Annotated in this window: 51 protein-coding genes and 3 pseudogenes; 27 read left to right on the top strand and 27 right to left on the bottom strand. The window is 70.4% G+C overall.

Going from position 1 to position 43,115, the window contains the following annotated elements; translation table 11 throughout:
• The first annotated feature begins 383 nt into the window (after positions 1-383).
• Positions 384-1,241: an SDR family oxidoreductase gene (locus ACZ7SW_RS45685; protein ID WP_470236635.1), complete on the top strand. Its 858-nt coding sequence runs from the start codon at positions 384-386 to the stop codon at positions 1,239-1,241.
• Positions 1,242-1,303: 62 nt separating this feature from the next.
• Here ACZ7SW_RS45685 and ACZ7SW_RS45680 read toward each other — a convergent pair.
• From ACZ7SW_RS45680 to ACZ7SW_RS45670, 3 genes and pseudogenes are all read right to left on the bottom strand, one after another.
• Positions 1,304-1,580: pseudogene (locus ACZ7SW_RS45680) on the bottom strand (hypothetical protein); the annotation flags it as partial.
• A gap of 178 nt (positions 1,581-1,758) precedes the next feature.
• Positions 1,759-1,956: a hypothetical protein gene (locus tag ACZ7SW_RS45675; RefSeq protein ID WP_470236634.1), complete on the bottom strand. Its 198-nt coding sequence runs from the start codon at positions 1,954-1,956 to the stop codon at positions 1,759-1,761.
• Between the two features lie 165 nt (positions 1,957-2,121).
• Positions 2,122-2,457 (bottom strand): plasmid stabilization protein, encoded by a 336-nt coding sequence (locus tag ACZ7SW_RS45670; protein WP_470236633.1) that lies wholly within the window; start codon positions 2,455-2,457, stop codon positions 2,122-2,124.
• A gap of 98 nt (positions 2,458-2,555) precedes the next feature.
• Here ACZ7SW_RS45670 and ACZ7SW_RS45665 point away from each other — a divergent pair, with 98 nt between their 5' ends.
• Positions 2,556-4,508, top strand: a complete 1,953-nt coding sequence (locus tag ACZ7SW_RS45665) for an aconitate hydratase (RefSeq protein ID WP_470236632.1) — start codon at positions 2,556-2,558, stop codon at positions 4,506-4,508.
• Between the two features lie 40 nt (positions 4,509-4,548).
• Here ACZ7SW_RS45665 and ku read toward each other — a convergent pair whose 3' ends face one another.
• A complete protein-coding gene (gene ku / locus ACZ7SW_RS45660; RefSeq protein ID WP_470236631.1) occupies positions 4,549-5,448 on the bottom strand; it encodes a non-homologous end joining protein Ku in 900 nt (299 codons plus the stop codon).
• Positions 5,449-5,548: 100 nt separating this feature from the next.
• Between ku and ACZ7SW_RS45655 the strand changes: the two genes are divergently transcribed.
• Both ACZ7SW_RS45655 and ACZ7SW_RS45650 read left to right on the top strand, forming a co-directional pair.
• The gene (locus tag ACZ7SW_RS45655; RefSeq protein WP_470236630.1) at positions 5,549-6,163 is read left to right on the top strand and encodes a DUF47 domain-containing protein; all 615 of its coding nucleotides are present in this window, start codon (positions 5,549-5,551) and stop codon (positions 6,161-6,163) included.
• Positions 6,164-7,159, top strand: coding sequence for an inorganic phosphate transporter (locus ACZ7SW_RS45650; protein ID WP_470236629.1), 996 nt, complete (start codon positions 6,164-6,166; stop codon positions 7,157-7,159).
• Here ACZ7SW_RS45650 and ACZ7SW_RS45645 read toward each other — a convergent pair whose 3' ends face one another.
• The 3 genes from ACZ7SW_RS45645 to ACZ7SW_RS45635 are packed head-to-tail and all read right to left on the bottom strand — an operon-like array spanning position 7,160 to position 9,158.
• Complete coding sequence (locus ACZ7SW_RS45645; protein ID WP_470236628.1) at positions 7,160-7,789, bottom strand: phosphoribosyltransferase; 630 nt, start codon at positions 7,787-7,789, stop codon at positions 7,160-7,162.
• A complete protein-coding gene (locus ACZ7SW_RS45640) occupies positions 7,786-8,838 on the bottom strand; it encodes an SDR family oxidoreductase (RefSeq protein ID WP_470236627.1) in 1,053 nt (350 codons plus the stop codon). Before ACZ7SW_RS45640 ends, ACZ7SW_RS45645 begins: the two co-directional genes overlap by 4 nt.
• Positions 8,823-9,158 (bottom strand): DUF3040 domain-containing protein, encoded by a 336-nt coding sequence (locus ACZ7SW_RS45635; RefSeq protein WP_470236626.1) that lies wholly within the window; start codon positions 9,156-9,158, stop codon positions 8,823-8,825. The genes ACZ7SW_RS45640 and ACZ7SW_RS45635 overlap by 16 nt, the downstream gene beginning before the upstream one ends.
• Positions 9,159-9,306: 148 nt before the next feature.
• Between ACZ7SW_RS45635 and ACZ7SW_RS45630 the strand changes: the two genes are divergently transcribed.
• Complete coding sequence (locus ACZ7SW_RS45630) at positions 9,307-9,510, top strand: hypothetical protein (RefSeq protein WP_470236625.1); 204 nt, start codon at positions 9,307-9,309, stop codon at positions 9,508-9,510.
• A gap of 450 nt (positions 9,511-9,960) precedes the next feature.
• On the opposite strand, the gene ACZ7SW_RS45625 is transcribed toward ACZ7SW_RS45630, so the two are convergent.
• A complete protein-coding gene (locus ACZ7SW_RS45625) occupies positions 9,961-10,509 on the bottom strand; it encodes a hypothetical protein (RefSeq protein ID WP_470236624.1) in 549 nt (182 codons plus the stop codon).
• 463 nt (positions 10,510-10,972) lie between these two features.
• Between ACZ7SW_RS45625 and ACZ7SW_RS45620 the strand changes: the two genes are divergently transcribed.
• The 4 genes from ACZ7SW_RS45620 (at position 10,973) to ACZ7SW_RS45605 (ending at position 13,918) form a co-directional block, all read left to right on the top strand.
• Positions 10,973-11,212 (top strand): hypothetical protein, encoded by a 240-nt coding sequence (locus ACZ7SW_RS45620; protein WP_470236623.1) that lies wholly within the window; start codon positions 10,973-10,975, stop codon positions 11,210-11,212.
• Positions 11,205-12,818, top strand: coding sequence for a hypothetical protein (locus tag ACZ7SW_RS45615; RefSeq protein ID WP_470236622.1), 1,614 nt, complete (start codon positions 11,205-11,207; stop codon positions 12,816-12,818). The genes ACZ7SW_RS45620 and ACZ7SW_RS45615 overlap by 8 nt, the downstream gene beginning before the upstream one ends.
• An 85-nt stretch (positions 12,819-12,903) precedes the next feature.
• Entirely contained in the window at positions 12,904-13,068 is a 165-nt protein-coding gene (locus ACZ7SW_RS45610; protein ID WP_470236621.1) for a hypothetical protein, read from the top strand.
• Between the two features lie 76 nt (positions 13,069-13,144).
• Positions 13,145-13,918 carry a hypothetical protein gene (locus ACZ7SW_RS45605; RefSeq protein WP_470236620.1) on the top strand — a complete coding sequence of 258 codons (774 nt, stop codon included), beginning with the start codon at positions 13,145-13,147 and terminating at the stop codon, positions 13,916-13,918.
• Between the two features lie 7 nt (positions 13,919-13,925).
• Here ACZ7SW_RS45605 and ACZ7SW_RS45600 read toward each other — a convergent pair whose 3' ends face one another.
• Positions 13,926-14,384 (bottom strand): cupin domain-containing protein, encoded by a 459-nt coding sequence (locus ACZ7SW_RS45600; RefSeq protein ID WP_470236619.1) that lies wholly within the window; start codon positions 14,382-14,384, stop codon positions 13,926-13,928.
• Positions 14,385-14,449: 65 nt separating this feature from the next.
• On the opposite strand from ACZ7SW_RS45600, the gene ACZ7SW_RS45595 reads away from it, so the two are divergent.
• A complete protein-coding gene (locus tag ACZ7SW_RS45595) occupies positions 14,450-15,004 on the top strand; it encodes a TetR/AcrR family transcriptional regulator (RefSeq protein WP_470236618.1) in 555 nt (184 codons plus the stop codon).
• Here the strand turns inward: ACZ7SW_RS45595 and ACZ7SW_RS45590 are convergent.
• The 3 genes from ACZ7SW_RS45590 to ACZ7SW_RS45580 all read right to left on the bottom strand — a co-directional run bounded on the left by ACZ7SW_RS45590 (position 15,001) and on the right by ACZ7SW_RS45580 (position 17,301).
• Positions 15,001-15,360, bottom strand: a complete 360-nt coding sequence (locus ACZ7SW_RS45590; RefSeq protein ID WP_470236617.1) for a hypothetical protein — start codon at positions 15,358-15,360, stop codon at positions 15,001-15,003. The two genes, ACZ7SW_RS45595 and ACZ7SW_RS45590, sit on opposite strands and share 4 nt — an antisense overlap.
• A 61-nt stretch (positions 15,361-15,421) precedes the next feature.
• Positions 15,422-16,624, bottom strand: a complete 1,203-nt coding sequence (locus ACZ7SW_RS45585; RefSeq protein WP_470236616.1) for an NAD(P)/FAD-dependent oxidoreductase — start codon at positions 16,622-16,624, stop codon at positions 15,422-15,424.
• A gap of 143 nt (positions 16,625-16,767) precedes the next feature.
• Positions 16,768-17,301: a COG4315 family predicted lipoprotein gene (locus ACZ7SW_RS45580; RefSeq protein ID WP_470236615.1), complete on the bottom strand. Its 534-nt coding sequence runs from the start codon at positions 17,299-17,301 to the stop codon at positions 16,768-16,770.
• A 161-nt stretch (positions 17,302-17,462) separates the two neighbouring features.
• On the opposite strand from ACZ7SW_RS45580, the gene ACZ7SW_RS45575 reads away from it, so the two are divergent.
• The gene (locus ACZ7SW_RS45575) at positions 17,463-17,954 is read left to right on the top strand and encodes a DoxX family protein (protein WP_470236614.1); all 492 of its coding nucleotides are present in this window, start codon (positions 17,463-17,465) and stop codon (positions 17,952-17,954) included.
• Here the strand turns inward: ACZ7SW_RS45575 and ACZ7SW_RS45570 are convergent.
• Both ACZ7SW_RS45570 and bioB read right to left on the bottom strand, forming a co-directional pair.
• Positions 17,865-19,001, bottom strand: a complete 1,137-nt coding sequence (locus tag ACZ7SW_RS45570) for an 8-amino-7-oxononanoate synthase (protein ID WP_470236638.1) — start codon at positions 18,999-19,001, stop codon at positions 17,865-17,867. The two genes, ACZ7SW_RS45575 and ACZ7SW_RS45570, sit on opposite strands and share 90 nt — an antisense overlap.
• Positions 19,002-19,006: 5 nt before the next feature.
• Complete coding sequence (gene bioB / locus ACZ7SW_RS45565) at positions 19,007-20,065, bottom strand: biotin synthase BioB (protein WP_470236613.1); 1,059 nt, start codon at positions 20,063-20,065, stop codon at positions 19,007-19,009.
• Between the two features lie 48 nt (positions 20,066-20,113).
• Here bioB and ACZ7SW_RS45560 point away from each other — a divergent pair, with 48 nt between their 5' ends.
• Complete coding sequence (locus ACZ7SW_RS45560) at positions 20,114-20,656, top strand: TetR family transcriptional regulator (protein ID WP_470236612.1); 543 nt, start codon at positions 20,114-20,116, stop codon at positions 20,654-20,656.
• Here ACZ7SW_RS45560 and ACZ7SW_RS45555 read toward each other — a convergent pair whose 3' ends face one another.
• A complete protein-coding gene (locus ACZ7SW_RS45555) occupies positions 20,657-22,975 on the bottom strand; it encodes an APC family permease (protein WP_470236611.1) in 2,319 nt (772 codons plus the stop codon).
• Between the two features lie 249 nt (positions 22,976-23,224).
• Here ACZ7SW_RS45555 and ACZ7SW_RS45550 point away from each other — a divergent pair, with 249 nt between their 5' ends.
• On the top strand, positions 23,225-24,175 hold the full coding sequence (locus tag ACZ7SW_RS45550) for an arsenic resistance protein (protein WP_470236637.1): 951 nt from the start codon (positions 23,225-23,227) through the stop codon (positions 24,173-24,175).
• Positions 24,176-24,459: 284 nt separating this feature from the next.
• On the opposite strand, the gene ACZ7SW_RS45545 is transcribed toward ACZ7SW_RS45550, so the two are convergent.
• Entirely contained in the window at positions 24,460-24,924 is a 465-nt protein-coding gene (locus tag ACZ7SW_RS45545; protein WP_470236610.1) for a DinB family protein, read from the bottom strand.
• 18 nt (positions 24,925-24,942) lie between these two features.
• Entirely contained in the window at positions 24,943-25,539 is a 597-nt protein-coding gene (locus ACZ7SW_RS45540; RefSeq protein ID WP_470236609.1) for a class I SAM-dependent methyltransferase, read from the bottom strand.
• A 161-nt stretch (positions 25,540-25,700) separates the two neighbouring features.
• Here ACZ7SW_RS45540 and ACZ7SW_RS45535 point away from each other — a divergent pair, with 161 nt between their 5' ends.
• Positions 25,701-26,495 carry an MBL fold metallo-hydrolase gene (locus ACZ7SW_RS45535; protein ID WP_470236608.1) on the top strand — a complete coding sequence of 265 codons (795 nt, stop codon included), beginning with the start codon at positions 25,701-25,703 and terminating at the stop codon, positions 26,493-26,495.
• A 30-nt stretch (positions 26,496-26,525) separates the two neighbouring features.
• On the opposite strand, the gene ACZ7SW_RS45530 is transcribed toward ACZ7SW_RS45535, so the two are convergent.
• The 3 genes from ACZ7SW_RS45530 to ACZ7SW_RS45520 form a co-directional block, all read right to left on the bottom strand.
• A complete protein-coding gene (locus tag ACZ7SW_RS45530; RefSeq protein WP_470236607.1) occupies positions 26,526-26,909 on the bottom strand; it encodes a DUF2267 domain-containing protein in 384 nt (127 codons plus the stop codon).
• 113 nt (positions 26,910-27,022) lie between these two features.
• Complete coding sequence (locus tag ACZ7SW_RS45525) at positions 27,023-27,328, bottom strand: SRPBCC family protein (RefSeq protein ID WP_470236606.1); 306 nt, start codon at positions 27,326-27,328, stop codon at positions 27,023-27,025.
• Positions 27,329-27,404: 76 nt separating this feature from the next.
• Positions 27,405-27,830 carry a DUF6292 family protein gene (locus ACZ7SW_RS45520; RefSeq protein ID WP_470236636.1) on the bottom strand — a complete coding sequence of 142 codons (426 nt, stop codon included), beginning with the start codon at positions 27,828-27,830 and terminating at the stop codon, positions 27,405-27,407.
• Between the two features lie 292 nt (positions 27,831-28,122).
• Between ACZ7SW_RS45520 and ACZ7SW_RS45515 the strand changes: the two genes are divergently transcribed.
• The gene (locus ACZ7SW_RS45515) at positions 28,123-28,734 is read left to right on the top strand and encodes an HSP18 transcriptional regulator (RefSeq protein WP_470236605.1); all 612 of its coding nucleotides are present in this window, start codon (positions 28,123-28,125) and stop codon (positions 28,732-28,734) included.
• A gap of 332 nt (positions 28,735-29,066) precedes the next feature.
• The gene (locus ACZ7SW_RS45510; RefSeq protein ID WP_470236604.1) at positions 29,067-29,435 is read left to right on the top strand and encodes an STAS domain-containing protein; all 369 of its coding nucleotides are present in this window, start codon (positions 29,067-29,069) and stop codon (positions 29,433-29,435) included.
• Here ACZ7SW_RS45510 and ACZ7SW_RS45505 read toward each other — a convergent pair whose 3' ends face one another.
• Positions 29,436-30,662 carry a PP2C family protein-serine/threonine phosphatase gene (locus ACZ7SW_RS45505; RefSeq protein ID WP_470236603.1) on the bottom strand — a complete coding sequence of 409 codons (1,227 nt, stop codon included), beginning with the start codon at positions 30,660-30,662 and terminating at the stop codon, positions 29,436-29,438.
• Between the two features lie 260 nt (positions 30,663-30,922).
• On the opposite strand from ACZ7SW_RS45505, the gene ACZ7SW_RS45500 reads away from it, so the two are divergent.
• From ACZ7SW_RS45500 to ACZ7SW_RS45490, 3 genes are all read left to right on the top strand, one after another.
• Positions 30,923-31,348 (top strand): ATP-binding protein, encoded by a 426-nt coding sequence (locus ACZ7SW_RS45500; RefSeq protein ID WP_470236602.1) that lies wholly within the window; start codon positions 30,923-30,925, stop codon positions 31,346-31,348.
• A gap of 311 nt (positions 31,349-31,659) precedes the next feature.
• Entirely contained in the window at positions 31,660-32,343 is a 684-nt protein-coding gene (locus tag ACZ7SW_RS45495; protein WP_470236601.1) for a methyltransferase, read from the top strand.
• On the top strand, positions 32,330-32,530 hold the full coding sequence (locus ACZ7SW_RS45490; RefSeq protein WP_470236600.1) for a CDGSH iron-sulfur domain-containing protein: 201 nt from the start codon (positions 32,330-32,332) through the stop codon (positions 32,528-32,530). Before ACZ7SW_RS45495 ends, ACZ7SW_RS45490 begins: the two co-directional genes overlap by 14 nt.
• A 61-nt stretch (positions 32,531-32,591) precedes the next feature.
• Here the strand turns inward: ACZ7SW_RS45490 and ACZ7SW_RS45485 are convergent, their stop codons facing one another.
• On the bottom strand, positions 32,592-33,572 hold the full coding sequence (locus ACZ7SW_RS45485; RefSeq protein ID WP_470236599.1) for an iron-containing redox enzyme family protein: 981 nt from the start codon (positions 33,570-33,572) through the stop codon (positions 32,592-32,594).
• Between the two features lie 105 nt (positions 33,573-33,677).
• Positions 33,678-34,358 carry a nitroreductase family protein gene (locus ACZ7SW_RS45480; RefSeq protein WP_470236598.1) on the bottom strand — a complete coding sequence of 227 codons (681 nt, stop codon included), beginning with the start codon at positions 34,356-34,358 and terminating at the stop codon, positions 33,678-33,680.
• 91 nt (positions 34,359-34,449) lie between these two features.
• On the opposite strand from ACZ7SW_RS45480, the gene ACZ7SW_RS45475 reads away from it, so the two are divergent.
• Together ACZ7SW_RS45475 and ACZ7SW_RS45470 are read left to right on the top strand one after the other, a co-directional pair.
• Entirely contained in the window at positions 34,450-35,022 is a 573-nt protein-coding gene (locus ACZ7SW_RS45475; protein ID WP_470236597.1) for a TetR family transcriptional regulator, read from the top strand.
• 122 nt (positions 35,023-35,144) lie between these two features.
• Positions 35,145-35,801, top strand: a pseudogene (locus tag ACZ7SW_RS45470) (transposase).
• A 70-nt stretch (positions 35,802-35,871) separates the two neighbouring features.
• Here ACZ7SW_RS45470 and ACZ7SW_RS45465 read toward each other — a convergent pair.
• Positions 35,872-36,591, bottom strand: coding sequence for an alpha/beta fold hydrolase (locus ACZ7SW_RS45465; RefSeq protein WP_470236596.1), 720 nt, complete (start codon positions 36,589-36,591; stop codon positions 35,872-35,874).
• A gap of 127 nt (positions 36,592-36,718) precedes the next feature.
• On the opposite strand from ACZ7SW_RS45465, the gene ACZ7SW_RS45460 reads away from it, so the two are divergent.
• Entirely contained in the window at positions 36,719-37,060 is a 342-nt protein-coding gene (locus ACZ7SW_RS45460) for a winged helix-turn-helix transcriptional regulator (protein WP_470236595.1), read from the top strand.
• Here ACZ7SW_RS45460 and ACZ7SW_RS45455 read toward each other — a convergent pair.
• Entirely contained in the window at positions 37,045-37,899 is an 855-nt protein-coding gene (locus ACZ7SW_RS45455) for a LysR family transcriptional regulator (protein WP_470236594.1), read from the bottom strand. The genes ACZ7SW_RS45460 and ACZ7SW_RS45455 overlap by 16 nt on opposite strands.
• Positions 37,900-37,990: 91 nt before the next feature.
• Here ACZ7SW_RS45455 and ACZ7SW_RS45450 point away from each other — a divergent pair, with 91 nt between their 5' ends.
• From ACZ7SW_RS45450 to ACZ7SW_RS45440, 3 genes are all read left to right on the top strand, one after another.
• Positions 37,991-39,004: an acrylyl-CoA reductase family protein gene (locus ACZ7SW_RS45450; protein ID WP_470236593.1), complete on the top strand. Its 1,014-nt coding sequence runs from the start codon at positions 37,991-37,993 to the stop codon at positions 39,002-39,004.
• On the top strand, positions 39,001-40,404 hold the full coding sequence (locus ACZ7SW_RS45445; protein WP_470236592.1) for a CoA transferase: 1,404 nt from the start codon (positions 39,001-39,003) through the stop codon (positions 40,402-40,404). Before ACZ7SW_RS45450 ends, ACZ7SW_RS45445 begins: the two co-directional genes overlap by 4 nt.
• Positions 40,405-40,475: 71 nt before the next feature.
• A complete protein-coding gene (locus ACZ7SW_RS45440; RefSeq protein WP_470236591.1) occupies positions 40,476-40,709 on the top strand; it encodes a hypothetical protein in 234 nt (77 codons plus the stop codon).
• A 60-nt stretch (positions 40,710-40,769) separates the two neighbouring features.
• On the opposite strand, the gene ACZ7SW_RS45435 is transcribed toward ACZ7SW_RS45440, so the two are convergent.
• Both ACZ7SW_RS45435 and ACZ7SW_RS45430 read right to left on the bottom strand, forming a co-directional pair.
• Positions 40,770-41,306, bottom strand: coding sequence for a hypothetical protein (locus tag ACZ7SW_RS45435; protein ID WP_470236590.1), 537 nt, complete (start codon positions 41,304-41,306; stop codon positions 40,770-40,772).
• A complete protein-coding gene (locus ACZ7SW_RS45430) occupies positions 41,303-41,752 on the bottom strand; it encodes a hypothetical protein (RefSeq protein ID WP_470236589.1) in 450 nt (149 codons plus the stop codon). The genes ACZ7SW_RS45435 and ACZ7SW_RS45430 overlap by 4 nt, the downstream gene beginning before the upstream one ends.
• 396 nt (positions 41,753-42,148) lie before the next feature.
• Here ACZ7SW_RS45430 and ACZ7SW_RS45425 point away from each other — a divergent pair.
• Positions 42,149-42,319: pseudogene (locus ACZ7SW_RS45425) on the top strand (DUF3703 domain-containing protein); the annotation flags it as partial.
• A gap of 135 nt (positions 42,320-42,454) precedes the next feature.
• A complete protein-coding gene (locus ACZ7SW_RS45420; RefSeq protein ID WP_470236588.1) occupies positions 42,455-42,967 on the top strand; it encodes a MarR family winged helix-turn-helix transcriptional regulator in 513 nt (170 codons plus the stop codon).
• The last annotated feature ends 148 nt before the right edge of the window (positions 42,968-43,115 follow it).

The raw sequence follows: 43,115 nt of genomic DNA, 5'->3' as shown, positions 1-43,115 counted from the left end.
CCTCCAAACAGGACAACCTTTCGACGAACATCAGGCCTTTCCACCTCCGCTCACTGCTGCGGCTTGACTTTTAAGAACCTGAGATGTCTTTCCTTGTGCGAGGCGTACCCGTCCTGCGGACGGCGAAACCGGTCAGTGCCGTGGTGATTTCTGCTTGGGGAGTGCTTCGCGTCGACGATCCGGGGCGGCCCAGTGGCAGGGGCAGGCCGTCGGGTTTGCCGGCCGCGGACCGGGGTAACCGTCGCGCATCCGCAGTGCGGGCCAGGGGGCGAACGGCCGCGCGACCGTCCCAAAGGGATGGTCGCGCGGCCGTTCGTGTGATTGAACCGCTCCGGAGCGGGTAGCCCGAACGCGACGGAACCGACTTTTCGGGGAGGACTCCCGTGGCAGACCGCATCCGACCGCCGCAGCAGCAGGACCCGCCGGGCACCACCGCGGAAATGGATCCGCAGCCGCGCGATTCGATGACCGACTACGAGGGCCGCGGCCTTCTTGCCGGACAGCGCGCGCTGATCACCGGCGGCGACTCCGGGATCGGCCGCGCGGTGGCCATCGCCTTCGCGAAAGAAGGCGCGGACGTCGCGATCTCCTACCTCAACGAGCACGAAGACGCCGAGTACACCGCCGATCGCGTGCGCGCCGAAGGGCGGGAATGCCTGCTGCTGCCCGGTGATCTCGCCGACGCCAGCCATTGCCGGGAGATCGTCGACCACACTCTGTCCGAACTGGACGGTCTCGACATCCTGGTCAACAACGCGGCGACGCAATGGCCGGTCGATCGCCCGGAGGACCTGACCGAAGAGCAGTGGATGCACACGTTCGACGTGAATCTGCACAGCTACTTCCGGGTGACCGCGGCCGCGTTGCCGCATCTCGGCGACGGTGACGTCATCATCAACACCGGTTCGGTGAACGGCTTGCGCGGCAACAAAACCCTCATCGACTACTCGGCGACGAAGGGCGCGATCCACGCCTGGACGTACGCGATGGCGCAGGCGCTCGCCGACCGGGGGATCCGGGTGAACTGTGTCGCGCCGGGTCCAGTGTGGACGCCGCTCATCCCGTCGACGTTCCCTCCGGAGAAGGTGGAGAAGTTCGGCCTGCAGGCACCATTTCAGCGGGCGGCGCATCCGGACGATCTCGCGCCGTCGTATGTGTTCCTGGCGTCGAATCGGCTGTCGTCGTATTACAGCGGCGAGGTGCTGGCGGCTTTGGGCGGCGAGACGGTTCCGGGCGGGTAGCCACGTTCCGTGAAGGGCTCCTTGAAGGAATCAGATTCCCTCAAGGAGCCCTTCACGGACCTTCAGCGGCCTTTCGAGGCGAGCCCGGCCGCGAGAAGTTCGGCGAGGTGCACGCCTTCTCGGCCACCGCTGTCCAGTTCGTGCAGTTGGGTCCGGCAACTGAACCCGTCCGCGAACACAGCCGTCCGCCGGTCCGCCTGGCGTACCTGGGGGGAGCAGCACCCGTTCCGCACAAGCCTTGCTGACCTCCAGATGACCTCGCTCGAACCTGAAGTTCCCGGCGAGACCACAACATCCCGAATTCAGCCGTTCGACCGCCACTCGGCCGGCTGCAGCAATGCGCGGTCCGCGGCGGCGGCCGGATCCAGTCCGCCCAGAACCGTTCGGTGTGCGCCAAGGCTTTCTCAGCGTCCGCCGGAGCGGGGCGTTCCCGTTAGGGTCAGCACGAACGGCACGCGCTCGCCCTCGGCGACGGTGAACTCGGCCAAGCCCTCGGTGGACACTTCGACCGGCGTGGTCAGCCGAACCGCATCGGGACGCGGCCGCGCAGCCCTTCGACGATCCGGACGAGATCGGCGGCACCGTCCCGGGGCGGCATGAAGTCGGGCACGCGGACGGCACCCTCGGCCGTTTCCCAGTCGCTGGCCAGGATCAGGGAATCGCCGACGTAACAACGGCGCGTCGCCGGTTCGCCGTCCGCGGGCCGAGCTGCCACACCCCGCGCTGTCGTCGTGCGGAAGCGCGGCGACAGCGCGAGGGCGAGTCGAAGCGCGGCAGGCACAGCCACTCGACCGCGCCTGCCCGTGACACCAACGCCGCGGCGTGCAGGTCGCCGAGCAGGGCATAGTCCTCGATCGGGCGCTGGTTCATCGCGGCGAGGTCAGTCCCGGCCGAGCGCCTTCGCCAATTCCTTCTTGGTCATAGTGGACCGGCCGTGGATATTGCGCTTCTTCGCCTCGTTGTACAGCTGGTCGCGCGTCGGACCGCCGGGGCCGAGCCCCTTGCCGGAGCGGTGCCCGCCGCGCTGCTGCGGCGATTTGTCGCGCACCGAGGTCTTGCTCGCGCGGTCCGATTCGCCCGACTGCGCCCGGTTCTTGTTCACCGTGCGGGCGGCGATCTCCTTCGCGCGCTTCTTGCTCGCGCCGCGCTCTTCCTGCGACTCCTCGATGTGCTGGTACTGCCGTTCGCGCTTAGAACTCCAGGCCTGCTGCGGCATCCCGGTCTCCTTTCGCCGTTCTCGATCCCCGGATTGCCCGCGCCGCGCGGAGGGAAACATCGCGGTTCGCCGCGCCGGAAACGGGTACCCGTCCGGCCGTGGGACGCGAACAGACTCTCGCCGGACGGCTGCTGGCCGAGCACCTGGTCGCCGGACGGCTCGAACCCGGGACCGAAATCGGCCTGCGGGTCGATCAAACGCTGACCCAGGACGCCACGGGCACGCTCGTGATGCAGGAGCTCGAGGCGCTCGGGCTCGATCGCGCGCGGACCGAGCTGAGCGTCCAGTACGTCGACCACAACCTGCTGCAGGCGGACGAGAAGAACGCCGAGGACCACGCCTATCTGCGCTCGGCCTGCCGCCGCTTCGGGCTGTGGTTCTCCAAGGCGGGCAACGGGGTTTCGCATCCGACGCACATGGAGCGCTTCGGCGTGCCCGGCAAGAGCCTCGCCGGGTCCGATTCGCACACCTGCGCGGCCGGGGCGCTGGGCATGCTCGCCGTCGGCGTCGGCGGCCTCGAAGTGGCGCTGGCCATCGCCGGAGAGCCGCTCTACCTGCGGATGCCGGAGATCTGGGGCGTCCGGCTGGGCAGCGAGCTGCCGCCGTGGGTGTCGGCGAAGGACGTCGTGCTGGAGATGCTGCGCCGGCACGGCGTGGGCGGCGGGCGGCACCGGATCATCGAGTACCACGGGCCGGGACTGGCGTGCCTGAGCGCGATGGACCGGCACGTCATCGCGAACATGGGCGCCGAGCTGGGCGCGACCGCGACAGTGTTCCCGGCCGACGAAGCGATCCGCGCCTTCCTTCGCGCGGAGGGGCGCGAACACGACTTCCGCGACCTGCGCGCCGGACGCGACGCTTCCTATGACATCGAAGACGAAATCGATCTGTCCACTGTGGAGCCATTGGTGGCGAAACCGTCGTCGCCGGGCAACGTGGTGCCGGTGCGCGAGGTGTCGGGCACTCCGGTGGCGCAGGTGGTGCTCGGTTCGTCGGCCAACCCCGGGTTCCGGGATTTCGCGGTCGCCGCGGCCACCGTCCGGGGCAGGCAGACGTCCGATTCGGTCAGCTTCGACGTCAACCCGACGTCGCGGCAGGTCCTCGTCGAGCTGGCCCGCAGCGGGCATCTCACCGACCTCGTCGCGGCCGGAGCGCGGGTGCACCAGGCGGGCTGCCTCGGCTGCATCGGGATGGGCCAGGCGCCCGCGCCCGGCACGAACTCGCTGCGCACGTTCCCGCGGAACTTCCGCGGCCGGTCCGGCACGGCGGACGATTCGGTCTGGCTGTGCTCGCCGGAGACCGCGGCGGTGTCGGCGCTGACCGGCGTGCTGACCGATCCGCGCGACTACGCCACCGTCCATCACCTCGCGCACCCGCGAGTCACCGCGCCGGCGCGTTCGGCTGCCGATCCGCGCGTCTTCGCCGCGCCGCTGCCCGACGAAGAGGCCCTGCGGGAGGAGCTGGTGAAGGGGCCGAACGTCGCCGGGCTGCCGGACTTCGAGCCGATGCCGGACGAGATCGAGGGCCCGGTCCTGCTCAAGGCCGGGGACGACGTGTCGACCGACGAGATCTCGCCCGCCGGGGCACGCGCGCTGCCGTACCGCTCGAACATCCCGAAGCTGGCCCAGTTCACGTTCACCCGGCTCGACGAGGACTACCCGAAGCGCGCGGCGGACAGCCCGGCGCACTTCGTGGTGGCGGGGGAGAACTACGGCCAGGGCTCGTCGCGCGAGCACGCCGCGATCACCGCCCGGTACCTGGGCCTGCGCGCGGTGCTGGCCCGGTCGTTCGCCCGGATCCACTGGCAGAACCTGGTCAACTTCGGCGTGCTGCCGCTGGAATTCGCCGACCCGGACGACAGCGAGAAGATCCGGCGCGACGACGTGCTGTGCGTGTCCGGGCTGCACCGGCTGGCCGAGACGGCGGAGTTCACCGTCCGCAACCAGACCCGGGACGAGGATTACCGCGCGAAGCACCACTTGTCGCCGCGCCAGGTCGACGTCTTGCTGGCGGGCGGGCGGATTCCGCAGCTGGCGCGGGCGCTGCACTGATGCTGATCGGGCGTGCTCTTCGGCCGGACCTCAGGTTGGGCTAGGACGCCTTCAGCGCGGCCTCCAGATCGGCGCGGGACATCTTCGAGCGGCCCTTGACGTCGCGTTCCTTCGCCAGCTTTTGCAGTTCCGTTTTGGACAGTCCGGACAGGTCCGGGGTGCGCGGCCGTCGGCTGCCGCGCACGCTCTTCGCCAGCGCCTCCATGAGGTCGACCACCTTCGTCGGCTGCTCCGGTTCGGCGGCGGGCGTGACGGTGTTCCCGGCCTTCTTGGCCTCGATCAGCTCCTCCACCCGCTCGCGATAAGTGTCGTGGAACTGCTCGGGCCGCCACGGCCCGGACATCGCGTCGATCAGCTTGACCGCGAGGTCCAGCTCCTTCTTGTTGGTCTTGGCCTTGGCCGGCAGCTGCGGCACGTCGTCCGCGCTGCGCACCTCGGCGGCGTAATGCAGCGTGTTGAGCACGATCACGCCGTCGCCGGAACGGGCGAGCGCGAGGTGCTCACGGCCGTGGAAGACGAACTTCGCCACGGCCGCTTTGTCCCGGCTGGCCAGCGCGTCGAGCAGCAGCACGTACGGCCGCTGTCCGTCTTCCTTGGCGGGCGCGAGCCAGTAGGCGCGGTCGAAGAACACCGGGTCGACCTCGGCGAGGTCCACGAAGCTCTCCACCTCGAGCGAGCGCGACCGGCCCGGCGCGATCTCGTCCAGTTCCTCCTGCTCGACCAGCACGTACTCGTCGTCGCCGACCTCCCGGCCGCGGACGATGTCGTCGTAGGACACCTCGTCGCCGGTCCGCTCGTTCACCCGCCGGTAGCGGATGCGGTCCTGGGTCCCGCGCTGGAACTGCGTGAAGCGCACGGCGTGGTCCTCGACCGCTTTGTACATCCGCACCGGGACGTTCACCAGCCCGAACGACAGCGAACCCTGCCAGACCGGACGCATCGGCCGCTCCTTCCTCCCTGGTGCCCGCCGGGTACCCAAAACGGGCGCCCGGCACACCGCGCGGTGTAAGCGCGGGGGATTCGGGGTAAGTGATCCACCGATGCGCATAAAACCTCGCGGAAGCCAGTTCTTCCAGCTGCTCGCGGACGCGGCCGCGAACCTCGTCACCGCCACCGCGCTGCTGCGCGACCTCACCGAGGCCGCGCCTGGGGAGCGGGAGGCGATCGCGGCCCGGCTGCACGAGGTCGAGCACGCCGGCGACGACCTCACGCACACCATCATGGTCGAGCTGAACAGCACGTTCGTCACGCCGTTCGACCGCGAGGACATCCAGGCGCTGGCCGCGCGGATCGACGACGTCCTGGACTTTTTGGACACTGCCGCCGACCTCGCGGTGCTGTACCGGCTGGGCGAGTTTCCTCCGGGCACCAAGGGGATGCTGCGGGTGCTGTGCCGCGCCGCGGAGCTGACCGCGGAGTCGATGCCCGGGCTGGCGAAGGTGGGCGAGCTGTCGCCGTACTGGATCGAGATCAACGAGCTGGAGAACGAGGCGGACCACACCTACCGGCGGATGCTCGCCGACCTCTTCCAGCCCGGGGCCGACGCGCTCGAAGTGCTCAAGGCGAAGGAGGTCGTGGAACAGTTCGAGCTGGCGGCCGACGGATTCGAGCACGTCGCGGACGTGGTGCAGACGATCGCGGTCAAGGAGTCCTGAGTGGACGGCACCGCCGCGCTGATCGCGGTCGTGGCGCTGACGATTTTCTTCGACTACACCAACGGCTTCCACGACGCGGCCAACGCGATCGCCAGCGCGGTGTCGACCCGGGCGCTTCCGCTGCGCACCGCGCTCGTGCTGGCCGCGGTGATGAACCTGGCCGGAGCGCTGCTGTCGACCGGGATCGCCGCGACTGTCGCGAAAGGAATCATCGACGTCCCGGCCGGGCCGGGCGCGCTCACCGTGGTGCTCGCCGCGCTGGTCGGCGCGATCGCGTGGAACCTGGTGACCTGGTATTTCGGGCTTCCGTCCTCGTCGTCGCATTCGCTGATCGGCGGCATGGTCGGGGCCGCGCTGACCGCGGCGAGCACGGTGCACTGGACCGGCATCGCGGAGAAGGTGCTGGTGCCGATGGTCGCGTCGCCGCTGCTCGGGCTCGTGCTCGGCTACGCGGCGATGGTGGCGGTGCTGTGGTTGCTGCGGCGGGCGAATCCGCACCGCAGCGGCCGGGTGTTCCGGCGGCTGCAGATCGTGTCGGCCTCGGCGCTTGCGCTCGGGCACGGATTGCAGGACGCGCAGAAGGGGATGGGCGTGCTCGTCCTGGCGCTGATCGCGGCGGGCAAACAGGACACGTTTTCGGTGCCTCTGTGGGTGACGCTGGTGTGTGCCGGGGCGTTGTCGCTCGGCACCTGCTCGGGCGGCCTGCGGATCATGCGGACGCTCGGCCGCCGGGTGTTCCCGCTCGATCCGCCGCACGGCTTTGTCGCGGAATCCGTCGGGGCTTCGGTGCTGTACCTGACCGCTTTCGCGGTGAAGGCACCGATTTCGACCACGCACGTGATCACGGCGGCGGTGATGGGCGTCGGTGCGACGCGGCGGCTTTCGGCGGTGCGGTGGGGGATCGCGCGCGACATCGTGCTCGGGTGGGTGCTCACTTTTCCGGCCGCGGCGGGCGTCGCAGCGCTGGCTTTCTGGCTTCTGTCGGCCTTCGGGTGATCACCGGGGCACCAGGGCGAGCACTTCGTCGTCGCTGGTCGGGCTGAAGTCGGCGTAGAACTCGCCGACTGCCCGGAACTCGTCTGGCTCCCGGAGACAGACCACCTCGTCCGCCTCGCGGGCGAGCTTGTCCAATGCGGACCGTGCGCCGACTGGAGCGGCGAAAACCAGCCTCAGCGGCGCGTACGACCGAAGCGCCCGCAGCGCGGCGATCGCGGTCCCGCCGGTGGCGACGCCGTCGTCGACCACCACCACGTCGTGTCCGGCCGGCGAGTGCGGGACGCGGTCGCCCAGGTAGCGACGGACCTGGTCGCGGGCTTCGGCGCGAGCGCGATCGACCAGGTGGGCGACGTCGCCCGGGGCCAGGCCGAGCGCGCGAAGCCCGGCGCGGTCGAAGAACGGCGGCCCGTCCGCCCCGACGGCGCCGAGCCCGAGTTCCGGCCGTCCCGGCGCGCCGATCTTGCGGGCGACCAGGACTTCCAGCGGCGCGTCCAGCTCCCGGGCGACGGGCGCGGCGACCGGCAGCCCGCCGCGGGCGAGCCCGAAGACGACCGGGTCGGCCCAGCCCCGCCAGGCCAGTGCGGCGGCGAGCCGGGCACCCGCGTCGGCACGGTTCCGGAACGGTCTCACCAGCGGCCTTTCTTCGCCCGCCAGCGGAACCGACTGTCCTTTCTGGACTTCATGGTGCGGCGCAGCACCTGTCCGGCGGCGAGGACGGCGGCAGTCAACCCGGTCGCCACAGCGCCGTGATGGCGGCTGAGCACCGGCTGGACGTCGTGCGCTTTCGCCTGCCGGTCGAACTCCCCGTGCGCGCCGTAGTCGAATCCCCGTGGCCCGTCCGCCGGTTCCCAGAGGTTCGCGGGCTGGCTGGGAGGCTGGGGCTGTCCGGTTTGCTGCACGCCGAAGCCGGTCCGGGCGAGGTGCCGGTCGAGCAGGCCGGGTGCGACGGCGTTGGCCAGCAGCGTCGCGGCGGTGCTCGTGCCGACCCAATATTCGCGGCGGCGCGGGTGGTCGGCGGCGTGCAGCACCGCGCGGGCGGCGAGTTCGGGCTGGTAAATCGGGGGCACCGGCTGGGCGTGCTCGGGCAGCCGGGACAGCAGCCAGGTGAACTGCGGCGTGTTGACCGCGGGCAGCTGCACCATGGTCGTGCGGATTCCGCTGCGCTCGTGGAGAAGCTCGCAGCGAAGCGATTCATTGAAACCCTGGATGGCGTGCTCGGCCCCGCAATACGCGCTTTGCAACGGGATTCCGCGATACGCGAGTGCTGAGCCGACTTGCCCGATCGTGCCCGCGTCCCGCGGTTTCATCCGGGCGAGGGCGGCCATTGTGCCGTGCACGAAACCGAGGTAGGTCACCTCGGTGACCCGGCGGTATTCCTCGGGTTCGACGTCGGCGAACCGGGCGAACACCGAGCTGAACGCGACGTTGACCCAGACGTCGATCGGCCCCAGTTCTTCCTCTGCGCGAGTCGCGGCGGCGTCCACCTGGGCGAACTCGGCCACGTCGGTGGGCAGCTCCAGCGGCGTGCCCCCGGCGTCCCGGACGTCCTCCGCCGCCGCGGCGAGCCCCTTCTCGCCGCGCGCCAGCAGGGCTGCTTTCGCGCCGCGGCTTCCATAAGCGCGCGCGACGGCCCGGCCCGCTCCGGCACTGGCCCCGGTCACGGCTACGACGGGCGGCATGGGAATCCTTTCCCCGGACCGGGAGTCCGGCGAGTCGGCGGACGCAGACACTCCTGGCGGGCGACGTGCCCGCACAGCGCGATCGCGGCCAGCACGAAGCCGAGCAGCGCGAGCGGCACCTCCGGCGGAAAGACGATCCCGCAGGCCACGAGCCCCGCCGCGATCGCGGTGAGAGCCCAGCACGCGACCGGCCACGCCCGGCGCAGCGGCCACGCCGACCGGCCGAAGGCGCGGCGCACCCACAGCGCGTCGGTGGCGAGAAGCTCTCGCTCCATCGATCGCAGAGCCCGGTGGGGATCCGGCCGCCGGTGCGGCGCCATCGCCTGCTCCCTTCCGCCCGACTCGATGGCTTACCCGCTTCTGGCCAGGGCAAACCGGAAGTGCGAAAGCGTCCGGTTTGCCCGGGAACGCGAGCGGCAACCCGACGGGCGAGCGCAATCGCCGGAGAACCTCGGGAAGGAGCACGAGATGAGCAGGCTGCTGGTGGACCCGGAAAGCGCGACCGTCCCGTGTGGACAGTGCGGCCGCGAGGCGGTGCACGTGGGCAGGCTGGTCCAAGAGGACGGGACGCCGGTCAGCCACGCGGTGGTGTGCACGGTGTGCCGCGCGCACCGGCCGGGGATGGGGGAGACGCGACGTCCTCGGCTGGCGGTGCTTTCCCGGCCCGCGTGAGGCTGGGTCCGCCGCCTGGGGCGGCGGAGTTCGGGACTTGAGGTCCGGGCGCTCCTGGGCTGGGCGGTGGCCCGGCTCGGGAGCTTGGCCTGGCGCGGTGGGAGGGTTGCCGGTTCGGTGAATCGCCGCCTGCGGGTGGAATCGGCCTCCGGGCGAGGCGGCGGGCCCGGGTCTTGATCTGGTGCGGTGGAAGGGCTTTGGGGCAGTCGGTGCCTGAGCATCGTCGTTCGCGCGGCCGCGCTGCCAAGCTGAACCGGCGGTGGCGGGCCGGGAGTTGACCTGTCGCGGATGGGGTTTTGGGCAGCTGATCCCCGGCCATCGTCATTCGCGCGGCCGCGCTGCCAAGCCGAAACTGCGATGCCGGGCGGGAACTGCATCGCCGCGCGCGCGGACGTGCTCCCGGGCCGAGGCGACGGCCCCGGCCCGGAAGCGAAAAGGCGGAGTTCCCGCTTACTCGATCCCGAGCACGGACTCCGCGGTAGTCCAGTTGGTGAGCATGGCGTGCTGCGCGTCGGCCAAGGTGGCCTTCCCCGCGCAGACCGCCTTCTTGACCGCGTTCTCGACAGAATCCTTGCTGTAGGCGTTCTGGTCGCCGTCGTGCGGTTCCGGCCAGAGGTTGTTCGGGTCCTTCGGCGCGCCGCCCAGTTCGAGCGGCAGGAAGTGGTCCTCCTCGTAGGAGCTGAGCGAGGTGTCGGAGTAGCCGTAGTCGATGATGCCCTGCTTCTTGAGCTTGTTGGTGTAGGTCGTCGACGGGCGGATGGTGGCCGTCCAGCCGGAGACGCAGATCGTGTCGTCGATGGTGTCCTGGGTGACGTCCGGGTTGGTCGCGCCGGGCGTGCAGGCCGGGTCGGGCAGCGGGAGATAGGCCTGCGAGCACTTCGCGGCGAGGGTGTGCGGGGCGAGGGTGTGCGGGACGGCGGCGTGCGCGGCCGGCGCGATCAGGGTCAGCGAACCGGCCAAAACGGCGGCCGACGCGGCGAAACGGGCAAGTCGGGACATGGAAATCTCCTCCTCGGGCACGGTCGCGCCAGCGTCCGCCGAGACCGGGTAATCGCACTACCTACCTTCGAAGGAATGCGTGAAGAATTAACCGGGTGCTCAACTTGCCGGGCGACAAAATGCGCAAGGTGGACGTAAAGACTTCAGGTGCGGAAGGGATTTTCGGTGAACCCGGCGCAACCCGGGCGAGTCCGGGTGAACGGGCCGGAACTGCTTGATCCGCCAGCAATCGGTCGTACGGGGCACGCGGTGACCGGAGCTTGGAAAGGTTCTTCGAAGCCGTTTCCGGTCTGTTTTTATGCGCCTTCCCGGCAAACTGGGGAAAAAATGGTGCAATCGATTTCCGCTGCGCCGTTCGGTTGAACGTTTCGGGGTTCCGGTATCCATTGCCGGCGGTCGTGCGACCTTTTTCGTGAACACCGCCGGAATTGATCTTTTCGTGCGGATTTCCCGGGGGTGAGCGATGGGCGAACGGTCCGGTGCGGGACGCGGCGAGGGAGCGGAAAGCGGCCCGGCGAGCGAAAACACGCCTGCCGAACCGGAAATGGGGTACGAGATTCCGATCGGGATGCCGGTTCCGGCCGCCGAGCTGGAGCGGCTGAAGGCGGCCGCCGAACTGCACCGCGATCGGGAGGAGGCCGACGCCCCGGCACGGGCCGGCGACGAGGCCGCGGAGGAAGAGGGTGATCACCGTGATGCCTGAAGCACAGGTGCTCGAGGGCCAAGCCGGGGAAACGGCCGGCGGCGCGTCGCGGGAGATGGCGGATCTGACGGTCGGCGAACTGCTCGCCCGGCCGCCGTCGCCGGAGCGGTCTCCGTTGTTCGCACAGCGGTTCCCGGTTCCGGTCGAGGAGTACGACCAGCTGAAGACCGGGGCGCGGGAGCACGGCGCGGAGGCGCTGGCGCCCGCGGACGCGCTCGACGTGCAGCTCGACGAGGAAGCGGCGGCGGTGCTGTCGGAGGAGAATCCGCCGGAGGACGAGATCGTCGAGGGGCTGGCCCCGGCGGCGTCGGCGAGTTTCGACGGGATTTCGCAGACCGCGTTCCGGCCGCCGGACTGCACGGTCGCGGTCGGCCCGAAGCAGGTGCTGGCCGCGGTCAACGTGGACCTGGTCGGGTACGACAAGACCGGCCTGCAACAGTTCCGGTGGGCCAATTTCACCGCGATGTTCAACCCGGTGCTGCCCGCCGGGGCACAGCTTTTCGACCCGAAACTGGCCTACGACCACTACAGCGGCCGGTGGATCGTCTGCATCGCCGCCCGGCGCGCGAACCCGCGGGGCTCGTGGATCATGCTCGGCGTCTCGCAGACCGGCGACCCCGCGGGCGGGTACTGGATCTGGAGCACCGACGCGACCGCGAACGGCTCCACCGCCACCGGAAACTGGTCGGACTTCCCGATGCTGGGCTTCGATTCCCAGGCGATCTACGTGTGCACCAACCAATTCGCCTTCGGCGGCGGGTTCGCCTACGCGAAACTGCGGATCTTCAACAAGGCGGAGCTGTACGGCGGCGGGGCGGGCGGAGGCCACACCGTCCGCTGGTGGGATTTCTGGGGGCTGAAGAACCCGGACGGGAGCGCCGCGTTCTCCGTGCAGCCGTGCTGCCATTTCCAAGGCGCGGGCGGGAATCCGCGGGCCTACCTGGTGAACTCGCAGTTCCCCTCGGGGTCGAGCCTCACCCTCTGGACGCTGTCGAATCCGCTCGGTCTGTGGTCCGGCGGCGCACCGGCGCTCACCTCGGCCGCGGTCAACTGCCGCAGCTACAACCTGCCGCCCGGTGCGGTGCAAAAGGACGGCGGCACCACACGAATCGCCACGAACGACACCCGGCTGCTCAACGCGGTCTTCCAAGCGGCGGGCCGGACCCAGCGCGTGTGGACGACGCACACGTCCGCCTACAGCTGGCCAGGCGACACCGAGGCGCGGTCGGTGGTGCAGTGGTACGAGATCGACGTGCCCGGCCACTCGATCACGCAACAGGGCGCGTTCGGCGCACCCGGCAGGCACTACTTCTTCCCAGCCGTCCAGACCGACATTTCCCGCAACGCCCACGTGGCGTTCGGCCGGTCCGCGGCGGACGAGTACGGCCACTTCCGCCAGACCGGCCGCCTCGCCACCGACCCGCCGGGCACGTTGCAGGGCAGCGCTTCGGTGATCGCCGGACAGAGTGCCTACACCGGCGGCAGATGGGGCGACTACTTCGGCATCGGCCGGGACCCGTCGGATTCCCGGACCGTCTGGAGCTACGGCGAATACGCCGGCGCGGGCAACACCTGGCGGACCCGGCTCAACGCGGCGAAGTACTGAGAGCAGGAAGGGTGTCACGAACACTGCGCAAAAATTCCGGATCGCGGCCGAGGCGGCGCTTGGCGCGCTCAGTGCCGTCGCGCTGGTGCTGACGTTGACGGTTCCGGACTGGATCGAGCGCACGACCGGTGCGTCCCCGGACGGCGGGGGCGGGGACACCGAGTGGCTGCTGACGGCTGTCGCTTGCCTGGCGACGGTTTTGTTCGCGGGCTTGGCCGCGTGGGAGTGGCGGCGGCTGCGGACGGCGTGAACGGTTGGGTGGGCACCGGTTTCCGCCGGTGTCCGCCGCCGGTTATGGAGTTTCGCGGCCGCCGTAAGCTGATCCGGTGACCGTCTTCGAGCCGTCGTCCGTGGTCCGCCGATCAGCTCTTCCGATGTATGTGGTGGAAAACCTGCGCGATCCGGTGAGTCCCGGTGCGCGGAACACTTTCGGCGGCCGGCCGATCCTGCCCGAGGGCGAGAACTGGCCGGACTGCTGCTGCGGCGAGCGGATGACGTTCTTTTTCCAGCTGGACGTCCCGCCGGACATCGCGCGGTTCGGCGGCGACCACCTGCTCGTGTTCCAGTGCCCGGTGCACAACGACGCGGCCTGTCTCGAAGACGGCCAGGAGCAGCTTCCGGAGCGGTACTGGGAAAAACCGAGGGTTTTCGGCCACCCCGGCGCGTTCTGGCGGATCATGCTGCACCGGGACCCGACCGGCCCGGCCGAAGCGGAGGAACCGTTTCTCGCCGCCTCCGAGCTGGTGCTCCGTCCGGATTTCGAGACGGAGACCGTCTGGCGGGACGGGATCCGCGCTCAGTGCGCCACCGACGACGAAATGTTCGCCGGCCAGGGCGTCGGGCGGAGCGAGTTCAAAGTCGGAGGGCTGCCGCACTGGCTTCAGGATCCGGAAAGCCACCGCTGCGCATGCGGCGCCGAGATGCGGTTCCTGGGCGGGATTCCGGAGGACGTCGGTTTCGCGATGCGGCCCGGCCAGCCCGAACAGCCGGACAGCTCCTATTCTCACGCCTACGTGTTGTTCCTCGGCAACGCGTTGTACCTGTTCGCGTGCCCGGAGCACTGCCATCCGGCGGCGGTCTGGCCGGTGCTGCAGCACTGATCGTCGGCTATTCCTCGTAAGCGATCGAGTACCGCGCCGCCACCGGATTGATCTTCACCGGGTCCACCGCGCCGTCGGTCAGCACCGCGGGTCCGGCCTCGAACAGATCCTCCAGGTAATGCTCCCACCCGCCCGGCGAGGAGATTTGCAGCAGCCGCGGCGCGGGATCCGACACTGCCCGCAGCGCGTGCGGAACCCCGTGCGGCAGCAGGGCGAACATCCCCTTCGTCGCGACGTGCGTCTCGTCGGCGAAGTCGATGCCCAGTTCGCCCTCCAGGACGTAGACGCATTCGTCGGCCTCGTGGTGGACGTGGCGCGGGATGTCGCGCGCCAGCGTCACCTCCAGCAGGGAAAACCGGGCCTCGGTGTCGCCCGTCATCGCTTTCACGGCGAACGCGGGCGGCAGCGGCACCCGGCCCGGGCGCGCCTCGCCGGGCTGCAGCAGCAGGAAACGGTCCTTCGTCATGGGGTATCCTCGCAAACGTATCGGAAGCGGAGTCCGTTTCCAGATTAACCAGAGGAGGGCGTCGGTTGTCAACGGAGCGCAAGCCGAGGGCGGACGCGGAACGCAACCGGGCACGGGTGCTGGAGGCGGCCCGCGCGCTGCTCGCCGAGCACGACGACGTCCAGCTGCAGGAGATCGCGCGGGTCGCCGGGGTGGGCGTCGGGACGGTGTACCGGAACTTCCCGGACCGGCGGGCGCTCGTGGAAGCGTTGGCGGAGCAGCGGTTCGCCGAGATCGCGGAGTACGCGCGGAAGCGGTGCCTCGACGGGAAGTCTGGGGTCAAACGCTATCTGCGGCACGTCGGAGAGGTGCTGTCCGGCGACCGGGCGCTGTCGTCGGCCATCGAGACGGCGCGCGGGTCGGCGGGGAGTGAACCGCGTGGCGACGCCCTGGCCGAGCTGGAAATCGTGCTGGCGCGGGCGATCGCGGCGGACCAGGCGGCGGGGGTGCTCCGCGCGGACTGCACGGTGGGCGACGTGTATCTGCTCGTCGGCTGTCTGTCGTCGGTGGTCCGCACGGAGAGCGGGGACTGGCGGCGGTTTCTGGAACTGGCGCTGGAAGGGTTGCTGCCCCGGGACTAGTCGTCCAAGCGCACCAGGTACGAGTTCAGTTCGCCGATGGCGTGCATCGCGATCAGCACGGCGGTCATCTTCCGCACGCCGGGTTCGCGGACGATCAGCCCGTCTGGAACGGCGAAGTAGCTGCCACCGGCGCACTCGCCGGTGCTTTCCCAGCGGCGCATGATCCGGTCCACCTCGTCGAGGGTGAACATCGTCGCGCTCCACCGGGAACCGTCGGGATAGCGGACCTCGACGTCGACGTTGTCCACCTCGTCGGGGTCCTCGCCGCCGCCGACGAGGAACTTCGCGTCGAAAGCCGAGGTTCGCAGGACGTAGTACGAAGAGTCCCAGCCCGCGGAGAGGATTTCGGTCGCCACGGCGGGAAAGCCTAGCGGGCCGCTCCGGAAACCAGTCCGGAACGGCCCGCCGGCACCGAAATCAGGCGAGGTCCTCCAGCGGAACCCCAGGGTCGGCCAGCCGCTCCGGGTCCACCGCCTCGCCGGACCGGATGAGCGCCTTGATCGGGTCCGTGACGTCCCAGACGTTGACGTTCATCCCGGCCAGCACGCGGTTCTCCTTGAGCCAGAAGGCGATGAACTCGCGCCCGGGCACGTCGCCGCGGAACACGACGCGGTCGTGGCCCTCGATGGCGCCGAGGTATTCCATGCCGAGGTCGTACTGGTCGGTGAAGAAGTACGGCAGCTCGTCGTACGACTCCTCCTCGCCGAGCATCCCGGCCGCGGCCACGGCGGGCTGGTTGAGCGCGTTCGCCCAGTGCTCGACGCGCAGGTGCTTGCCCAGGAACGGGTGGTAGGCGTTCGCGACGTCGCCGGCGGCGAAGATGTCCGGGTCGCTCGTGCGCAGGCTCGCGTCGGTCACCACGCCGTTGTCGACGCGGAGGCCGGCCGCCTCGGCCAGTTCGACGTTCGGCTTCGCGCCGATCCCGGCCAGGACGGCGTCCGCCTCGAGGACGCTGCCGTCGCCGAGGCGGATCCGCTTGCTCTGGCCGCCGTTGGAGATGTGCTCGACCTGGACGCCGAGCCGCAAGTCGACGCCGTGCTCGCGGTGCAGGTCGGCGAACACCGGGGCCACGTCGGGGCCGAGCGCGGTGATCAGCGGCAGGTCGAGCGCCTCGACCACGGTGACCTCCACCCCGGCCTGGCGCGCGGCGGCGGTCGCTTCGAGGCCGATCCAGCCGCCGCCGACGACCACCAGCTTGGCCGCCGTGCCGAACAGTTCCCGGAGCCGGTCGGAGTCCTCGATCCGGCGCAGGTAGTGGATCCCCGCGGTGTCGGGCAGCTGGCGCGGGCTCGCGCCGGTGGCCAGCAGGAGCTTGTCGTAGCCGAGGCTCGTGCCGTCGTCGAGCGTCACCTGCTTCTCTTCGCGCGAGATCGCCGTCGCCTTGACGCCTTGGCGCAGCTCGACGTTCTTTTCTGCGTACCACGCGGCGTCGTGCACCTGGAAGCTCTCGGCCTCGGCGTTGCCCGCGAGGTAGTCCTTCGACAGCGGCGGACGCTCGTAGGGCAGGTGCCGCTCGTCGCCGACGATGGTGATCTTCCCATCGAAACCCTTGTCCCGCAACGCTTCCGCGGCCTTGGCTCCGGCCAGCCCGGCTCCGATGATGACGAACGACGAGGTCACTGAAGAACTCCTTCGATGCGGGGACGACGGGAGTACTTATATCACTAGCGAAGTTTGGTCTTATTCGGCTTCCTGGTCAAGTTCCCCTGATCAGAGGTACCCAGTTGGGACAGCACCTACCCGCAAGGGTGTTACTTCGCTGCTCAGCCGTACCCGCCGCCGGAGTAGCCGCCTCCGCTGTACGCGCCGGTGCTCGACGGCGCGGAACTGGCGGGCGCGGAGCCGGTGGGCGCCGCGGCGCTGGTGATCGCGACGCCGCCCGGCGAGACCATCCACCACAGCCCGCCGTTGAGGTTCAGGCCCTGGCCGTTGGTCTGGCCAGCGGAGTGGTCGCCGAGGTAGCGGTACAGCGGATGCCCGCCGAGCGTTTCCTGCTTGGACCCGTCCGGCCGGGTGATGGAGCCGACGGCGCCCTGGGCGGGCCCGGTGAGCTGAGTGCCCGCCGCGACCGGAGGCCAGTAGCTCGCGCAGCTCGCGGTGCAGACGGACTGGCCGTCGTGGTCCGCGGCGAACAGGTAGATCGTGTCGCCGTTGCTGTCGGTCAAATGCGTCGGCGCCGCGGGCGGTACGGCCGTGCCCCCGCTGCCGCCGCCGCACGCGGCGGCGAACAAGCCCGCCGCGGCTAGCGCGCTCAGCAGTCCGAAAGTTCTTGGGGTCGCCCGAATTCTGACCTTCATCCCAGCCTCCAGTCGTGCGTGGGGGTCGCCCTTCCCTCGACACGAGGCCGGTGCCAGAACGGTTCAGCTCGATTTGGCGAGGGTCACAGCGTCTAGACGGGAAGGCTGTCGCTCCGTACGGTATGGCAAGGCTAACCTTAGTCACTCTCCGAGGAGGACCCATGCCAGAGCGTGTGCTCGACCGGGCCGCCCCGTTCGTGCTCGGCCTGTTCCGGAGCGTCGTCGGGCTGCTCTTCGCGGCCCACGGGGCGGCGGCGCTGTTCGGGATTTTCGGCGGCGGCCCGAAGGGCGGAACCGTCGCGGTCGGCGCGTGGCCGTCCTGGTACGCGGCGGTGATCCAGCTCGTGGGCGGCCTTTTGGTGGCCATCGGGGTGGGCACCCGGATCGCGGCGCTGCTCGCGTCCGGCTCGATGGCGTACGCGTACTTCGTCGTCCACCAGCCGGACGGCTTGCTGCCGCTGCAGAACCACGGCGAGTCCGCGGCGATGTTCTGCTGGGCTTTCCTGTTGCTGGTCTTCACCGGACCGGGCGCGCTGGCGGTCGATGCGCTGCTGCGGAAGCGGTCAGACGATGCTCGCGGCGCGCGACCACTGGGAGGCGAGCCGCGCGGCGTCTTGAGCGCGGTCCAGGTCAACCCCGGCGCGCGCGACTAGCCGAAGCCGGGAAATGCCGTCCGGGACGCTCGGCGGGCGGAAGCAGCCGACGACGATGTCCTGTTCGTACAACAGGTTCGCGGCGGCGACGGCCTGCTCCGGAGAGCCGGCGGGAATCGACTGCACCGCGCCTGGCGCCCGCGAAACCCCTGCGGCGTCGGCGATCGCGACCGCGGCGCGGTGCAGATCCTCGACCCGCGAAGGTTCGGCCGCGATGATCCGGCACGCTTCCGCCGCACTCGCCGCCGCGGCGGGGGCGAGGCCGGTGTCGAAGATGAACGTTCGCGCGGTATTGACCAGATGTTCGCGCAGCAGCGGCGATCCCAGCACCGCGCCGCCCTGTGCGCCCAATGCCTTCGACAAGGTGGCAGTCACCGCGACGTGCGGCGCGCCGGCGAGACCAGCCGCGTGCACCGCGCCCCGGCCGTTGCCCGCGACGCCGATGCCGTGTGCTTCGTCCACTACCAGGAATGCGTTGTGCTCGGCGCACAATGCTGCGGTGCCAACGAGATCCGTGGCATCGCCGAGCACGGAATAGATCGACTCGACGACTACGATCGCCCGTTCCTGCGACCGGTCGCGCAGCAGTCGCGCGAGCGCGTCCAGGTCGCCGTGCGGGCAGATCGCGACGGGGGAGCGGGACAGCCGCGCGCCGTCGATCAGCGACGCGTGGATGTGCGCGTCGGTGATCAGCAGCGTGTCCGGCGAGCCGAGTGCGGTGATGACGCCGATGTTCGCCGTGTAGCCACTGGAAAATCCGAGCGCGGCCGGTTGCCCGGTGAGGTCGGCGAGCTCGCGTTCCAGTTCCGTGTGACATGGCGTGGTGCCGGTGACGACTCGTGACGCGCCCGCGCCCGCGCCGTACTTCTCGACGGCTTGGACGGAGGCCGCGCGCAGTCGCGGATCGGTGCTGAGGCTCAGATAATCGTTCGACGCGAGGTCCAATGTGGACTCTCGCGGGTGCCGTCGGTCATCGGTCCGCCGGACGAGACCGGCGACGTGCCGGTCCCGCTCGGCGGCGGTGAGCCAGTCGTGCATCGACACCATGGCGGTCACGCGTTGGGTGCGGCGGCGGTGCCCGCCCCGCGTTCCCGCAGCGCGGGCGCGGAGTGCTCGGCCTGCTGCTGCTCGCCCGCGCCGAGGACCTCGAACCCGGCGTCGGCGATCATCTCCAGGTCGGCCTTCGCGGCCTGGCCCTCGCTGGTGAGGTAGTCGCCGAGGAACAGCGAGTTCACCACGTGCAGCGCGAGCGGCTGCAGCGACCGCAGGTGCATTTCGCGACCGCCGGCCATCCGGACTTCCGTTGCCGGGCAAGCGAATCGCGCCAGTGCGAGGATGCGCAGCGCGCGCAACGGGCTCAGCTCCCACGTCCCGGCGAGCGGCGTGCCCTCGAACGGCATCAGGAAGTTGACCGGGATCGAATCGCTGCCGATGTCGCGCAGCGCGAAGATCGCGTCGATCAGCTCGTCGTCGGTCTCGCCCATGCCGACGATCAGGCCGGAGCACGCGGAAAGCCCGGCGGACTTGGCCTTTTCGACGGTGTCCACGCGGTCGTCGTACCCGTGCGTCGTGCAGATCTCGGAGTACCGCGACTCGCTGGTGTTGAGGTTGTGGTTGTAGGCGTCGACCCCGGCTTCGCGCAGCTTCTCGGCCTGGCCGTCCTTGAGCAGCCCGAGGCACGCGCACACCTCCACGCCGGAATGCGCGGACTTCACCGCCTCGACGGCCTGGGCGACGCGGTCGACGTCGCGGTCGCTCGGCCCGCGCCCGCTCGCCACCAGGCACACCCGCGACGCGCCGCCCTGGACGCCCGCGCTCGCCTGGCGCGCCGTTTCCTCGGCGGACAGCCACGAGTACTTGAGGATCTGCGCGGACGACCCGAGCCGCTGCGAGCAGTACCCGCAGTCCTCGGGGCACAGGCCCGATTTCAGGTTGACGAGGTAGTTGACCTTGACCCGGTTGCCGAAGTGCGCGCGCCGCAGCCGCCCGGCCGCCGCGACCAGGCCGAGCACGTCCTCGTCCGGCGCTTCCAGCACCGCGCGGGCGTCGGTTCGGTCGAGTACGCCGCCGGCCAGCTGCCGGTCGGCCAGGTCGTCGAAGGTTTTGAACACCTATCAAATCCTAGGCGGCCGATCGGCGCGAAGCAAGCGGCGGGCAGAATGAGAGGGGTGAAGGTGACGCGAGACCAGATCGTCGACCGGGCGTACGAGCTGCTGGCCGACGCCGGGCTGAGCAGCTTGTCGATGCGGCGGGTGGCCCTCGACCTGGGGGTCCAGCCGGGCGCGCTGTACTACCACGTCGCCAACAAACAGGAGCTGCTCGCCGTCGTCGCCGCGCGGATCCTGAAGGGGCTGCCGGTGGTGGCGAAGGACCCGCGCGAGGCGGCCGAGGGCTTCCGCTCGGCACTGCTGCAAGTCCGCGACGGCGCCGAGGTGGTGTCGTTCGTGCAGGCGTACCGGCCGGATCTGCTGGTGCCCACGCACGCGCTGCGCCAGCTGTTCACCGGGAGGTTCGACGAGCGGCGCGCCGAGTGGGCGGCGCGGACCGTTGTCCACTATGTACTCGGTTTCGTCTCGGAGGAACAGAACCACGCCGAACTGGTGCGTGCCGGGATCGTCGAGGAAGATCCGGCGCACGAAGGGGATTCGGACGAGGCGTTCGGGTTCGGGATCGACGCGATCCTCAGTGGACTGTCGGGCTGATCACTCGGCGCGGGAGCGGTCTTCCTCCTCTTCCCCGGCGGCTTCGAGGATGTGGCAGACCGGATCGCGGATGACCAGCGGGGTTCCCTCGCTCACCCGGCCGGTCACGCGCAGCACCTGGCCGGGTTCGAGGTCGGGGCGGGCTTGGCTGAATTCCAGCGCGACCGTCGCGGTGTCGTCGGTGAGCCGCGCCGTGAGCACCGGTCCGCGAGTGTCCTCTTCGGACAGTGCGAGCTCCTGGAGCCTGCCGTCGACGCTGACGTCGGTTCCGGGCCGCAGTTCCGCGAGGGCGCTGGGGGTCAGTTCTTCCTTCTGCGTGGAGCCGAGGCGGGTCAGCAGCCGTTCGACTGCCGCGGTGGTGCGTTCCTCGGGCAGGTGCGGCATGAGCGTGCGGATGCGGGTCTGCACGTCGTAGGGCACGATTGTCGCGGCGGCTTGCGGGACGCGGCTGACGATCCGGGCGATCCGGTCGGCGGTGCGGTCGTGCAGCAGCCGTCCGAGCAAGGGTGCGTAGCTCCGCCGCGGCAGGAGCACGGTGACGCTGGTCCGTTCCGCGCCGGCGATCGCCTTCTGCACCAACGTGTAAGCCGCGCGGGCGATCCGCCGGTCGGGTACGTCGATCAGCCGCAGGCCGGTCTTCATGCCGAGTTCTTCCCAGCGGGCGCGCAGGCGTTCGGCGGCTTGCGCGTCGATCACGAAGTGCACGGCGGTGATCTTGTCCGGACGGAGGCTCTTGCCGTAGCGCAGCGCTTCGAGGACGGCCAGGTCGATCGTGTTGACCAGCACGAAGACCTGGTGGCGCGCGTATCGCGTCGGGTTGGCGCGGGTGGCGGTGATCCGTTCGAGCACGGCGGCTTCGGCGCGGTACTCGCGGTTGAGCCTGATCAGGACGAACACCAGGATCGGGAACACCACCACGACCAGCCAGGCGCCTTCGGTGAACTTCGCGATGGCGAAAATGCCGACGACCACAGTGGACAGAATCCCGGCGGCGAGGTTGACCGAGAGCTTGAACCGCCAGCCCTGCTCGCGCAGCCGCAGATGGTGTCTGGTCATGCCGTATCCGGCCATGGCGAAGCCGGTGAACACGCCGATCGCGTAGAACGGCACCAGCGCGGTCACCGTGCCGCCGGAGAAGAACAGCAGCGCGACGGCGAGCACGGTGAGCACGAGGATGCCGTTGGAGAACACCAGCCGGTGCCCGCGCGTCGTCAGCTGCCGGGGCAGGAAACGGTCGCTGGCAACGAAACTGGCGAGGAACGGGAAGCCGTTGAAGCTGGTGTTGGCACCGGTGTAGAGGATGAGCGCCGTCGCGGTCTGGATCGCGACGAACATCGCCTGTCCGAACCAGCCGTCGCCGAACACCGCGCGGGCTTCTTGGGAGACCACCGACGGGTAACCGCTGGCGTACGGCGTCGCGTGGGTGAAGAAGGCGAGCAGTGACACACCGCCGACCAGGATGCCGAGGATGACGGCCATCGTGACGAGGACCTTGCGGGCGTTGGGCCCGCGCGGGCTGCGGAACGCGGACACCGTGTTGGAGATGGCTTCCACCCCGGTCAGCGACGAACCGCCGTTGGCGAAAGCCCGCAGCAGCACCAAAACCGTCGCGCCCGCGATGAGGCCGTCGCCGTGCCGGACCGGCACCGTGCCGGGCAGGTGGGCGGCGTCGTAGGCCGGCAGTCCGACCGTCATCGCCTTGACCAGGCCGACCACGATCATCACGAGCATCAGCGCGGAGAACAGATAGGTCGGGATCGCGAACGGACGGCCCGCTTCGCGCAGGCCGCGGAGGTTGGCGTAACAGAGCAGGATGACGATCGCGATGGTGATTTCCAGGCTGTACGGTCCGAGCGCCGGAATCGCGGATACGACGGCGACCGTGCCCGCCGAGGTCTGCACGGCGACGGTCACGATGTAGTCGATGAGCAACGCCGCCGCGGCGACCTGCGCGACGCGCGGCCCGAAGTTCTCCCTCGCGACGACGTACGACCCGCCCGCGCGCGTGTAGGCCATCACGACCTGCCGGTAGGACGCGGCGACGAGCACCAGGATCACCAGGATCACGCCGGTGACGGGCAGCACCAGGCTGAACGCGGCGAGCCCGGCGCAGGGGAGCAGTTCGACCAGGATCTGTTCGGTGCCGTACGCCGACGACGAGATCGCGTCCGGGGAAAGCACGCCCAATGCGGTCGTGTTGGAAAGGCGTTCGTGCGTCAATTGCGCGTTGATGAGCGGTTTGCCGAGAAACAGCCGCTTCACCGCGTAGCCGAACGCGCCCGGTTCCAGGCGGCGCTGGGGTTCTTCCGTGTCTGTCACGGGCTCAGCATGCACGCGCGACCCGTCTCGCACGCGCTGTGCGGCGACATCAATCCCATTCTGAAATGCGTTAAGAAATGGGTTCTTCTCTTGCGTCAGGAGGGTATTAAGACGGGTCTTGCGAGCGTTAGGATTTCGTCAAGACGGTAGCTTTCCCCGGGCGGGCGTGTTGATCGCTATCCTGGTCCGGTACCTGGCATTCGTGAAGGAGCGCGCCCGTTGTCGCAATCATCCGGCCTGGTGTCGCGGATGGAACGGCACCAGGTCGCTGTCTACCTCGGCGCGCTGGCCGTCGGAGCGCTGCTCGGCTGGCTGGCCCCGGCGGCCGGGCCGGGGCTCGAACCGGCGATCAACCCGGTGCTGGCGGCGCTGCTGTACGTCACGTTCCTGCAGGTGCCCGTCGCCGAACTGGGCCGGTCGCTGCGCGACGGCCGGTTCCTCGGCGCCGCGCTGGCGGTGAACTTCGTGGTTGTGCCGCTGGTCGTCGCGGCGATGTTCGCCTTCTTCCCGGTGGGGCAGGCGTTGCGGCTGGGCATGCTGCTCGTCCTGCTGGCCCCGTGCGTCGACTACGTCATCGTCTTCAGCGGCCTGGCCGGAGGCAGCAGCCGCCGCCTGCTCGCCGCGACGCCGTTGCTGCTGCTCGCACAGATGCTCCTGCTGCCCGGGTTCTTGTATCTTTTCCTCGGCGCGGACCTGGCGAAGGTCGTGCGGGCCGGGCCGTTCCTCGAAGCTTTCCTCGTGCTGATCGTGCTCCCGCTGACGCTGGCCTGGCTCACCCAAGCGTGGGCGGCCAGGCACGCGGCCGGACGCCGGTTCGCCGACGCGGCCGGGACAGTGATGGTGCCGCTGATGGCCGCGACGCTGGCGACGGTCGTCGCGTCGCAGACCCCGAAACTCCACAACGGACTCGGCCCGGTCGCGTCGGTGGTTCCGTTCTACGTGGTTTTCCTGGTGGTGATGGCGTTCGCCGGGCTCGGGGTCGCGCGGCTGTCCGGAGTGGACGTTCCGGCCGGGCGGGCGATCGTCTTCACCGGGGCCACGCGGAACTCGCTGGTGGTGCTTCCGCTGGCGCTGGCACTGCCGGACGAGTTCGCGGCCGCGCCGGTCGCGGTGGTGACGCAGACGCTGGTGGAGGTGATCGGCATGGTGTGTTATGTGCGGCTGGTGCCTTGGTTGCTGCCGTCGGCCAGTCGGGGATAGAGGCGAGCCGGGGGTGTTTGAGGGCGCGGGGGTGTTTGATGGCGCCGGGGGTGTTTGATGGCGCCGCGGTGTTTGATGGCGACGGCTTCGCCGTCGCGGCGGGATCGCGGTGTTTGATGGCGACGGCTTCGCCGTCGCGGGCGGGATCGCCTTTAAGTCGGCGTCCGGAGGGGCAGTGCACCCGGCCCGGGGGGCCGTGCGCACTGCCCCTCCGGACGCCGACGCGATCCCGCGTTGGGGTCGAGTTGGTGGTGGTGGGGGGCGAAGTGTTGGCGCTGTTGGTTTTAGCGTCCGGTGGAGCCGTCGATCAGCTCGCGGAGGATGTCGGCGTGGCCTGCGTGCCGGCCGGTTTCCTCGATCATGTGCGTCAGCGCCCAGCGGACGCTCGGGCCGTCGCGGCCGGGCATCGGGGCGGCTGGATCCGGGCAGTCGTCGAGAAGTTCGTTGGCTCGCCGCACTGTTGCCCGGTAGCGGGCGACGACGTCGGGGACGTTGTCCTCCGTACGGAAGGTCGACGGCCAGTTCTTGACGGTCTCGCCGAGAAACAGCGACCGTTCCACGAAAGTCAGGTGGTTGAGCAGGCCGAGCAGATTCGTGCCGGACGGCACCGCGGCGGCGTGGGCCTCGGGTTCCGGCGCACCGTCGACCTTGGCGGCGACTGAGGCGCGGAGATAGTCGAGAAATCCGCGCAGCACTTCGGTTTCGCTGCTTCCGGTGCGGGGCGGCGGGGTGTCGCGACGGCGAGGCACAGCGGTTCTCCTTGGGATTCAGGCGGCGCGGCGGATCAGCAGGACATGGTCGACGACCTCGGCGGTCTGCCCGTCCGGTCCGGTCGCGAGGCGGGTGGGGGAGCCGGCGAGCTCGACGGTCCATTCGGCCGGATCGAGGGCGAGGTCGGCGGCGATCTCCTCCGGACCGGGGAAACGCGCGTCCGGGTCCTGGTTCCACGACCACGGCGCGCTCGAACCGTGGTCCACGACCAGCAACCGGCCGCCCGGGCGCAGGGCGTGCGCGGCGGTGCGCAAGACCGTCGTCCGGTCCAGTTCGAAGGGGGTCTGCAGGTAGTGCGCGGACACGAGGTCGAATTCGCCGGGCGGGAAGCTGACCCGCAGGTCGTGCCGCACCGCGGTGATCCGCGTCCCGGCGAGGCGGTTGACCGCGACGGCCGAGATGTCGGTGGCGGTCACGTTCCATCCCCGGCCGGCGAGCCAGCGCGCGTCGCCGCCGTTGCCGCAGCCCAGGTCGAGCGCGTCGCCGGGCGGCAGAGCGGAGACGGCTTCCACGAGCCGGGCGTTCGGCCGCGGGTCGGCGGGCGGCCGGGCGGCGTGCACTTCGTCCCAGAACAGGGTCGCTTCGGTGGTCATCGGTCGGCTCCTCGGGTCGGGGTGCGTCCAGGGTCGCCGGAGCCGGGTCCGCGGCGCACGTGATCTTGCCGGAACGGCAACTCCCACCTGCTGGACGCCGGAGGACAAGATCATCGAATCGGTACTGTCGGACGCGAACGGCCGGAAAGCGAGGAGCTGGAATGAAAATCGGCGCCATCGACATCGTCCCGATCCTCGACGGAACCGCCCGGCTGCCGCTGGCGGGCACAGTGGTCCACGCCCGGGGCGCGCGATGGGATTGCCGCCATCAGCCGGTGGACGCCGACGGCCGGATCCGGATGGACGTCGGATCGTTCCTCCTCCGGCTGCGCGACCGGACGGTGCTGGTCGACGCCGGGACCGGGCCGGGCTTCGACCACGACGGCTTCGCCACCGGCGGCCTGCTCGACAACCTGCGTCGCGCTGGGGTCGCGCCCGACGACGTCACCGATGTGGTCTTCACCCACCTGCACGTGGACCACGTCGGCTGGTCGACCGTGCGCGACGAAGCCGTTTTCCCGAGAGCGACCTTCCGGATGCACGCCGCCGATTGGGCGTACTTCACGACCGGCGAGACCGCGGATCCGGCGGTGCTGCGGACGTTCGCGCCGATCACCGGCCAGGTCGAGACCTTCGACGGGGAGACCGAACTGGCACCGGGGCTGATCGCGCGCCCCGCACCCGGCCACACTCCCGGCTCGACGGTGTTCGTCGTCAGCGACGCCGGTGAACGCGCCCTGCTGCTCGGCGACGTCCTGCACACGGTGGGCGAGCTGACCGACCCGGAATGGGAGGGCATGTTCGATGTGGACCGGCCCGCGGCGACCGCGATGCGGCAGCGGCTCGCGGCCGAACTCGAAGCGTCCGGCGACGTGTTCGCGCCCGCGCACTTCCCGGAACTGGCCTTCGGGCGGCTGGTCAACGCCGCCGGGATCCGGCAGTTCACCTGGGCTTAAACGGAAATGCGCGCCGCGGACGCCTTCCGGTCACCCGCCGTCGCGGCGCGGCGGCGTTTCCCGCGACCACGCGCACGGCTGCCGCGTCCCGCCCAGCAGGACCAGCACGTCCGGGCTCACGCCCGCGCGCACCCGGGAGGCGAGCTCCGGGGAGGTGTGCCCGAGTGCCGAGTAGACCGCGCGGACCAGGTATCTCGCCGCGTGCGGGGAACGCCTGGTACGCAACGAGATCTCCATCAGGAGGGCCTCCCGGTCGCACGTGCGGCCCCGGCTCGGCACGACGATGCCCAGCCGGGATTGCTCGGCCAGAGGAAGACATCGCAGCAGGCTGTCGACGACGCAGTCGATCGCGTGCCGGTTCCGTTCCGTGCTGTTTCGGCGAGGCCCCGGCAGAATTTCCTTCCGCACCAGCATGGGACCATCAACTCCTTGGCGCAGAGTATCCGATCCACCGCTCGGCGTGACGTTCCTGTTCCGTGCGACGGAAAACGAACCGGCCACAGTCCATTGTGGACCCGGCGGCGGGTTCAGCCGGGCGAGCCGGACAAAACGGCGAGCCGGTCGAGGGCCTCGCGCAGGCGCGCGGGCACGTCGCCGGCGCGCTGACCGGCCGGAACCGACAGGTGCAGCGTCGCGTGGCTCGTGCCCGCCTCGCCGGACGCGACCTGGAGCCAGCCGCCGCTCCATTCCAGCCGGAGCCGGTCGCCGTGCCCGGCCGGGGGCGCGGCGACCGGGCCGGGCAGCCATTCGTTCAGGTGCGCGGCGTCGGCGGCGACGGCGTACACGTGGTCCGCCGTCGCGGGCATCCTCCGCTCGGCTTCGAACTCGGTCATGATCTTGGCTGCCTGGTGCGCGGCGGCGCCGAACCGGAACGTCCACAGTGGACGTTCGCGGACGGCAAGACGCCGGTCACCCCGTCTCGCCGAGGACGGCGTCGAGGTCGGCCGGGGTGCCGAGCGTCCGGATTTCGGGCGGTGCGAGGCAGCCGATCCGGTGGTCGTCGTCGCGCACCGCGGCGGCGAACTCGGCGACCCGGGACGCGGGCGGGGCGACCGAGGGCCCGCCCAGGTAGCGGATGACGATGAGGTCCTCGCCGGAATGGGTTTCCACGGCGGCGGCCCAGCCGTGGATCTCGTCCCACAGCAGGGCGACGTCGCGGCCGGGGTAGGCGGGCAGCCGGCCGTCGAGGGCGACGTAGGCCGACACCGGGGTGTCGTGGTCGACGGTGCAGGACTCGAGGCCGATGCCCAGTGCGCCGGTGACGTCGGCGAGGTAATTCCACAATCGCGCCGCGGCGGGGTGCGACGGGCTGGTCTGGGCGGTGTGCAGCGGCATGGACACGGGGACAACGCCTTTCTCGCGCGAAGGGCTGGCGCGGAGCGGGGGTGGCCCGCTCCGCGCGAGGGACCGCGTGGGGTTCTCCGGCTAGCGGCCGGGGCGCGCCCTGGCGGGCGGTCCGGATCTGATTCCCGGTGAAGGGGCACGGGAAACCTGCGGAGCGCGGCCAATCGGCCCGCGGGACCGGCCGGTCATCCGGATGCACCTCCACCGCTCGACAGGGACGCTCCTTTCTTCTAGCATGTCGTCGAAATGATGACAACTGCCTAGTCGTCGAGAGGATGACGCGATGGCGGAGGTGGACCCCGCCCTGCTGGTCGAAGGCGTCCGCGAGGCGGTGCTGGCCGCCCGGGACGACGGCGCGGCGGCCGAACGGTCGCTGGCCGCGCTGTCCGCGTTGCGGGCGCTGCGCGACCAGCTCGGCGAGTGGGAGCCGCAACTGATCGCGGCCGCGCGGGAGGCGGGCGCGAGCTGGGCCGCGCTGGCCCCGGCGCTGGGCGTGGCGAGCAGGCAGGCCGCCGAACGCCGGTACCTGCGGCTGCGGCCGTCGGCGACCGGGGAGACCACCGGCGAGGCCCGAGTGCACGCCGAACGCGACCGCCGCGCGGGAGACCGGGCGGTCGCGGACTGGGCGCGGCGCAACGCGGCGGTGCTGCGGCGGCTGGCCGCCGAAGCCAGCTCCGCGCCGGATCTGGACCCCGCGGGACAGGAAAGCGCCGACCGGCTCGGCGTCGCGCTGGGAGAGGACGATGTCACGAACCTGCTGCGGCCGCTGGCGGACGTGCGCGCGCATCTCGAATCGCGGCACGCCGCGCTGGCGGACCGGGTCGGGGAGATCGGCGAGCACACCGACCGGTTGCGCCAGGACGCGGCGGGGCAGCGGCGCGGGCGGGCGCAGTGAGCCGGGGCGGGGGAGTGCGGGCGGTCCGGGTCGTGGCGGCTCGCCGGGCGAGTGCGCCGGCCGGCCGTGCGTCGCGGCCGTCCGCGATCAGCCCGGCTGGCAGAACGGATCGGCGAGCACGAGACCAGGAGCCGCGTCCGCGCGCAATGAGCCGAACGTCGCATCACGGGCGCCCCCGCGCTGCCGGTGCTCCGGTGATCCGAGATCATTTCCGCGACGGCATTCGTGCGTGGCCGCCGTCATGAGTCATGCTATTCGCGGTTGAGCAGCCAGCCGCGTACTTTTCCTGCCCGGACGCGAGCGCGCCGGGCTTCCTGAGGAGGGAAAGAGCGATGAGTGAGCTGACCGACCCGGTGATCGACCCGCCGGGTTCGCTGGCGATCGACCGGGCCGACCGCTCTCCCGCGGCGGTGCTGGCCCTGAACGGGGACCTGGACCTCGGGACCGCCCCGAAATTGACGGCCGCGGTCGCCGAAACCGTCTCCGGGCGGCCCCCGGTGCTGGTGCTGGACCTGACCGGGGTCGACTTCCTCGCCTCGGCGGGGCTGACCGTGCTGCTGGCCGCGTGCCGGGAGGCTCCGGAGGGCACCGAGGTGCGGATCGTCGCGTCCGGCCGGGCGACCCTGCGGCCGATCCAGCTGACCGGGCTGGAACAGAGCCTGCCGCTGTACCGCACGCTCGAAGAGGCGCTGGCCGGGTGATCAGTCCGTTCCGGCCCCGGCGGTGCGGTGGAGCACGACGAGTGCGACGTCGTCCTGCGGGGGCCGGGACCCCACCATGGCGGCCATGATCCGGGCGCAGGCCCGTTCCGGGTCCTCCGGCCGGACCAGTTCGGCGAGCTGGTCCATGCCGACGTCGACGAGCCGGTCGCGCCGCTCGACGAGACCGTCGGTGTAGAAGACGGCGACGGCTCCCGGCGGCAGTTCGACGACGGTGGTGCGCCGCTGCACGGTGGCCCCGACGGTCAGCCCGACGGGCGGATCCGGCGGAGCCGCCACGAGTTCGGCCGGTTCGCCCGGCGTCGCCACGATCGGCGGCAGGTGCCCGGCGAGCGACAGCGCCATGCTTTCGTGTCCGGGTCTGAGCACGCCGTACGCGACCGTCGCCATCACGCCGTGCTCGAAGTGGTTGGCCTTGCGGTCCAGCTTGGCGAGGACTTCGGCGGGATCGTCGCAGTCGAGCGCGTACGCGCGCAGAGCGCTGCGGAGCCGCCCCATGATGACCGCGGCTTCGAGGCCGTGCCCGGAGACGTCGCCCATCACGATGCCGGTCTGGTCGCCGGGAAGCCGGAAGACGTCGTACCAGTCGCCGCCGAGCCCGGCCTCCGCGCCCGGCACGTAGCGGGCGGCCATGCGCAGCCCGTCGATGACCGGCAGCACGCCGGGGAGCAGGCTCCGCTGCAGGGCGATGGTCGCGGCCTGGTTCTGGTGCATGGTCTCCGCCTGCAGCACAGCGGCCAGCCGGTCGGCCAGCAGCCGCAAAGTTTCGATGTCGGTGGTGCTGAAGCGGCGCTCCCGCACGGCTCCGATGTGCAGCACGCCGACCAGTTCGGTCCCGGCCAGCATCGGGACGCCGAGCATGGTGTGCAGGCCGCGTTCGGACAGCAGCGCGTTGAGCACCGTGGTCTTGTCGACCCGGTCGATGACGACCGGCTGCCGGCGCGCGGCGACGGCTCCGGCGAACCCCGCCCCGACCGGCACCTGGACCCCCTGGTAGACCTCCTCCTCGAGCCCGGCGGCCGCGACGGCGACAAGGCGCGCCCACCGGGACTCGTGCCGCAGCACGGTCGCGGTGTCGACGTCGAGGACGGTGCAAGTCCGGGCGAGGATCTTCGTGAGCTCCTCGCCGAGGTCGCCGCTGCTCGCCCCGGTGCCGAGGATTTCGGCGAGGCGAGTGCGCGATTCGGGCTCCGGCGCGTGAGGCGGCATGCAGCGACAGTAACCGAACCGGCTCCGAGGTCCAGAGATGCGCGCCAACAGGTGTGAAGTCGGCCCTGTCCGGGTACGCCCGAGAAGGCACCGGCGAAGTCGAGAACGAGAAGGGGACTTCCCCACGTGATGTCAAGCGGCTGCGGCGAGGGGCGGGCAAGCGCGGCGGCGTTTTCCGGCACGGACAGGTCCCCGCGCGCCGTCGCGCCGTCGGCCGGAGAGGGGGCCTTTTGTCCCGGCCTGTGGAAGAGGGACCGGCGGTGACCGGCCCGGACGACGAGCCCTGGGTGCTGGATCTGCGCGGCACCGGCGTCTCGGCGCTGCCGCGGGTGCGCGCGTGGGCGGGCAAATCGCTGGGGCACCTGTCGCCGGATCATCTCGCCGACGTCCTGATGGTGGTCGAGGAACTCGCCTCCAACGCCTACGAGCACACCTCGGGCCCCTGCTATGCGCGATTGACGGTGCTGTCCCGGCCGTGCGTCGTGGTGATCGAAGTGGACGATCCGGAGCCCGGCCGCCCGCGGGTCCGCCCGCCGGACTACGAACGGGCGCGCGGCCGGGGAATGCTGCTCGTCGACCGGCTCGCCGACGACTGGGGCGTGCACGAGCATTCCGGCGGCAAGACGGTCTGGGCCCGGCTCGGCTGCGGGGTGCCGGCGCGGGAGGCGTGCGAGCCGTCCCGCTGACGGCGAGGTTCACCGGTCTTGCTGCGGGGCGGCGGCGTCGTGTTCGTCGCCGGAGGCGCCCTGTCCGTTGCGGATAGTCTCGCTTTCCCCCTCGGAGGGCGTGCGCCGGGTGGCGAACGGGCGGGAAATGGCCCAGGCGCGCGGGGTCGGCCACTTCGTCCACGGAGAACCCTGGGCGCGCGGGCGACGGCGAGATCGTGGTGCCGCCGCGCGACCGGAGTGGGGTGATTTCGGGGCGGTGCGGCGGAAAACGCTGTTTGTCCTGAACGGACTGGGGTATCCCGGCGGCCCGACCGAGATGGAGGACCGCCATGACGACGTCTGTGCGCACCGAAGCGGAGGCCCGGCCGCTGGGCAGATTATTCCGCCTGCCCGGGGTCTACCGTCCGCAAGAGGACACCGCTTTGCTCGCCGGCGTGCTGGCGGAGGACCCGCGCATCGGGTGCGGAATGCGTTGCGCGGACGTGGGAACCGGCAGCGGCGCGCTGGCGGTCGCCTTGGCCCGGACCGGTGCCGCGGTCGTCGCGGCCGACATCTCGATGCGGGCCTTGGCTTCCGCGTGGATGAACACCGTGCTGCGGGCGCTGCCGATCGGCCTGCTCCACGGTGGGCTCGAAGAGATGGCCGAAACCGGACCGTACGACATCGTGGTCGCCAATCCTCCGTACGTGCCTTCGCCGACGCCGACGGTCCGCTCGACCCGCGCTTGGGACGCCGGACCGGACGGCCGCGCGATGCTGGACCCGTTGTGCGCCGCCGCGCCTTCGCTGCTGACCCGTACCGGTGCGCTTTACCTGGTGCAGTCGACGATGTCCGATGTGGACAAGACCCGGTTCGCGCTGGCGGCGGGCGGATTGCGCAGCGAGGTGCTGGCGCGGGCGCGAGTGCCGTTCGGGCCGGTGGTGTCCGGACGGCTGGACTACCTGACCGAACGCGGATTCCTGCGGCCCGGCGACCGCTCGGAGGAACTGGTGGTGCTCCGTGCCGCGCGATGAACGCCGGGTCCGGGTGGTGCCGGGCGGACCGGTCCTGGTGGAGGGCCCGGTGGAGGTGTCCGCTTCGGACGGTCGGACGGTGCGGTCGGACCGGTTCGTCGTCGCGGTGTGCGCTTGCCGGCGCAGCAAGAGGTTTCCGTGGTGCGACACGAGCCACCGGAAGCGGGTCCGGGATCAGGACGGCTGACGCGGCGGCCTGGTCGCGCGGATCCGCGCGACCAGGCCGTTCCCCGTAGGGCAAGGGCCGGTCAGGGCAGCGGCTGGCGCAGCGACGACAGCCCCGCCCGCCAGCGGCCGAGCAGATGCTGGTCCAGCCGAGCCTCCAGGAACCCGGTGGCCTGGACGCCGAACACGACGTCCGCCGCCAGTTCCGGTTCCCCGGCCAGCAGCCCGCCCACGACCTCGTGCCGCATGACCTGCTCGTGCACCGCGTCGGCCTCGATGTGTTCGGTGTAGAAGAACCGGCAGGCCGCGGGCGCGCCGAGGCGGCGCAGGATCCGGTCCATCCGCCGCGCGCCCGGGGCGGTGGTGATCTCCGCGGCGGCGAAGTGCCCGACCAGCGCCCCGCGCGACGCCCGGTGCAGGCCGAACATCGACATCATGTTGACCAGCGCGAGCATCGGCGCGGGAACGTGTTCCAGCAACGCCAGGTAGCCCTCGGGCAGGCCGGCCGCCGCGAGCAGGTCGGCGAACAGCTTGGCGTGCACCCGGTCCGCGCGCCCGCCGCCGAACTCGTCGAACTCGACCGCCACCAGTCCCGCCTTCGCCGGACCGGACAGCCGCGGGATGACCCAGGCGTGCGGGTCGGCTTCCTTGAGGTGGTAAATCGAGCGGTGCGCGAACAATTCCCGCACGTGCCGCCATTCGCCTTCCTCCAACAGGAAACCGACAGCGCCGGCAGCGTCGCGTTCGGTCAGCAGCGCGTCGAATTCGGCGTCCGGGCCGGAGCCGCCGGGAACCGAGTCGCGCAGTGCCGAGCGGAACGTGTTTTCCAGCTCTGCCCGGACTCTCAGCAGAGCGGTGTCCCATTCCCGTTCCGCGTCGACGCCCGGCAACCCGCGGTAGTGCAGTTCGTAGCAGAGATGCAGGCCGAGGTGGAGGTCGTCCCCGAACGGGTCGGCGTCGCGGAGATCGACGGCGGGCTGGCTGCCAGGTTCGCGCAGCATCTCCAGCAACGCGGCGGAAACCGGGCCGCGGGCAGTCGGCAGCGCGGTGAGGGAGGTCGTCATTGGCCCCGGGTACCCGCCTGACGCGGCCTCACGCGTGGGACAGTGCGCGCGGCGATCATCGGGCCCGCTCGGCCCGGCTTTTCGTTGTGCGGCCGGACCTGCGGCTCAGCTGTGGAACCGCGTGGTCTCGGCGAGCGGGGCCCGGCCGACCGCGAACCGGTTGACCGGCGCGGCGCGATCGGCGTAGCCGAACGAGATCCCGAACAGCAGTTTCCCGCCGCCGAGGCCGAGAGTTTCCCGGACCGTGTCCGCGTAGAAGCTCAGCAATCCTTGCGGGCAGATGGAAACTCCGTGCGCCTGCATGGCCAGCAGCAAGGTCTGGCCGTACATCCCGACGTCCGCCGCGAGCCGGGCTTCGGCGGTGTCCGGCGCGAACAGCAGCGCGACGTGCGGGGCGCCGTAGAAGCGCAGGCTTTCGGCGTCGTAGGCGGCACGTGCGCCATGGTCGTCCAAGCCGATTTGCAGTGCGCCGTACAACGCGCCACCCGCCGCGGCCCGGCGCTCTTGGTGCACGGCTTCGTAAATCGCTTCGCTGTACGGGAAATCGACCGATCGGCGACCCGCCTCGTGCGCGGCGACCAGTGCGTCGGCGAGCTGGTCCCGCTTCGCCCCGCTGACGACCTCGACCTGCCACGGCTGCGCGTTGGAATTGGACGGTGCCGCGGCGGCGAGGTCGAAGATCTCGCGGAGGGTGCTGTCCGGAACGGGGTCGGGCCGGAACGACCGGGTCGCGCGCCGCCCGCGGATGAGGGTCGCGGCGGCGTCGGCGAGTTCGGTGGCGGGCATCGGGACTGCTCCTTAGATAAACGATTTCGTATACCTAAGGACGGTAGCAGGCTCCGGCGGCTTAAGTAAACGTTTCTGTACACTTGGCCGCATGGTCGAGGAGAAGGCCCGCCGGGCCGGTCGCGGCGGACGCGAGCGCGTGCTGGCCGCCGCCGCGGACCTGTTCGCCCGGCACGGCATCACCGGCACGACGATGGAGCAGGTCGCCGCCGCGGCTCCGGTGTCGAAGCGGACGCTGTACCTGCATTTCCCGGTCAAGGACGATCTGGTCGTCGCGTACCTTCAGGACCTCATCCGCTCCGGTGACACCCTGCACGACGTGCTGACCCGCGCGGATCTCCCGCCGCGGCAACGGCTTCTCGCGATGTTCGAGCTGCCGAAGTTCGAGCCGGTGCGCGGCTGCCTGTTCGTGGACGCGGCGGCGGAGTACCCCGACCCGGACAGCGCGGTGCACGCCTACGCGCGGGAGCAGAAGCTGTTGATGCTCCGGCTGGTCACCGATCTCGTCACGGAGCTGGGGGCCGCCGATCCCGCCGCGCTCGCCGAGCAGTTGGTCACGCTGGCAGACGGAGCCGCGAGCCGCGCGATGGTCCTCGGCGATGCGAACTACGGCCGCCATGCGCGCGCGGCGGCCGAGGTGCTCCTGGAGTGCGCGCTCGGCTGACGGGTGTCGTTATTCGCCGTCCGTGAAGGGCTCTGATTCCCTCAGAGGGTGTTGTGAAACCTGGTGATCGGCTCGGTGTGTCCGCTGTGGTGGCGGGGCGGCGATGGTGATCATCGGGTGGGGTGTGCGGGTGTAGGTGCAAGCCGGTTTATGGCTCGCCGTTGAGGGATGCGCAGTGGGCGGTGGTCGAGCCGTTGCTGCCGCGGACTCATCCGGGTCTGGGCCGGCGGCCGCGGGTCTATTCGCGTCGGCTGGTCGTGGACACGATCAGTTTTGTTCTGGTCAGCGGGTGTGCGTGTGCACGACCTGCTGCGCGACGAAGTCCGCGCCCGCGACGGGCGCGACCCGCAGCCGTGACGTCGGCGTCGGTGCGGGACCGGCCCGGAGCCCGGCGGCTGCTGGCCGGAAGCCGGGCACGGTTCCCGCTGCTTGGCTTGGTGCGGGTCGAGGGCGGCTACGTCAATTCCAAGGACGCGACGCTGGTGGACTGGGCCCGCCGGGAAGAAAACGTGGAGGTCGTGGCAGTGCTCCGGAACGCGGATCTGCGAGGCTTCCGGGTGCTGTCCAGACGGTGGGTGGTGGAACGAACCTTCGGCTGGCTCGCGAGGCGGGAGACGCTGACCCGCGACTACGAACGCACAACCGCCCACGCCGGAGCGATGATCCAGTTCGCGATGACCCGGCTGATGGCCGCCCGCCTCGCCGACGAACACATCAAACCCCGCGGCCCCATCGAAACCGAAGCAGCACGCCGCCCAGCCGAAGACCACGACGACTGACCGTCCAGGTTCCACAAAACCCTCTCAGGGAGCCCTTCACGGACTTCTGACGGGGGAGGGGCGGCGAGGACTAGGCGAGCTTCAGCAGCAGTTCGCTCAGCTCGACCGGCATCGTGATCATGCAGTCGTGCCCGGTCGGCAGCTCCCACACCTGCGCCGGCGTCCCGTTGGGCTGGATCGCCGGGACCGGGCGGCGGGTGATGCCTTCCGGGGTCGCGCCGACGCAGTGGATGTGCGTCCGCGGGATCGCGCGCGCGGCTGGATTGTCGAGCCGCACCGGCTGTTGCAGGCAGCGCACCGGCTGGTCGGAGAGCATTTCGCGCAGCCAGGCGACGTCGGCCGGGTCGGTGACGCCGAACAGCCCGAACGGCGCGGGCCGCTCCGGCAGCGGCGGGACGCGCCAGCCGTCGCCGTGCTGTGCGGCGAGGTCGATGAGGCGTTGGCTGACCGGCTGGACGTCGACCGCGGTTTCGCCGTCCTCGGGGACCATCGCGTCGAGATAGACCAGTTCGGCGACCCGGTCCGGGACCTCGTCGGCGGCCGACGAGATGACCAGCCCGGCGTAGCTGTGGCCGACCAGGACCACGTCTTCCTCGCCGCGGAGCAGTTCCACGATGTCCTGGACATGGGTGTCGAGCCCGATTTCGGGGCTGAGCACGTGTTTCTTGTCGCCGTAGCCGGTCAGCGAGGGCGCGAGCACCCGGTGCCCGGCCGATTCCAGCAGCGGGACCACCCGGTCCCACGCCCGGCCGCTGTGCCACGCGCCGTGGACCAGCACAAACGTCGTCATAGTCAGGATTCCTCGAGGCTTTGCGGTTACCGGAAGTAACCCGGTACTGTTCGAGAACCATTGTGATCGCCCGCGCGGCGGCGGGCAATAAGGCACTAATCAGTGCCCCGGTTCTCCGGAGGTAACCATGGCCGACGACGTGTGCCGCACCCGAGTGGTCCTGGAGATCGTGGGCGACAAATGGGCGTTGCTGATCGTCCGCACGCTGCGCGACGGACCGCGGCGGTTCACTGAACTCAAAAGGGAAATCGAGGGGATCAGCCAGCGGATGCTCACCGTCACGCTGCGGGACCTGGAACGCGACGGGATCCTCACCCGGACTGTCCGCAATGTCATGCCGCCGCACGTTTCCTACGAGCTGACGGCGATGGGCCGGACTCTCCGCGAAGCGACCGCGCCGTTGCTGGAATGGAGCGTCGGGCATTTGGCGAAGATCGAAAAGGCCCGTGCGGACTACGACGCTCGCTGAACGGAATGGGCCAGCTCGCTGAACCGGCGCAGCAACGGATCGCTTGACCGGCGCGTCGGCCACAGCAGGCGCAGCGCGACCCGCGGCGCGTTCCGCAGCGGGAGGTGCGCGACGCGCGCGTGGGTGTGCGCCTCGGCGGCGGACGTGGTGGTCGACCCGACGGCCCGCCCGGACGCGATGATCGTGAGCCATTCGTCGTAGCTGCCGCACCGGATCACCTGCGCGGGCCGGTTCTCCGGCGGCCAGTCGAGCGGACTGGTCGCGCCGCTGACGGTGTTCACGACGACCGGATGCGCGGCCAGCTCCGCCCAGTCCAGTTCCGCACGCGCCGCCAGTTCCGAACTCGCGGCGACCGCGGCCAGCCGATCCTCCTCGAACAGCACCGTTCCGCTGATCCCGGAAGCGTCGACGTCGCCGCGGACCAGCGCCGCGTCGACGTCGCCGGAATGCAAGGCGGCCACGATGTCGTCGCGGCGCAGGAGAGTGGCCGTCGCACCGGTCGCGGTTTCGAAGGCGGCCAGCAGATCGCTCGCCCACGGATCCGGCAGCGCCCACTGGAACCCGATCCGCAGCCCGGCGTTTCCGCCCGCCGCGGCGAGTGCGGTGTCGAGATCGCGCAGCACGGCCCGGAGCCGGCCGAGCAGTTCGCCGCCTGCCTCGGTCGGCTCGACCCCGTGCGGCGTGCGTTCCAGCAGGCGCGTTCCAACCGACTCCTCGAGCTGCTGGATCGTGCGCGTGAGCGCTGGCTGGGTGATCAGCAGTTCGCGGCTCGCGGCCGTGAACGTGCCGCACGTCGCGACCGTCACGAACGCGCGCAGATGCCGCAGTTCGACCTCCATGTCCGGCAGCCTACCCAGCTATGCCCCTCGCGCATGGCGTCGCTGCGACGGGCATTTCCCTGCCAGGTTCCGGATTTCTACCGTGGGATGCATGGACCAGGAGACGACCGCCTTCCCCGGCTGGATCGCGCGCGACACCGGCGGCGCGACGCTCGATCAGCTCGACCCGGCGATGCTGGACGACCTCGACACCACCGTTCTCGTGCGCTACTCCAGCATCAACTACAAAGACGCACTCGCGCTGCACGGCCGCCCCGGCGTCGTCCGGCGGCATCCGCTCGTCGTCGGGATCGACCTGACCGGCGAAGTGCTCGCTTCCCGGCATCCGCGCTGGCAGGCGGGCGACATAGTCACGCTCAACGGCGCGGGTCTCGGCGAAGACCTGCACGGCGGCCTGGCCGGTGTCGCCGCGGTCAACGGCGACGACCTCGTCCGCGTCCCGGCACAGCTCGGCTCCCTTCGCGCGGCGGCCGTCGGCACCGCCGGATTCACCGCGGCCCTCAGCCTGCTCGCGCTGGAACGCCACGGCCTGGCCCCGGAAACCGGTCCAGTCCTGGTCACCGGCGCAGGCGGCGGTGTCGGCTCGATCGCGGTCGCGTTGCTGGCGGCGGCTCGATACGAGGTCATCGCCGCCACCGGGCGACCTGCCGAACTGTCGGGGCAACTCACCGCACTGGGCGCCGCGCAGGTCCTCGACCGCGCCGAACTCACGTCTTCTGGCAAGCCACTGGGCAAACAGCGCTGGGCAGGCGTGGCCGACGCGGTCGGCGGTCCGGTTCTCGCCGGTGCGCTCGCCGGCCTGCAACACTCCGGCGTCGCGACGACCTGCGGACTGGCCGGAGGCGCCGAGTACCCCGGCAACGTCCTGCCGTTCATCCTGCGCGGCGTCTCCCTGCTCGGGATCGACTCGGTCCGCACGCCTCCGCTCCGCCGCGAGGCCGCCTGGCAGCGCCTGGCCCAGCTGCTCGCCCCGGCGCTCCTGGACTCCGTGACGCGTGTCGTTCCACTCGCGGACGCCAAGGACGCCGCCGCTTCGCTCCTGGCCGGTGCTGGTACCGGCCGCATCGTGGTCGATGTCGCTTCGGCCGGAAAGGAAGCCCAGTGAACGCCTTCGACGAACTGATGACCCTGCGCGACGCCCCGCGCCCGGCGGCCGACGAGGTCACGATCACCGGCTCGGACCCGCTTTTCGCCTCCCCGTTCCGGATCGGCGAGACCCTCGCCGACGCACTCGCCGCCCGCGCGGTCGCCGCGAACGACCTGTGGGAATTGCGGACTGGACGTCGGCAGAAAATCGCGGTCGACGTCCGTGCCGCCGCGGCCACTGCCCTCGGCGGCGAAGACATGACGCTCGTCCGTGCCGCGGACGGCGAGTACCGCCCCGCGCCGCTTTCGCCCGCCGTCGAGCACATGGTCGCGCTCACCCAGCCGTGGCCGACCGCCGACGGACGGTGGTTTCTGCCGCATTTCAACCTGCCGCATCTGGAACGCCGGGTCCTGGACGTACTCGACTGCGAGCCGACGCCGTCCTCCGTCGCGGCCGCCGTTGCCAGGTGGAAGGCCGAGGACCTGGAGGACGCCATCGCCGCCGCTGGCGCGTGTGGCGGAGTCGTGCGCACGCCGGACGAATGGCTAGCGCATCCGCACGGTTCCTACCTGGCCACGCGCCCGGTTGTCGAGATCACCAAAATCGGTGACAGCGCGCCTTCTCCGCTGCCCGACGGCGGCGCTTCGCCTCTTTCTGACGTCCGGGTCCTGGACCTGACCCGCATCCTGGCTGGTCCCACCGCGGCGCTGAGCCTGGCCGAACACGGTGCGAACGTCCTGATGGTGACCGCTCCGCACTTGCCTCAGGTCGCGCCCTTCGTGCGGGACACCAGCCATGGCAAGCGAAGCACGTATCTCGATTACTCCATAGTGGACGATTCGGCCCGGTTGTGGTCTTTGGCCAGTACTGCGGATGTGTTCGTCGAAGGCTACCGCCCGGGCCGGATGTCCGCCCACGGCTTCGGCCCGGAGGATCTCGCGGCGCTGCGCCCGGGGATCGTCTACGTGAGCGTGAACTGCTTCGGCTCCGGCGGTCCGTTCGGAATGCGCGCCGGATGGGACCAGGTCGCGCAAGCCGTGACCGGCGCCTGTGTGATTCAGGGCGGCGACCGTCCACAGTTGACTCCGGTGTACCTGTGCGACTTCCTGACCGGCTTCCTCGGGAGTTACGGCGCGATGCTGGCGTTGGCGCGCCGTGCTAGGGAGGGCGGGTCGTATCACGTGCGGGTTTCGCTGTGTCAGTCGTCGATGTTGTTGCAGCGACAGGGATTGCTGACGGACTACGCCGACGCTCCGGGGCGGTTGACTGAGGAGGAATTCGAGCGCTACGCGGTTTCGGACGCTGGCACGATCTACGGCGATTTGAAGAGCCTCGGGCCGGTGATCCGGATGAGCGAAACACCGCCCCGATGGGAGGGGACGACTCCTCGGCTGGGGAGTTCCCCTCCGGAGTGGTGATCCGGCCTCCCGGGCGTGTTGATCTGACTGTGGCACTTTTGATTCGGTCAGATAAAACAGCAGGCGGGGCGATGGATCGGACATTCACCAACCAGGCTCGGCGCGCGCATCCTTCCGCTGGTGAGCGGTCCGAACTGTCCTATCGGGACACCATGCGGGCCAATGTGGACGGGCGGCGGGTCCTCGTCGTGACGGCGAGCCTGGCCGGGCTCACCGGTTCGCCGGAACTGTTCTCCGCGACCGGCAGGCACGCCTTGATCGGCCTGGTCCGGTCGGCCGCGCCGCAGCTGGCCGCGGGCTGGTGAACGGGAGCCTCGCGGTTCCCGTCGTTCCAGGAGAGGCAAGCCGGTGACACTCGCAAGGGGCTACGAGGTTTCCTCCTGCTTCGGATGGTGTACCTCGCAGTCGGGATTCGGGCAGTTCTCCGCGTGCCGGGCGTTCCAGGCCGCAAGCATTTTCTCGTACCGGATCTCGAACTCGGCGTCTCGGCGGGCTCGCCAGGGCGACACGGCGAGCCGCCGGGTCACCAGGAGTTCGCCAGGCGCGTAGTCGTTCTCCGTCCGGGCTGCTTCGAGCCCGCCGGCGGTGAGGATCGCGAGCATCGCCTTGGCCATCGACTCGTCGATCGTGGCGGTGAGTTTCGCGAAGGCCGCGCATTCTTCGCGTTCGCGGTGCGGGTCGTCTCCCCAGGCCTGTTGCGACGTGTCGGTGAGCTGGGGGCCGTGCTCCCAGGAGACCAGGACGCCGTCGAGTCCCGGACGGCGGACGGCGACGAGCGCGCCGGACGTGCCGGTCGGGTGTTGTTCGGGGACCACGGGAAGCCCGGCCGCGACGAGTTCGTCCTGGACGATCCGGACGAGGGTTTCGAGGCGCTGGAGCGGGGTGGGTTCGGTGGGGTTCATGCCTGGGCCTTTCCGCTGCCGCCGGTGGTCGGGTGGTGAGTTTCGCAGTCGGGGTTCTGGCATTCGGCTGCGCCCCGTGCTGCCCAGGCCGCTTGCATTTTGTCCATCCGCGCCGCGTCCCGGGCGGACCGGCGGGCTTGCCACGGAGACGCGGCGAGCCGCTGAGTGACCAGAATTTCATCGGACACGTGGGCGCTGTCGATCCTCACGGCCGCCAGCCCGACGGCCGTGAGGATCGACAGCAGGGCCTCGGCCATCGCTTCCCGGACCGTGTCGGCTTGCTTGGTGAACGCGGCGAATTCTTCGCCTTCGTGATGCGGGTCGTCGCCCCACGCGGCCATCAGTGCGTCGTTGAACTGGCTGCTTTGATGCCAATGGACCACGACGCCGCGAAGGTCCGGTTCGTCGACGCGCACCGACGCGCCAGAGCCGGTACTGCCCTGCATCAGGGGCAGTCCAGCCGCCAGGAGTTCGTCTCGGACTGTGTCGGCGAGTACCTCTAGGCGGGGAAGCGGTGAGGCTGGGAACGGCTCCGTCGTCATGAGTCGATCTTCCCAGCCCCCGCGGACGGATCCGGCGGCGGAGGCCGGGTTGGCGGCGGGATGCGGTTTTCGGGATGAAGCCGTTCAGCTGTGGGGCATTCCTCTGTTCCTGGCGCTATTCCTCGCGAATCGACTGTGCGGGTGTGGACCCTCTCCTGTTTTGCCTATGTTGCAAGGAAAGGGGCAGGTGAAGCTAGGGGCGGACTGATGGCAGACGCCGAGTACGAAGGCGAAATGGACCGGGGCGGGGCCGCTCTGGCGGTGCGGGATTTCCGTGCTGCCTAACGGTATTTCGGGCGTGCGCACAATCTTGGCCACGACGTGCTGGCCGACCACCTGGCCGCGCATCGCGGGCTGCTGGCGACCGCGTGGAAGCAGCGACGGTTCGATCGGGTGTTCGCGCAGCTCTTCCTGATGGGCGGGGCCGCCCTGTTCGACCGGAAGCAGAAGAAACCCGCTGGTTCGGCTTGAGGGGGTGCGCGGCTGCGTGTGCCCGGGCCGAACTTCGTCCGAGGACGTACTATTGTGGGCGGGCAGGGATGCGGGGACAGGCTGCGGCGGGCCGGACGGGCTGCTGGGGCGCGGGTGCGTAGTTAAGGTCGAGGGATGTCGACAGCAGTGGGTGGGTCAGCGAAAGGCGGGCCTCGGGCGGGGCGGCGGGTCAGCCTGGAGGCGCCCGCGGATCTCGCCGCGGCGCCGGGGTATGGGGCTCGCCGGCTGTATCAGGCGTATTTGGCGGCTTGGAATCGGCATGTCGATTCGGTGCTGACCGGGCCGCAGTTCGCGGTGTTGTCGGCGGTGCGGGCTTATCCCGGGTTCGATCAGACCGCGCTGGCCAAGGCGGTCGCGCTGGATACTTCGACGATGGCCGACGTGTGCCGGAGGCTGGAGAATCGGGGGCTGATCGTGCGGGGGCCCGCGCCGCATGATGCCCGGGCGAAGGTGTTGACGCTTACGGAGGACGGGGCGGCTGCGTTTCGGGAGGTCACTCGGCGGACGCGGAAGCTGGATCAGGCGTTGCTCGAGGGTTGTCCGGAGGAGCGGCGGGGGGAGATCGCGGGGATGTTGAACGAGTTGGGGGCGTTGTGGGAGGCGGTTGCTGAGAGGGCGGAGATTTAGCGGTTGGGGGGCGGGCTCGTCGCCTGGCGGCGACGTTGCGCCTCCTCCTCGTGGGGGCACCCCGAAGCTGAGTGTGACTACGGCGCGGGGGGGGGTGTTGCGGTGGGGGGGAAGGCCGTACCGAACCCCCTCCCCTCCGATTTTTGCT

Source organism: Amycolatopsis sp. NPDC114484 (genome assembly GCF_055633755.1).
This window is presented reverse-complemented; position numbering and strand designations above follow the sequence as displayed.

What these genes read in the sequence shown, in the direction of transcription:
- ACZ7SW_RS45670 (WP_470236633.1), bottom strand. Translation starts at nt 2,457, where the DNA reads ATGCCGCAGCAGGCCTGGAGTTCTAAGCGCGAACGGCAGTACCAGCAC.
- ku (WP_470236631.1), bottom strand. Translation starts at nt 5,448, where the DNA reads ATGCGTCCGGTCTGGCAGGGTTCGCTGTCGTTCGGGCTGGTGAACGTC.
- ACZ7SW_RS45655 (WP_470236630.1), top strand. Translation starts at nt 5,549, where the DNA reads ATGCGCATAAAACCTCGCGGAAGCCAGTTCTTCCAGCTGCTCGCGGAC.
- ACZ7SW_RS45640 (WP_470236627.1), bottom strand. Translation starts at nt 8,838, where the DNA reads ATGCCGCCCGTCGTAGCCGTGACCGGGGCCAGTGCCGGAGCGGGCCGG.
- ACZ7SW_RS45635 (WP_470236626.1), bottom strand. Translation starts at nt 9,158, where the DNA reads ATGGCGCCGCACCGGCGGCCGGATCCCCACCGGGCTCTGCGATCGATG.
- ACZ7SW_RS45630 (WP_470236625.1), top strand. Translation starts at nt 9,307, where the DNA reads ATGAGCAGGCTGCTGGTGGACCCGGAAAGCGCGACCGTCCCGTGTGGA.
- ACZ7SW_RS45625 (WP_470236624.1), bottom strand. Translation starts at nt 10,509, where the DNA reads ATGTCCCGACTTGCCCGTTTCGCCGCGTCGGCCGCCGTTTTGGCCGGT.
- ACZ7SW_RS45620 (WP_470236623.1), top strand. Translation starts at nt 10,973, where the DNA reads ATGGGCGAACGGTCCGGTGCGGGACGCGGCGAGGGAGCGGAAAGCGGC.
- ACZ7SW_RS45615 (WP_470236622.1), top strand. Translation starts at nt 11,205, where the DNA reads ATGCCTGAAGCACAGGTGCTCGAGGGCCAAGCCGGGGAAACGGCCGGC.
- ACZ7SW_RS45600 (WP_470236619.1), bottom strand. Translation starts at nt 14,384, where the DNA reads ATGACGAAGGACCGTTTCCTGCTGCTGCAGCCCGGCGAGGCGCGCCCG.
- ACZ7SW_RS45580 (WP_470236615.1), bottom strand. Translation starts at nt 17,301, where the DNA reads ATGAAGGTCAGAATTCGGGCGACCCCAAGAACTTTCGGACTGCTGAGC.
- ACZ7SW_RS45575 (WP_470236614.1), top strand. Translation starts at nt 17,463, where the DNA reads ATGCCAGAGCGTGTGCTCGACCGGGCCGCCCCGTTCGTGCTCGGCCTG.
- ACZ7SW_RS45570 (WP_470236638.1), bottom strand. Translation starts at nt 19,001, where the DNA reads ATGGTGTCGATGCACGACTGGCTCACCGCCGCCGAGCGGGACCGGCAC.
- ACZ7SW_RS45560 (WP_470236612.1), top strand. Translation starts at nt 20,114, where the DNA reads ATGAGAGGGGTGAAGGTGACGCGAGACCAGATCGTCGACCGGGCGTAC.
- ACZ7SW_RS45550 (WP_470236637.1), top strand. Translation starts at nt 23,225, where the DNA reads ATGGAACGGCACCAGGTCGCTGTCTACCTCGGCGCGCTGGCCGTCGGA.
- ACZ7SW_RS45540 (WP_470236609.1), bottom strand. Translation starts at nt 25,539, where the DNA reads ATGACCACCGAAGCGACCCTGTTCTGGGACGAAGTGCACGCCGCCCGG.
- ACZ7SW_RS45535 (WP_470236608.1), top strand. Translation starts at nt 25,701, where the DNA reads ATGAAAATCGGCGCCATCGACATCGTCCCGATCCTCGACGGAACCGCC.
- ACZ7SW_RS45530 (WP_470236607.1), bottom strand. Translation starts at nt 26,909, where the DNA reads ATGCTGGTGCGGAAGGAAATTCTGCCGGGGCCTCGCCGAAACAGCACG.
- ACZ7SW_RS45525 (WP_470236606.1), bottom strand. Translation starts at nt 27,328, where the DNA reads ATGACCGAGTTCGAAGCCGAGCGGAGGATGCCCGCGACGGCGGACCAC.
- ACZ7SW_RS45520 (WP_470236636.1), bottom strand. Translation starts at nt 27,830, where the DNA reads ATGCCGCTGCACACCGCCCAGACCAGCCCGTCGCACCCCGCCGCGGCG.
- ACZ7SW_RS45515 (WP_470236605.1), top strand. Translation starts at nt 28,123, where the DNA reads ATGGCGGAGGTGGACCCCGCCCTGCTGGTCGAAGGCGTCCGCGAGGCG.
- ACZ7SW_RS45510 (WP_470236604.1), top strand. Translation starts at nt 29,067, where the DNA reads ATGAGTGAGCTGACCGACCCGGTGATCGACCCGCCGGGTTCGCTGGCG.
- ACZ7SW_RS45505 (WP_470236603.1), bottom strand. Translation starts at nt 30,662, where the DNA reads ATGCCGCCTCACGCGCCGGAGCCCGAATCGCGCACTCGCCTCGCCGAA.
- ACZ7SW_RS45495 (WP_470236601.1), top strand. Translation starts at nt 31,660, where the DNA reads ATGACGACGTCTGTGCGCACCGAAGCGGAGGCCCGGCCGCTGGGCAGA.
- ACZ7SW_RS45485 (WP_470236599.1), bottom strand. Translation starts at nt 33,572, where the DNA reads ATGACGACCTCCCTCACCGCGCTGCCGACTGCCCGCGGCCCGGTTTCC.
- ACZ7SW_RS45480 (WP_470236598.1), bottom strand. Translation starts at nt 34,358, where the DNA reads ATGCCCGCCACCGAACTCGCCGACGCCGCCGCGACCCTCATCCGCGGG.
- ACZ7SW_RS45475 (WP_470236597.1), top strand. Translation starts at nt 34,450, where the DNA reads ATGGTCGAGGAGAAGGCCCGCCGGGCCGGTCGCGGCGGACGCGAGCGC.
- ACZ7SW_RS45465 (WP_470236596.1), bottom strand. Translation starts at nt 36,591, where the DNA reads ATGACGACGTTTGTGCTGGTCCACGGCGCGTGGCACAGCGGCCGGGCG.
- ACZ7SW_RS45460 (WP_470236595.1), top strand. Translation starts at nt 36,719, where the DNA reads ATGGCCGACGACGTGTGCCGCACCCGAGTGGTCCTGGAGATCGTGGGC.
- ACZ7SW_RS45455 (WP_470236594.1), bottom strand. Translation starts at nt 37,899, where the DNA reads ATGGAGGTCGAACTGCGGCATCTGCGCGCGTTCGTGACGGTCGCGACG.
- ACZ7SW_RS45450 (WP_470236593.1), top strand. Translation starts at nt 37,991, where the DNA reads ATGGACCAGGAGACGACCGCCTTCCCCGGCTGGATCGCGCGCGACACC.
- ACZ7SW_RS45440 (WP_470236591.1), top strand. Translation starts at nt 40,476, where the DNA reads ATGGATCGGACATTCACCAACCAGGCTCGGCGCGCGCATCCTTCCGCT.
- ACZ7SW_RS45435 (WP_470236590.1), bottom strand. Translation starts at nt 41,306, where the DNA reads ATGAACCCCACCGAACCCACCCCGCTCCAGCGCCTCGAAACCCTCGTC.
- ACZ7SW_RS45430 (WP_470236589.1), bottom strand. Translation starts at nt 41,752, where the DNA reads ATGCAGGGCAGTACCGGCTCTGGCGCGTCGGTGCGCGTCGACGAACCG.
- ACZ7SW_RS45420 (WP_470236588.1), top strand. Translation starts at nt 42,455, where the DNA reads ATGTCGACAGCAGTGGGTGGGTCAGCGAAAGGCGGGCCTCGGGCGGGG.